Source organism: Paenibacillus sp. NPDC057967 (assembly GCF_042887015.1).
In the GTDB taxonomy this organism is placed as follows: domain Bacteria; phylum Bacillota; class Bacilli; order Paenibacillales; family Paenibacillaceae; genus Pristimantibacillus.
In genome coordinates, this window is sequence record NZ_JBHVQB010000002.1 from 273,840 (window position 1) to 331,510 (window position 57,671).

Annotated in this window: 50 protein-coding genes (2 of these 50 cut by a window edge); 33 read left to right on the forward strand and 17 right to left on the reverse strand. The window is 46.5% G+C overall.

The genetic code is table 11. From position 1 onward, the window contains the following. From ACFVSO_RS05730 to ACFVSO_RS05750, 5 genes are all read left to right on the forward strand, one after another. Positions 1 to 471, forward strand: the 3' portion of a protein-coding gene (locus ACFVSO_RS05730) for a metallophosphoesterase family protein (protein WP_387471011.1). 354 nt of this gene lie to the left of the window's left edge; 471 of the gene's 825 nt are visible here — the last part of the coding sequence; its start codon lies beyond the left edge, outside the window; the stop codon is at positions 469 to 471. Between the two features lie 79 nt (positions 472 to 550). Then, positions 551 to 1,882, forward strand: a complete 1,332-nt coding sequence (locus ACFVSO_RS05735; protein WP_387471013.1) for an ABC transporter substrate-binding protein — start codon at positions 551 to 553, stop codon at positions 1,880 to 1,882. Positions 1,883 to 1,945: 63 nt separating this feature from the next. Then, positions 1,946 to 2,911, forward strand: a complete 966-nt coding sequence (locus ACFVSO_RS05740) for a carbohydrate ABC transporter permease (RefSeq protein WP_387471015.1) — start codon at positions 1,946 to 1,948, stop codon at positions 2,909 to 2,911. Between the two features lie 15 nt (positions 2,912 to 2,926). Beyond that, positions 2,927 to 3,760, forward strand: a complete 834-nt coding sequence (locus ACFVSO_RS05745) for a carbohydrate ABC transporter permease (RefSeq protein WP_387471017.1) — start codon at positions 2,927 to 2,929, stop codon at positions 3,758 to 3,760. Beyond that, a complete protein-coding gene (locus tag ACFVSO_RS05750) occupies positions 3,760 to 4,500 on the forward strand; it encodes a tyrosine-protein phosphatase (protein ID WP_387471019.1) in 741 nt (246 codons plus the stop codon). The genes ACFVSO_RS05745 and ACFVSO_RS05750 overlap by 1 nt, the downstream gene beginning before the upstream one ends. Before the next feature lie 377 nt (positions 4,501 to 4,877). Here ACFVSO_RS05750 and ACFVSO_RS05760 read toward each other — a convergent pair whose 3' ends face one another. Then, on the reverse strand, positions 4,878 to 5,177 hold the full coding sequence (locus ACFVSO_RS05760) for a hypothetical protein (protein WP_387471021.1): 300 nt from the start codon (positions 5,175 to 5,177) through the stop codon (positions 4,878 to 4,880). 170 nt (positions 5,178 to 5,347) lie between these two features. Between ACFVSO_RS05760 and plsY the strand changes: the two genes are divergently transcribed. From plsY to ACFVSO_RS05780, 4 genes are all read left to right on the forward strand, one after another. Continuing rightward, positions 5,348 to 5,971, forward strand: a complete 624-nt coding sequence (plsY, locus tag ACFVSO_RS05765; RefSeq protein WP_387471023.1) for a glycerol-3-phosphate 1-O-acyltransferase PlsY — start codon at positions 5,348 to 5,350, stop codon at positions 5,969 to 5,971. Between the two features lie 199 nt (positions 5,972 to 6,170). After that, a complete protein-coding gene (locus ACFVSO_RS05770) occupies positions 6,171 to 6,443 on the forward strand; it encodes a type II toxin-antitoxin system Phd/YefM family antitoxin (protein WP_387471025.1) in 273 nt (90 codons plus the stop codon). A 355-nt stretch (positions 6,444 to 6,798) separates the two neighbouring features. Beyond that, entirely contained in the window at positions 6,799 to 6,975 is a 177-nt protein-coding gene (locus ACFVSO_RS05775; RefSeq protein ID WP_387471027.1) for a hypothetical protein, read from the forward strand. 93 nt (positions 6,976 to 7,068) lie between these two features. Beyond that, positions 7,069 to 8,289, forward strand: coding sequence for a protein kinase family protein (locus tag ACFVSO_RS05780; protein WP_387471029.1), 1,221 nt, complete (start codon positions 7,069 to 7,071; stop codon positions 8,287 to 8,289). A gap of 1,043 nt (positions 8,290 to 9,332) precedes the next feature. Here the strand turns inward: ACFVSO_RS05780 and ACFVSO_RS05785 are convergent. From ACFVSO_RS05785 to ACFVSO_RS05795, 3 genes are read right to left on the reverse strand one after another with little or no spacing between them, the layout of a single operon-like run. Further along, the gene (locus tag ACFVSO_RS05785) at positions 9,333 to 10,289 is read right to left on the reverse strand and encodes a hypothetical protein (protein WP_387471031.1); all 957 of its coding nucleotides are present in this window, start codon (positions 10,287 to 10,289) and stop codon (positions 9,333 to 9,335) included. Between the two features lie 10 nt (positions 10,290 to 10,299). Beyond that, positions 10,300 to 11,397, reverse strand: coding sequence for an AAA family ATPase (locus ACFVSO_RS05790; RefSeq protein WP_387471033.1), 1,098 nt, complete (start codon positions 11,395 to 11,397; stop codon positions 10,300 to 10,302). Then, positions 11,390 to 12,667 carry a DUF262 domain-containing protein gene (locus ACFVSO_RS05795; RefSeq protein ID WP_387471035.1) on the reverse strand — a complete coding sequence of 426 codons (1,278 nt, stop codon included), beginning with the start codon at positions 12,665 to 12,667 and terminating at the stop codon, positions 11,390 to 11,392. Before ACFVSO_RS05795 ends, ACFVSO_RS05790 begins: the two co-directional genes overlap by 8 nt. Before the next feature lie 57 nt (positions 12,668 to 12,724). Here ACFVSO_RS05795 and ACFVSO_RS05800 point away from each other — a divergent pair, with 57 nt between their 5' ends. Beyond that, positions 12,725 to 12,922, forward strand: coding sequence for a hypothetical protein (locus ACFVSO_RS05800; RefSeq protein ID WP_387471037.1), 198 nt, complete (start codon positions 12,725 to 12,727; stop codon positions 12,920 to 12,922). A gap of 494 nt (positions 12,923 to 13,416) precedes the next feature. Here ACFVSO_RS05800 and ACFVSO_RS05805 read toward each other — a convergent pair whose 3' ends face one another. Beyond that, positions 13,417 to 13,590: a DUF6809 family protein gene (locus ACFVSO_RS05805; RefSeq protein WP_387471659.1), complete on the reverse strand. Its 174-nt coding sequence runs from the start codon at positions 13,588 to 13,590 to the stop codon at positions 13,417 to 13,419. Between the two features lie 465 nt (positions 13,591 to 14,055). Here ACFVSO_RS05805 and ACFVSO_RS05810 point away from each other — a divergent pair, with 465 nt between their 5' ends. Continuing rightward, positions 14,056 to 14,238, forward strand: a complete 183-nt coding sequence (locus ACFVSO_RS05810) for a hypothetical protein (protein WP_387471039.1) — start codon at positions 14,056 to 14,058, stop codon at positions 14,236 to 14,238. An 8-nt stretch (positions 14,239 to 14,246) separates the two neighbouring features. Next, positions 14,247 to 17,621: a hypothetical protein gene (locus tag ACFVSO_RS05815; protein WP_387471041.1), complete on the forward strand. Its 3,375-nt coding sequence runs from the start codon at positions 14,247 to 14,249 to the stop codon at positions 17,619 to 17,621. A 504-nt stretch (positions 17,622 to 18,125) separates the two neighbouring features. Here ACFVSO_RS05815 and ACFVSO_RS05820 read toward each other — a convergent pair. The 3 genes from ACFVSO_RS05820 to ACFVSO_RS05830 all read right to left on the reverse strand — a co-directional run bounded on the left by ACFVSO_RS05820 (position 18,126) and on the right by ACFVSO_RS05830 (position 20,410). Continuing rightward, the gene (locus ACFVSO_RS05820) at positions 18,126 to 18,395 is read right to left on the reverse strand and encodes a DUF6809 family protein (RefSeq protein ID WP_387471043.1); all 270 of its coding nucleotides are present in this window, start codon (positions 18,393 to 18,395) and stop codon (positions 18,126 to 18,128) included. 333 nt (positions 18,396 to 18,728) lie between these two features. After that, on the reverse strand, positions 18,729 to 19,700 hold the full coding sequence (locus ACFVSO_RS05825) for an ROK family protein (RefSeq protein ID WP_387471045.1): 972 nt from the start codon (positions 19,698 to 19,700) through the stop codon (positions 18,729 to 18,731). Between the two features lie 23 nt (positions 19,701 to 19,723). Further along, positions 19,724 to 20,410, reverse strand: a complete 687-nt coding sequence (locus ACFVSO_RS05830) for an N-acetylmannosamine-6-phosphate 2-epimerase (protein ID WP_387471047.1) — start codon at positions 20,408 to 20,410, stop codon at positions 19,724 to 19,726. A gap of 228 nt (positions 20,411 to 20,638) precedes the next feature. On the opposite strand from ACFVSO_RS05830, the gene ACFVSO_RS05835 reads away from it, so the two are divergent. From ACFVSO_RS05835 to ACFVSO_RS05895, 13 genes are all read left to right on the forward strand, one after another. Then, a complete protein-coding gene (locus ACFVSO_RS05835; protein WP_387471049.1) occupies positions 20,639 to 22,312 on the forward strand; it encodes an extracellular solute-binding protein in 1,674 nt (557 codons plus the stop codon). Positions 22,313 to 22,419: 107 nt separating this feature from the next. Further along, a complete protein-coding gene (locus tag ACFVSO_RS05840) occupies positions 22,420 to 23,325 on the forward strand; it encodes an ABC transporter permease (RefSeq protein ID WP_387471051.1) in 906 nt (301 codons plus the stop codon). 33 nt (positions 23,326 to 23,358) lie between these two features. Then, on the forward strand, positions 23,359 to 24,243 hold the full coding sequence (locus tag ACFVSO_RS05845; RefSeq protein ID WP_387471053.1) for a carbohydrate ABC transporter permease: 885 nt from the start codon (positions 23,359 to 23,361) through the stop codon (positions 24,241 to 24,243). Between the two features lie 40 nt (positions 24,244 to 24,283). Further along, positions 24,284 to 26,017: a sensor histidine kinase gene (locus ACFVSO_RS05850; RefSeq protein ID WP_387471055.1), complete on the forward strand. Its 1,734-nt coding sequence runs from the start codon at positions 24,284 to 24,286 to the stop codon at positions 26,015 to 26,017. A gap of 13 nt (positions 26,018 to 26,030) precedes the next feature. Beyond that, positions 26,031 to 27,713, forward strand: a complete 1,683-nt coding sequence (locus ACFVSO_RS05855) for a response regulator (protein ID WP_387471057.1) — start codon at positions 26,031 to 26,033, stop codon at positions 27,711 to 27,713. 90 nt (positions 27,714 to 27,803) lie between these two features. After that, entirely contained in the window at positions 27,804 to 29,078 is a 1,275-nt protein-coding gene (locus ACFVSO_RS05860; RefSeq protein ID WP_387471059.1) for a Gfo/Idh/MocA family protein, read from the forward strand. A gap of 174 nt (positions 29,079 to 29,252) precedes the next feature. Further along, entirely contained in the window at positions 29,253 to 30,026 is a 774-nt protein-coding gene (locus ACFVSO_RS05865; RefSeq protein WP_387471061.1) for an IclR family transcriptional regulator, read from the forward strand. A gap of 171 nt (positions 30,027 to 30,197) precedes the next feature. After that, positions 30,198 to 31,133 (forward strand): nucleoside hydrolase, encoded by a 936-nt coding sequence (locus ACFVSO_RS05870; protein ID WP_387471063.1) that lies wholly within the window; start codon positions 30,198 to 30,200, stop codon positions 31,131 to 31,133. Between the two features lie 17 nt (positions 31,134 to 31,150). Next, on the forward strand, positions 31,151 to 32,077 hold the full coding sequence (locus tag ACFVSO_RS05875; protein WP_387471065.1) for a carbohydrate ABC transporter permease: 927 nt from the start codon (positions 31,151 to 31,153) through the stop codon (positions 32,075 to 32,077). A gap of 20 nt (positions 32,078 to 32,097) precedes the next feature. After that, positions 32,098 to 33,378 carry an ABC transporter substrate-binding protein gene (locus ACFVSO_RS05880; protein WP_387471067.1) on the forward strand — a complete coding sequence of 427 codons (1,281 nt, stop codon included), beginning with the start codon at positions 32,098 to 32,100 and terminating at the stop codon, positions 33,376 to 33,378. Positions 33,379 to 33,414: 36 nt separating this feature from the next. Then, a complete protein-coding gene (locus ACFVSO_RS05885) occupies positions 33,415 to 34,233 on the forward strand; it encodes a carbohydrate ABC transporter permease (protein WP_387471069.1) in 819 nt (272 codons plus the stop codon). Positions 34,234 to 34,261: 28 nt separating this feature from the next. Continuing rightward, the gene (locus ACFVSO_RS05890) at positions 34,262 to 35,599 is read left to right on the forward strand and encodes an amidohydrolase family protein (RefSeq protein WP_387471071.1); all 1,338 of its coding nucleotides are present in this window, start codon (positions 34,262 to 34,264) and stop codon (positions 35,597 to 35,599) included. Positions 35,600 to 35,974: 375 nt separating this feature from the next. Beyond that, positions 35,975 to 38,044 (forward strand): S8 family serine peptidase, encoded by a 2,070-nt coding sequence (locus tag ACFVSO_RS05895; RefSeq protein ID WP_387471073.1) that lies wholly within the window; start codon positions 35,975 to 35,977, stop codon positions 38,042 to 38,044. 211 nt (positions 38,045 to 38,255) lie between these two features. Here the strand turns inward: ACFVSO_RS05895 and ACFVSO_RS05900 are convergent, their stop codons facing one another. The 3 genes from ACFVSO_RS05900 to ACFVSO_RS05910 all read right to left on the reverse strand — a co-directional run bounded on the left by ACFVSO_RS05900 (position 38,256) and on the right by ACFVSO_RS05910 (position 40,753). Next, on the reverse strand, positions 38,256 to 39,458 hold the full coding sequence (locus ACFVSO_RS05900; protein ID WP_387471075.1) for an ROK family transcriptional regulator: 1,203 nt from the start codon (positions 39,456 to 39,458) through the stop codon (positions 38,256 to 38,258). A gap of 81 nt (positions 39,459 to 39,539) precedes the next feature. After that, positions 39,540 to 40,073, reverse strand: a complete 534-nt coding sequence (locus ACFVSO_RS05905) for a chromate transporter (protein ID WP_387471077.1) — start codon at positions 40,071 to 40,073, stop codon at positions 39,540 to 39,542. Between the two features lie 53 nt (positions 40,074 to 40,126). Further along, positions 40,127 to 40,753, reverse strand: a complete 627-nt coding sequence (locus tag ACFVSO_RS05910; RefSeq protein WP_387471079.1) for a chromate transporter — start codon at positions 40,751 to 40,753, stop codon at positions 40,127 to 40,129. A 301-nt stretch (positions 40,754 to 41,054) separates the two neighbouring features. On the opposite strand from ACFVSO_RS05910, the gene ACFVSO_RS05915 reads away from it, so the two are divergent. The 3 genes from ACFVSO_RS05915 to ACFVSO_RS05925 all read left to right on the forward strand — a co-directional run bounded on the left by ACFVSO_RS05915 (position 41,055) and on the right by ACFVSO_RS05925 (position 43,760). Further along, complete coding sequence (locus ACFVSO_RS05915; RefSeq protein WP_483875063.1) at positions 41,055 to 41,945, forward strand: formylglycine-generating enzyme family protein; 891 nt, start codon at positions 41,055 to 41,057, stop codon at positions 41,943 to 41,945. Between the two features lie 547 nt (positions 41,946 to 42,492). Beyond that, positions 42,493 to 42,873 (forward strand): hypothetical protein, encoded by a 381-nt coding sequence (locus ACFVSO_RS05920; RefSeq protein WP_387471081.1) that lies wholly within the window; start codon positions 42,493 to 42,495, stop codon positions 42,871 to 42,873. 182 nt (positions 42,874 to 43,055) lie between these two features. Beyond that, complete coding sequence (locus ACFVSO_RS05925; protein ID WP_387471083.1) at positions 43,056 to 43,760, forward strand: DNA alkylation repair protein; 705 nt, start codon at positions 43,056 to 43,058, stop codon at positions 43,758 to 43,760. Positions 43,761 to 43,821: 61 nt separating this feature from the next. Here ACFVSO_RS05925 and ACFVSO_RS05930 read toward each other — a convergent pair whose 3' ends face one another. Then, positions 43,822 to 44,268, reverse strand: a complete 447-nt coding sequence (locus ACFVSO_RS05930) for an OsmC family protein (RefSeq protein WP_387471085.1) — start codon at positions 44,266 to 44,268, stop codon at positions 43,822 to 43,824. A gap of 246 nt (positions 44,269 to 44,514) precedes the next feature. Then, positions 44,515 to 45,327, reverse strand: coding sequence for a PIG-L deacetylase family protein (locus ACFVSO_RS05935; RefSeq protein WP_387471087.1), 813 nt, complete (start codon positions 45,325 to 45,327; stop codon positions 44,515 to 44,517). Positions 45,328 to 45,634: 307 nt separating this feature from the next. Between ACFVSO_RS05935 and ACFVSO_RS05940 the strand changes: the two genes are divergently transcribed. Beyond that, positions 45,635 to 47,083 (forward strand): ABC transporter substrate-binding protein, encoded by a 1,449-nt coding sequence (locus ACFVSO_RS05940; RefSeq protein WP_387471089.1) that lies wholly within the window; start codon positions 45,635 to 45,637, stop codon positions 47,081 to 47,083. Between the two features lie 72 nt (positions 47,084 to 47,155). Here ACFVSO_RS05940 and tkt read toward each other — a convergent pair whose 3' ends face one another. From tkt to ACFVSO_RS05955, 3 genes are read right to left on the reverse strand one after another with little or no spacing between them, the layout of a single operon-like run. Further along, positions 47,156 to 49,162, reverse strand: a complete 2,007-nt coding sequence (tkt, locus tag ACFVSO_RS05945; RefSeq protein WP_387471091.1) for a transketolase — start codon at positions 49,160 to 49,162, stop codon at positions 47,156 to 47,158. A gap of 30 nt (positions 49,163 to 49,192) precedes the next feature. Further along, positions 49,193 to 50,878 carry a ribulokinase gene (locus ACFVSO_RS05950; protein WP_387471093.1) on the reverse strand — a complete coding sequence of 562 codons (1,686 nt, stop codon included), beginning with the start codon at positions 50,876 to 50,878 and terminating at the stop codon, positions 49,193 to 49,195. 44 nt (positions 50,879 to 50,922) lie between these two features. After that, on the reverse strand, positions 50,923 to 51,972 hold the full coding sequence (locus tag ACFVSO_RS05955) for an NAD(P)-dependent alcohol dehydrogenase (RefSeq protein ID WP_387471095.1): 1,050 nt from the start codon (positions 51,970 to 51,972) through the stop codon (positions 50,923 to 50,925). A gap of 285 nt (positions 51,973 to 52,257) precedes the next feature. Here ACFVSO_RS05955 and ACFVSO_RS05960 point away from each other — a divergent pair, with 285 nt between their 5' ends. The 4 genes from ACFVSO_RS05960 (at position 52,258) to ACFVSO_RS05975 (ending at position 56,742) form a co-directional block, all read left to right on the forward strand. Continuing rightward, complete coding sequence (locus ACFVSO_RS05960) at positions 52,258 to 53,484, forward strand: ROK family protein (RefSeq protein WP_387471097.1); 1,227 nt, start codon at positions 52,258 to 52,260, stop codon at positions 53,482 to 53,484. 85 nt (positions 53,485 to 53,569) lie between these two features. Then, positions 53,570 to 54,946, forward strand: a complete 1,377-nt coding sequence (locus tag ACFVSO_RS05965) for an ABC transporter substrate-binding protein (protein ID WP_387471099.1) — start codon at positions 53,570 to 53,572, stop codon at positions 54,944 to 54,946. A gap of 84 nt (positions 54,947 to 55,030) precedes the next feature. Continuing rightward, positions 55,031 to 55,906: a carbohydrate ABC transporter permease gene (locus ACFVSO_RS05970; protein ID WP_387471101.1), complete on the forward strand. Its 876-nt coding sequence runs from the start codon at positions 55,031 to 55,033 to the stop codon at positions 55,904 to 55,906. Positions 55,907 to 55,929: 23 nt separating this feature from the next. Next, positions 55,930 to 56,742, forward strand: a complete 813-nt coding sequence (locus ACFVSO_RS05975; protein ID WP_387471103.1) for a carbohydrate ABC transporter permease — start codon at positions 55,930 to 55,932, stop codon at positions 56,740 to 56,742. Between the two features lie 89 nt (positions 56,743 to 56,831). Here ACFVSO_RS05975 and ACFVSO_RS05980 read toward each other — a convergent pair whose 3' ends face one another. Beyond that, on the reverse strand, positions 56,832 to 57,671 hold the 3' portion of the coding sequence (locus tag ACFVSO_RS05980; RefSeq protein ID WP_387471105.1) for a toxin Cry1Ac domain D-VI-related protein. The gene runs 111 nt beyond the window's last position; the window shows 840 of its 951 coding nt (coding positions 112–951); its start codon lies beyond the right edge, outside the window; the stop codon is at positions 56,832 to 56,834.

Sequence of the window (57,671 nt, forward strand, 5' to 3'; positions counted from 1 at the left end):
CGACTGATCGTCCTTAATACGCAAATTCCAGGCAAGCATGCAGGGGAATTGGACGAGGAGCAGCTTAAGTGGCTGCGCGAAGAGCTGGAGACGCCTGCTCCGAGTGGAACGATTATTGTACATCACCATCCTGTCGTTCCTACGCTGACTCCGCTAATGGACAGCCATCTGCTGGACAATCCCCAGGATCTTGCGGCAGCGATCGCAGACAGCGACGTTATCGGCATGCTCTCCGGCCACATTCATTGCAACAATATCGGGCTGTTCCACGGCGTTCCAAGCGCTGCGGCAACAGGCGTCGCATTCGGAATCGAACCGACGAGCAATGAGAGCATGAAGTTCGTCGACAACAGCGGCTACAACCTCGTGCTGGTGAAGGAAGGACAAATGATCGTGCATCCGATGGCGATGGCGGGCGATCAGAAAGTCGTTTTCGAGTGGAAAATGGATGCCGCGCACGCCCATGCTTAAGGATTGGCAGGCATCGTATTAAATAGCTTTGAATACAAACAAAAGGCTCGAATGAACTTACAGAGGAGAGGGAGAAACAATGGCTTACAAGAAAAGATTGGCGGCTGCTCTAGTGTCGCTCACCTTGATTACGACAGCGTGCGGCAATGGGGGGACAGGCTCCGGTACGAATGCTGCTAATGGCGGCAATGCGGGTAATGCGGCTGCAAACGAGCAAATTACGCTGAAGTTTTACAGCTATAATCTGGCGATTGCTAGCCAAGTGCCGGGAACAGAGAAGCTGATCAGCGAATTCGAGACGGCGCATCCGAATATTAAGATCGATGCCATTCCGATTTCTTCTACTGATATTAACGCTAAGGTGCAGGCGGATATCGTAGCCGGTTCGGCGCCGGATATCGCACAGCTGACGTTCGACGGTCTTGATTTTGCTGTAAACAATTTCAACGCCAAGCCGCTTGAGGATATCGTGGCTGCGGACGAGTTGAAAAGTAACTTCAAAGGTTTCTCGCCCAACGGCTTGAAGCTCGGTCAATTAAATGGCAAGACATTCGGGCTGCCATTCACGTTCAGCACGCCGGTGCTGTTCTACAATGCCAAGCTGTTCGAGGAAGCAGGCCTTGATCCGGCTGCTCCGCCGACAACTTGGGCGCAAGTGAAGGATTATGGCTTGAAAATCGCCGAGAAGACTGGCATGACAGGCGCGCATGTAGGCGGAGCGACGGGCGGAGACTGGATTATCCAGGCACTGATCGGCAGCAACGGCGGACAAGCTCTCTCCGACGACCGCAAAACGATCAAATTCGGCGAACCGGAAGCGGTTGAAATGGTGCAAATGTGGCAGGATCTGATCAAGAGCGGCGCCAATGGCAAGCTGAATGACGGCGAAGCGATCGAAGCGTTCAGCCAGGGTAAAATCGGTATGTTGCTGTTCACCAGTGCGCTGCAAAGCTCGTTCGTAGCCGCATCGCAAGCAGGCGGCTGGGAGCTGAAGACGGCCAAAATGCCGGCATTTGGCGATAAACCGACGACTCCGGTCAACTCCGGCAGCGCATTGTTTATTTTGTCGGATGACAAAGCGAAGCAGCAAGCGGCATGGGAATTCCTGAAATTTGCAACCAGCCAACGCGGTTATACGATTATCACTTCGGAGATCGGCTACCTGCCCCTTCGTCCAGCTATCATAGACGACCCGAATTACTTGAAGGATTGGGTAGCGGCGAATCCGCTTGTGAAGCCGAACCTGGAACAGCTCGACAGCTTGAAGCCTTGGGTATCGTATCCAGGCGCGAACTGGAAGCAAATCGAGACGATCCTGAACGATTCGGTCTCAAAGGCGATCGCAGGCGACGGCGATGTTGCAGCCATTATGCAGGATGCGCAAAAACGCGCGCAAGCGCTGATCCAATAACAGAAGTGAAAGCAGGGCATTCATAGGCAAACATGATTTGGGAAGAGGAAGGAAGTTAAGGCGATGAGCTATGAAGCAGTAGGAATGAACCGTCAGGCAGCGGGAGCCAAGCCGCAAAGCAAGGAACGCAAGTCGTTCCTGCTGCGGTTTGGCCGAATAAAGCCGTACCTCTATTTATTGCCGGCCCTGGCATCCATCGGCTTCTGGGTATATAAACCGTTGATCCAAACGTTCCAGTTAAGCGTCTATCAATGGAATCTGCTGCCCACTTCGCCGAAGCAATATGTCGGCATGAAAAACTTCACTAACCTGACGGGCTTGCCGGAGATGGGCATTGCGTTATGGAACACGCTGATCTATACGATTGGCGTGATTCCGTTCTCGCTTATTATCCCGCTAATCATTGCGATTGCAACCGATAATATCAGCAGAAAGGCGAGCAATCTTTACCGGGCGCTCATCTTCCTGCCGATGATTATGGCTCCGGTAGCGGTATCGTCCGTATGGCGCTGGATCATGCATCCGACGAACGGGATATTGAACAAGGCGCTTACGGACTGGTTCCACCTGTCCGAACCGATTCGGTTTTTTACCGACGAGCGCTGGGCGATTTGGTCGATTACGTTCATAACGGGCTGGAAGCTGATCGGTTTCAGTACGCTTATCTTCTCGGCGGCGATGACTGGCATTAATAAGGAATATATCGAGGCGGCGAAAATCGACCGGGCCAACCGGTTCCAGATCATCTGGCATGTCATTCTGCCTTTATTGTCGCCGGCGATTTTGTTTATGGCGATGATGAGCACATTGTTCGCTTCGGAGTGGAGCTTCTCGTATATTAATGTTCTTACGCAAGGCGGACCTTTTAATACAACGACGAATATTTACTACTTGCTGTGGACGTACGGCTTCCAATCGTTCAACATCGGCTCGAGCTCCGCTGCCGCGGTCGTCTTTTTCCTCGGATTCGGCGTGCTGGCTTGGCTGTTTATGAAGCTGACGAAGAAGCTATCGTTCTTCGATAATTAGAGGAGGCAGACATACATGGAGAAGGCAGGTCGCTCCTTCGGTTCTTTTACCGCCGTGACGGTCAAGCATTTCGCGCTTATCGCGCTCTCGCTGCTGGCGGTATTTCCGCTCTATTGGATGGTTGTAACCTCCTTGAAGCCGGAGAGCGAGGTATTTACTTCAAGCTTATTTCCGCTTCATATCACCTTAGATAATTACGTGCAAGCTTGGAACGCCATTCCGATGGGCCGGATGCTGACCAACTCCATCGTAGTCGCAGTCATTCAGACGGTGATGCAGCTGCTGACGAGTATCTTGGCCGCTTATGCGTTCGCGCGCTGGGAATTCCGCGGCAGCAACCTGATCTATGGTTTGATCGCGCTCACATGGCTGGTTCCGTTTCAAGTGATTATGATTCCAAATTACGTGGCGATCAGCGGATTTGGCTGGCGGGACCAGTTGGCCGGCCTGATCGTACCGAATATCGCATCGGCTTTCGCGGTGCTGCAGCTGTATAATGCGTTTAAGTCCTATCCGAAAACGCTGATCGAAGCCGCAAGGCTGGATGGCGCTTCTGACTGGGGCGTGCTCTGGCGCACGATTATGCCGAATCTGAAAGCGCCGATTGCCTCTATCGGCATTCTCTTATTTATTACCTCATGGAATGATTATTTCTGGCCGCTGCTCGTGACGACCAAGCTGGACAATTCCACCGTGCAAAAGGGATTGCAAATGTTCATCTCCTCTGACGGCAACATGTGGGGAGCGCTTATGGCGGCAACGACAATTGCCAGCTTGCCTGTATTAATCATCTACTTATTGCTGCAAAGACAAATCATAGACTCTTTCGTAAAAGGCGGGCTGAAATAATGACGACTTCAACAAATGATAACGCACGGCTTCTTAAGCTGAAGGGAGCATTTAACGTAAGGGATATCGGCGGCTACGCAGCTGCTGAAGGACAAACGGTACAGAAGGGACGTTTCCTTCGTGCCGACGGTTTGCATAGGTTGACCGCGGATGATCAGGAAGCAATATGGGGAGCGGGCGTGCGCATCGTAATCGACCTTCGCCACCAGCATGAGCTCGATACGAAGCCCAATGTATTCGCTGCTTCAGAGCGGATAGCTTATCATAATATCAGCTTGATTAATCCTGCGACCACGGCGGCGCTGAACATTCGCTGTCTGGGAGATATGTACGTCAGCATGCTGAATGAATGCGGTCCGCTGCTTCGCGAGGTATTCGAGCGGATGGTGGAAGCGGAAGGCGCAGGCGTCCTGTTCCACTGCACGGCGGGCAAAGACCGGACCGGCGTAATCGCCGGCCTGCTGCTTGATCTCGCGGGTACGCCGCGTTCGGTTATCGTAGCTGATTATGCCGAGACGGAAGTGAACCTGGCACCAATCATGGACGTGCTCCGTCAGGACCGTCCTTCCCAGTTGCCGGCTGAGATGTATGAAATATTCCTCGGCAGTGCCCCGGAGAATATGGAGATGATGCTCGACCATCTGTACGGATCATTCGGCGGCGCAGAAAGCTACTTGGCGCAAATCGGCTTAAGCGAGGCGCAAATCGCGAGCTTGAAACGGATGCTGCTGCAGCCTTAACCGCCTGTATATTGAAAAAAGCATTCAACGGGTATGGTCAAGCCCCCATTTAATGGACATCTAGAAAACCCTGCCCATAAGCTGTTTTCGGTAATGTGCCGGAGACAGCTTATTTAATTTTCTCTACGGACGATGGTTGTTGTACAAATGGATATAATCTTCAATTGCTTTGTGCTTCCTCGATCGATCGGATATCGTAATGATAGAGTGCTTTCGTCTTCAAATGGGAGAAGAAGCTCTCCATTGAGGTTCCTCTACGTTAAGTACCTCGACCATAATTCTCCCAGTAATCTTAAACCCTTGTATAAAAAGACTCCCGTGCTTGCAGTATCTCCAATTTTCTTCGTAAGTCCAGTAATCGTTCAAGCTCCGCAAAATCATCTTTCGAAGGTTTCTTTTTCTTTAATTTGATGTAAGCGTCGACTTATTGGGGCAGACAGAAAGCCCAAAGTGATACGGGTGCAAAAAATAGAATCAGTCTGATCGCATACATTATCTGCCACTTCGAGAACGACGATTAAGAAATGTTTACCCAAGCAAAATTCGTCCTCCGCATCGTCCTTTAGTTCGTTCCTTAGTTGGCTGAAGTAGTCCTCGACCCGAACGAGGAGTGCCGCAGGAAGTGAAACGGCGCGGCGTAGGACGTCAAAATCCTGTTGTTTCTTGATGATTCTCATTCTTACGTTACTCCTGGAATTGAAAATGACACCTCGGAAAGGGGTCTTGGCACTAGGTTGCGAATATAATATATATGCCAAAAATGGATTGAACCGGTTCTTTGTGAGCAGGATAGTGCGGTGCTGTGAAGAATATAAGTCGTAATAATTAATTTTAAGGGAGAAGAGTTATGATTGATATCTTAAAGCTTTTTGTGGCCTTAGCTACAGGCTACCTGCTAGGCAGCCTTAATACAGCGGTGATTGTAGGGAAAATATATGGCAAGGACATAAGAAGCCATGGAAGCAACAGCGGCGGGCTTACCAATACTCTTAGGGTACTTGGGAAATCTGCCGCGGTGTTTGTTCTTGCGGGAGATATATTAAAAGGGATAATTGCCTGTTATATAGGCTTGTTCCTTGGCGTTTACTTTTATTCGGGAGAGGCTAAAGATTGCGTAAGTCTTTTAGCGGCAGGAGCAGGTGCAGTTATAGGGCATAACTGGCCGTTATATTTTGGGTTTAAAGGAGGCAAGGGAGCACTTACAGCAGTGGCGGTGCTATTTATGGTTAACTGGGTTATGGCCCTTGTGTGCCTTGTTTTTTTTGTAATAATAGTAGCTTTAACCCGTTATGTTTCTTTAGGCACAATATGTGCAACATTGCTTTTTGCGGCTATTTCATTTATTCCTGTTTTCGGGAATACCTTTTATTTTTATTTATTTGCATGCTTAATGTCGGTTATGACTATTTTTAGGCATACGGGAAATATAAAAAGACTGCTTTTAGGAAAGGAAAGCAAACTTATTCTTTGAACTATTTTATTAGGGCAAGGTCATTACTATCGAGATCAAAGAAAGGGCCATCTCAAAAGAATGGCCTTATAACTTGCTGTCTCATATAGCACGCTGAACCGTAACATCAATAGTGGTAATGCGAAGAGTAGCAGCAACTGTCAGTTTGATGACATCATGTAATCTGAATAATGCCATATGAGGAAGGGGTTGTTTAATCATGCATATCAAGCCCTCAACAACAATTAGACAAGATTACAAAGGGTTTTCAGAATATTGTCACGAGATTGATGAGCCAGTGGTTTTGACACGTAACGGAGAAGCCGATTTAGTTGTCATGAGTCATGAGGCATACCGGCGAATGGAAGCACGAATTAAACTACAGTCTAAGCTCTTAGTAGCGGAGAAGCAGATTGCAGAAGGTTCAGAATTACTTGACCATGATCAGGTAATGGAAAGAATGCGGAGGAAGATCGATGCCACTAAAGAGTGAGATTAAACATACAACCGTAGTAGTTGATGACATGGACAAAGATTTTCTCGTATATTTCATAGATATCATTGATGCGGCGGGAAATATGCTGAGTTAATTAAACGTTACTTTTTCAGGCTCGACAGATTTTCTTAATAAAGGTTCAGTATTATCTGACCATGAATTTCCTCTTATTCAACGAGGTTATGGATTTATTGTAGTGAATCCGTATTTCAGACCCTGTTGATATTCCAGGCTTCCTTTAAGGGAATTTCTGTAGTAATGATATAAGAAAAACAAGTATGCTTGATGGAGAAGTGTTTTGCTATGATATAGTTAATTTAAATGTAGATACTAGTGATGGAAGGGTGAAACCATGAATAAATTTAAAGATTTAGAGAAGTTTATTAAGCTCACCGGAGATCGCGCCAAGCTGGATGCAAAAGCAAATGACACTTACATCGTATATAAAACCCTAGAAGGTCTAATCGTAAAGGAATACAGCAACGGGAATATTGTTCCTGTAGCCAATTCGGATGGCTCTCATGCATAGACAAACGCCAATCATGTATATATTTGCTGGTAATAATGGAAGTGGTAAAATATATAGCGCAAGTAAGTGAAAATCATATGTGGGGTCGATAGTATGGCTATTCTAATGCATGAGATTGATGAGTATTTACGTGTACAAGCCCGTAAGCTCAACGATCAATTCTCAAATATGAAAGATGCAACTGCATTCTTCGACGATTATTATGAAGGCATTGAGAGTGAGAGCCTTAAGCAAATATTCCCCTTACTTCATGCCATATTTAATAATTTATTTGCTTTCATGAATCAAAAGCTTTCATATGGGTACGGGGGGCATTTCAATGCGGACCCAAGTAGGGAATTGATTGATGTAATTGAAGTTTTACAAAAGCTTCAAGCAAATTTGAAGAAATCATCAGCAGCCTTTGAATTTGATTCATATTATATGGAGTTGATATCTAGGTGCAGTTCTTTTTTGAGTAAGAGCGGCGGCAGCACTATTCCTGCGGATTTCTTAAAAATTGAGCTAATTGAACATCGAGCAATTTTTTTTATGATGAACGTCGTAGAGATCAAGCGTTCACCAAGTAAAGAAACTTTTCAAACTAAGCTAATCGGTGGTGGTTCATACGCCCAAGTATTTAAATATAAAGATCCACATTATAATCGTTGGTTTGCCTTGAAACGTGCAAAGGTTGAGTTAACAGCAAAGGAGTTGCAGCGGTTTAAAAATGAATTTGAGATCACGCGGAATCTGAACTCGCCCTATATCATAGAAGCCTACAACTATAATGATGAAAAGAATGAATATACCCTCGAATTTGCCAATGGGGGAACCTTAGCAGATTACATTCGTATTAACAATACTAAATTGGAAATGCAGGATAGACTTAAGCTTATTGGTCAGCTTTTTAATGCTTTCATCTATATTCATGAGAAGAAAATATTGCACCGGGATATAAGTTATCATAATATTTTAATTCATCACTTTGATGAACCATGGACTGTACTAAAAATATCAGATTTTGGTCTCGTTAAAGCTCCAGAAAGTTCCTTGACGAGTAAAGATTCGAGTGTGAAGGGCTCACTCAATGATCCCGATTTAACAAAGGTGGGATTTGCAAACTACGAAGTGCGTCATGAAATTTACGCTCTGGCCCAGATTGTAAACTTTATACTATGTGGGAAGAAACACGGTAATGGAATCTATAGTAACAGTCAAGGAGTTAAACATTTTCTTTTGAGAGGCTTGGCAGCAGATATTGATGCACGCTTTAATTCTGTTGTGGAAATGGCTGATGCATTCGGACGTGTTCGGCTTGAATTATTTAAATAGAAGTATAGAAGAGAATGAGTCTGTGCCAGTTATCTGTAGCTGGTCGTAGTATAAAAAAATAGGAGATTATGCTGGATAATAAGGGATTTTCTAGACAAAAAAGTTCCTTCTGCCTTATTGTGAGTGGAAGGGCAACGCTTAAAAAATACTTTGTGGTCCTCGTAGAAGATGAACTTGACGTTGCCGACGTATTTGTTACCGTCCAGCGTTAACGCTACATGAGGGCCACTTAAAGAATTCGCGATTTTATATAATCTTAATCTTTAGGAATTACATAAGCAAATAGTTTTATTGAATCTCGTTGCATATGAAGGGTTAATCCCAGATTCCGTTACACGCTGAAATTATTACGGAGAATCACATTTGCATATATAACACCAAAGAAATTGATTTTCCCGATCACGATGAGGTGCTTTGTTATACATCTCACTCAGTATTCTACCTAATTCGTTTACGTTTAATGCCCCAATCTTCAAAATAGACTCTCTAGATATTATTTCTAGTTGCAAAGACAATTTTTGTGAGAATAAATCTTTCATACTTTTGGTTGAAATTTAAGGTGTAGGCCATGCTTCCACAGAATTGAGAACGGACCCGCTTTCGAGCAGGATATCGATTCCCAGCATATCACTTTTAAGGAGAATATTTGAAAGCAAGGGTTAGATAAAGTTGATTCAACAATATGCTCTCCAAACTATCAGAGTTATAATGATGGTTATTTACTCGTGCCAAACTTATTGACCCCGCTTTAATTTTGTCAGACTATGTGGGATTCCTCAGTCAAGGATAGTTATTTTGTTCATCGTCAATTTTGTTTTTTATGATCTAATTGCATTGAGCAGTTCAGCTTTGATTTCGTGCATGGTCCTCGTTCCCATTCTTTCTATTACGATGTAGATATTAAGTTCGGTCATGTATTAAAGAAATCTCGTACTCAGGAGTTGGACTTTTTCAGCTCTTTTAGCATTTTTTCGCCGATAGCCCCGTTAAGCTGAATAATACCACAAATGATTTCGCCTAATATATTATAGATGATACGTTAATTAGAATCTTTTGGTTTTCAAATGCTTTCCAATATATCCGATACAGCATATTTTATTAGCTTTATTCGGAAGGAAATGTATTCTGCCACAGTAATTCCCCGTAAAGCTGATGTGATCGAAGAAATATCGGGTTTCCCCGTTTGGCATGCGAAACATTCTTTGTTTCTTTAATTCAGGATCCTGCTGGACGGATTCAGATTCTGTACGGGCTTTCATTCCAAGTTTATGTGGATCATACTCTGTGTCATCGTCCCTGAAGTATGCGTTCATGCGTTGAAGCTTTAGCAACACCTGCTTTAAGTGAAATCCTTGGGAGTCCTCTATCAACTGATCCTTGACACTGTCGCAAAACTCGAGATGGGGAAACAGGAGCGCTTTATTGTCCCATAGATCTAATCCCGAGGAAATGTGTTGAAAGGTGTGATCAACGACTTCATCTTGCAGAAGCGCTACCTGGGCGGAACTGAAGATGTTATCTAACTGCGCCTCAGTGGAAAGCGTCTCTTCTGTTTCTGAATCGAGAGTAATATGAATGCCGCTGATCTTGTGCTCACTCCATAGTGAATGGGTCACCAAACTGATGGTTTTACCGTTTAGTTCGTATGCAACAAGGCATCCAGTTCCGCTTAAATATGTTTCTCCGGCATGTACTTTAAACTCACTTAAAGCATAGTTTTCTTTGTGAATACGTGTACACTTGTTTCCGAGCACAATACGCATAAAATCTTTATCCTTCTTCTTGACGTATATATCCTTGAGCCACTCTTGAATACCATAGTCGGACGTTATGCGGAAAGAGTAGAAATCGTCTGCCGCTATAATGCTCTTGATTCCCAAATGGGATATCAGACCATGCAGCATCTCGACGAATTGATCAATGATATTCCTGGCTTCTTGGTCAGATTGTACTTTGTATTTAATTGGAGATAGAGATAATTCATTTAATACAATGTTCATACAGGTCCTCCTAGAACAATTCCTCGATTGCCTTGTCCCATTCGTCAAAAAAGCCATCTGGCCAATCGGAGAGACTGCCATCATCAAGAATAGCAGGTGATGATTTGGCGTGAATAACCTTATCTACCAGAACATGGCGATAGAAATAGTTCAGCCTGATAAGGCTACGGTCAATTTCTTTCTTTTTCACCGCGAGTCGAAAGCCATTCAACAAATGATCGCTATGCGTCTCAACAATAATCTGCACACCTCCGGCGCAGGCTTTGGCAATAAGCTGACCCATTTTTCGTTGTCCTCGGGGATGCAGATGAGCTTCCGGGTTCTCCAGAATGATCAAGTCTCCTGGTTTGGCTTTCAATATGGACACAATGACCGGGATGACATAACTGATGCCGAAGCCGACGTTCAGCGGGCTAAAAGAGTATGATGCACCGCCAATTGAATACGATACACCCACAACCCCGGCTTGCTTGTATTCTTCTATGCCCAATTTAATATCCGGACTTATCTCGGATAGCCATGCTTCTGCTTGCAAGGAGAGTAAGCTATTGTCAGCACCCGGATGCAATACCGTACTATTCGCCACTTTTTCGAAGAGACCGCCTTCGGCAAGATAGTCGGCGAACAATTCCCCCTTGTAGCCAACTTGCTTCTTGTCAACAACTTGATGATACGATTTTTTGTAAAACCGTTGCGGCGCGACGCGATCGGCTGAGATATAGCTGAAGTTCGGCTGAAAAAGATTTAATTTCTCCAACTCGCCAAGATTGTTCGATTCGCTTTTGAGCTTGATAAAGTCGGACTCCGGTGTGTAGGCATAATTCCAATGAAAAGTTTGATGTTCGCCGATAACGTTTATTCTTATTTCATCGGTGTCGCTGTCACGATAGAGCAAATCGCTACCTATGCCGATGTTAACCATTTCTCCGTTCAAGTGCAGTCCATTCGAAATTGACCCGAGGTTGTAGGACTGTCTCAGTAAGAGAAGTGCCTGGACGAGAGTCGATTTGCCCATGCTATTGATGCCGGACAGCACATTGAGGTTCGCCAACTCCAAATTTAGAGATTCAAAGCATTTGAAATTGTTAAGGTGAACATTTTTAATCATGGGCGCGCTCCTTCTCAAGCACATTGGTTATCAGCTGCTGCACTGCCTTAATTCTGTAAGCTACGGATCTTCGTTCGCTCGCTTTCAGAGCATTGACGAAAGTGACTTGTTCACATAAAAAGATAAAATTTTTCCAGACAGTAGATTTATGCTTCAATATGATTTCCAAATCGGATGAAATCATCTCGAACATGACATGTGACCAGGCCTCGAACAGCGCCTTGTTAATTGGGCGTCTTCTTTGGTCAGAGGACATCTTGCGAAATGTATGTCTATCAAAAAGCCTGTGGCATGCCGACATGACGCGATTGAAATCGCTCTTAATCCGTTCTCTGTCGCTGACAGAAGATTCGTTGATATAGATCATGGCCGCATTTAGGTAATCATCCACGACTCCGTTATATGTACTTAGCGGCAAGCAGGTGAAGGCGACATACCTCAGGCAAAATTCTCTATCGAGCATTCTGTCTACTTTGATGCTGTGGTCTGTTGCATTTAAAAAAGCTGGAAGCTTCGCCAGTTCGCCAATAAACTTTGTCGCATGTCCCTGATAAAGTGCATTTCTAATCTCTTGCGGTTCGAGCGTTAGACCGCCGGTATTGATTCTTTTGAATATATTGAATTTGACATTAGGAGGCGTAGTCGGACTTACAAGATATGTGTTGATGTTTGTTTCTTCAATCCGCCTTTGCAGAGAACGAGGCAATTGCTCGAATGTTAGACCGTTAAGTTCCTTCAAAAACTCCATGCCCACTAATGGGAAACTCTTCACGACCACGAATTCCTTGATGGTTGTGACGCGTTGGAGTCCGTCGATGATCAAATACTTCTCTTCATCGCTTGCGTCAAAATAGAAGGCCGGTAAAGGTATCTTTAACAGCAACGATTCGATCAACTGGCTTTTCTGAACATTGTTCCACAGTCCCGCTTTACGCTGAAAGTCGGTAGTAAATTCAATAGCGCCATCCTTTATTCTCCTGATCAGCGCATCGACCGTCATTTTATCCATTTTGATATCAATCTTGTTTGGGTCGAATGGTCTGATATTGTTATCGGGTTCGAAATTTTCCATGCTTTCCGTGCTGTCCGGCTCGACGTCGGAAAAGATAACTTCAATATCAAGCTCGTTGAAATATTCCAGAATACTTGGTATTTCATCCGGTTTTGGCTTGATTGTAATAACAATAAAAGAGAAGTTGATCCGATTCCCTTGTTCTTGGGCTATTTTCTTTAGTTGTTCGAGATCTAGTTCGTATTTATTGGGCAACATATCGTGTATATCCTCCTCATATGGTAAAGAATAGTACTAAGGGAAGGAGTGTCGGCAATGCAACAACCAGCTTACAAAATTGAAATCGGAGTGACTCCAAGCGAAGGCGATAACAGGCTACAGCCCTATTATTGGGTCTTGTATGCTTTTCACGACACTTGGTACAACGAAGCGGCCGGTTGGGCTGGAACGCCGGAGTCGGCCTGGGAAGAAGCCTATCATTTTTATGTCCGATACAAGAAATCCCATCATTGACATTGTAACTCACTACTCAAATATCAACCAGCACTTTGTTGCACGAATGCATAGACTGATTACAATCGTTCATCCTAAGGCGGCATATGGCGGTGAAGCATAACGGGTAGTACGTAATATGATTGGACGCGGCTATCGCACGTACAAGTCCTTTTCCCAATTACTCGAATCACAATACGCTTAGTTCCCACACTTACATGAATTTAGGGTACCCAATAATGGTACCCTAAATTTTTTGCCTTTGAGATGATATAATGAGCCGTATCACTTACAGTGGATTGAATTCAAGCCAGCATTCTAGGGGTTGGGATTTTGGTTTGTGTTTTGCGCTATCTACAGCTTAGGTGTTGGTATTTACTTTTTATCTTTCTGGAAATTAATCGAACGAAAAGTGAACTAAAGCGGTGTTACCAAGCCAGATGTTTTATTTGCAGATAAAATAAATAAGCCTTACTCCTCTTCGAACCGAGATAATGAGTTATTTAATTCCGGCTTTAACCCTTTTGATCCTCTACGTTAAGTACCTTGACCATAATTCTCCCAGCGATCTTAAATCTTTGCATAAAGGATTCCCGCGCTTGCAGTATCTCCAGTTCCATCCGTAAGTCCAGTAATCGTTTAAGCTCCGCGAATTCATCTTCCGAGAGGTTCTTTTTCCACTCGACCATGGCGTTCAATATACCTTAATCTTAATTAATGACTTATAGAATCATTCTTTTATATAAGAATGTCATTGAAGAGTTTGAAGGAGACGCAAATATTGAATAATCAACAACAAAAGGTATATTTGTACACCCCGTAAGAAATTGGATTACATTGGGACTCTTTATTATTTTGAATATTGTATTATTTTTTGTTGGTCCATGGTTTAGAGGTATATCAATATGGTTATACATTTTCTTATGCATTTTATACAATAACATATAGTGTCAAGAATCCAGGAAAAAACGATAAAGGTATCAGAGAAGATGTGGGAAAAGAAGAAGTCTTACAGAATAGTTCAAAATGTAGCAGTAGATGCAAACAAAATGATAAAATATAATAAGGTATATGGTTGGTTTTTCATAGGATAATGTGTTGGATTTTAATTAAAAGTTAAGAAACTTCCAGGATGTTTAAAGGAGAATTCTAAGGTGAGTAATGAATCGTTGATTGGCATATTGGTAACGGTAATTTGTGCAGTTGCTGGTTTTTTTATTGCATCAAAGAAAAACGTTTTTAATATTAAACCGAAAACAAAATCCGGAAAAATTGATATGAGTAAAAGTCAGTATACCATTGAAAAGCGTACGCATGAGAATAAGGAGATAAAGTGAGGTGAACTATGGGATTTATTAAAGACTTCCTGCATAACTTCATAAATAAAAAAGAAGTGACACAGTATAATGTCAAACCTAAGACTAAAAGTGGTAATATTGACATGTCAGATTCTGTATATACTAAACAATATAATCAAATTAACTTTAATAGTTATGGTGAAGCAAACGCAGATACTAAGTATGAATCCATTATTAGAAATGAAATTAAGATAAGTCTTAAAGAAAAAATTTACCCGATTGAAGAATTAATATCTGATGGGAAAAATCAGTTGGCAATTGAAAAATATGAAGAGTTAATAGAATCAATAGATTTTAAATTTTATTCAAAAGATGAGAGGTTTTTAATATACAACGGTTTATTGAATTGCTACATTAACAATGATGCTGAAGAAAAAACGATTAAATTCTGGGTACATAGAATTGAAGCGTTAGGTGAGGACATTCAAGAAATTCATCGTTATTATTACTTGCTGTCTGTCTGGCATTATAATAAAAGGGAATTAGGGAAGGCTATTTTACTTAATGAGAAGTCTATTAAAGCAAATCCTGATTATGTCAATGCCATAGCAGTAGGCATTTTATTAAAAACCACAAATAAAGTTATTTCTTACGAAGAAGCTAAACAGCTGTTAGTTGAGTTACTTCATAAAGAAGGGCTTAGAATCAAAGATAAAGCAACAATACATGCAAATTTAGGTGATGTAGCGTTTAATTATAAGGATTTTAGTTATGCGAAAGAAAATTATATTGAGTCAAATAATTTCAGTAAAAGCCTCACAAAAGAAATTGGTATTGCAGTTTGTGAGTATTTTGAATCAATAAAGGTAATGAAAGATGACGGAACGACAACCCTTGATAATATTGACTTCATTCAATTGGAGAAGGCAAAAGAAAAATTTGAGACAATATATCTGAGTAGGAATAGCGATACTTTACCTTCAATAGCTAGAATGGTAGTTCCATTTCTTTTTAACATTCTTTCAATTACTAATAAACATGATGTAATTCTTGAGATTAGAAGCCGATGTGAGGAGTATATTGACTTATCGAAACCAAATATTTTAACACATGTCATTGAAGCTGAAGTTATTAATGGTATCTACAATGAGGATACTTTTAGACATCTTGATGACTATGAGAGAGTAAAGTATCAAGCGATCTATTATGCATATAATAAAGACTATACTACTGGAATTGAATTACTGGTTTCAGTACTCGAAGATGACTATCAAGATGATAAAGTGCTTCAACTTGCTTTATTAAATGCATTGAAAGAAGATAATCAATGGGACAGGTATCTTCATTACTATAAGAAATTTAACAGAGATAATAATGATGAGATTCTCTGGATGAACTATATACAGTTTCTCCATAAGCGAGATGAAAAGGATAAGGTAATTGGAGAAATTCAGAAGTTAAAGCAGGTTGTTGTGAATTCTTTTGTTTTATATGACATGCTTGCAATACTTCTGGACTACAATCTGAATGAAGAGCTGAACGAATTCTTTGAAAAAGTAGATAGAGGGCACTACAGTATTATTGGATTCCAATTACCTTATGTTGTTTTTAACAAATTAATGCATTGGCTTAATATGGAACAATATGATAAATTCTTTTATGATTATGAGAATAGCAACTTAGAAATAATATCTCCAATTAATAAAGCTGTCTTGGAGGTTAATTATTATACCTTTAAAGGGGAATTTGATAAAACAGCAAAAGCTTACTATGAATTGTTTAAGATTAGTGAAAATTATAATGATTTGATAAGGGCAGTAGAGATAAAGTTAAATAGCAATTCCTTATATGATGCTGAATGGTATCTTGAACAAGTTCAACCTATGATGCTAGATAAGCCTGAACTATACTACATTTATTATTCAATTATTTTAAATGAGAAAGACAACCTAGTAGAGGCCTTTAAAAAGCTTGAAGAAATTAAGGATTATGCCCAGAATGATTTAGAGTCACCATATCATCAATTTTATTCCGCATTTTGTATGAATAACGGTAAAACGAATGAAGCCTTTAAATACATGGCTGAATATTATGCAAAGAACCCTAATCCAAAATGGTTTAAAGTCATCCAACATTCTGATAATGAAAGTGGAGCAGAATTAATAAAGAAATTTAAATCTGTTGCTGGTGATAGGGATTTAACTCAAATTAACAGGTTCTTTAACCAGGGAGTAATTGGAGTTGCGGCATATAATACTTTAGTAGGAACTAACGTAGAAGAAATGCTCATGTATAATCATTATCCATTTACTAATGTTCAAATTTCCAATGGAAATGTATATAAAGCATTTGAAGAAGCTGATAAAATTGATGATAAAATATTGGTTGATGCCAACACCTTAGCAATACTATCTGAATCTGGAGCGTTGGCTTTACTTGATTCATTTAAGGAAGTACTGATACCTTTTAACGCAGTAACAATAGTAAAGCAAAGACAATCAGGAATCATGAGAAGTGCTTCAAGAAGTATTCTTGAATACATAAATAAATCATTAAATGTAAGAGAAGTTCCAGTTGATGTGCGAATAAAAATCAAATCAGATTCGAATAAACTGTTACCTGATGATACCCTGGACTGTATTGCATTATCCGAACAATTGAAAGTACCTTTTTTAAATACGGAAGTGCTCGTAAAAAGAGAGTTCCACTCTAATTACTCAATTGATATCAATACGTTCTTCCATTATCTCAAGCAAAATAAACCGTCGACAAGAGAGTTGGTAGCAATATCAATTTCAAACCTTCGAAATTATAAGGTTGAATTTATAAGTTTTGATGCAGATGATATCTTTTTGTGTTACAAAAAAAATGGTGTCGATGGTATTAGACCATATTTAAGAATGGGCAAAAATGCTGACTACAAAACCTTTCCACCGGCCTATATTGGGATGTTAAAAAGAGTTAAAGACGAATTGACAGTTGAAGATTTTGAAAAGGCTTCTGTTCATTTTATTAAATTTATGGATAAGTATGTTGGCAAGACGAGATACTATATGTCATCTATAGTAAGAGACTACCCGGAAGTAAGTAATGACTTTGAGGAACTTATTAAAAAATGTTCTGTTAAAAAAATTCTGGATATGAGCAGAACTTACAGAATTAATAACGCTACATTAAATGCTTACTCAGAAATTTTAGAATCATATGAATTTATGAAAATATTGGATATTGCAGTTTCATTTTTGGGTTTTGTTATTCAATACTTAGCATTATTTGGAGATAATGAAGAGGAGATAAATAAACACATTAAATTCATTAAAGGAAATCTTGAGGTAAATGGTAATGAAGACATTGATTATATTGTTGGATTTATCACAAGGTTTCTTAATGAACAAAGAGACAACCAATTACAAGGAGTATAGTAAAGAACCTATTGTTAAGTATATTTAAAAATATACGGAAAGAAATAGTGTTAAAGCAAGGGGGCTCAAAGATTTTTTTTGTAGCTCCACTTGGGTGAAAGACACTCCAAAAAGAAGCTTCCGTCCCACCTTAACTGTGGATTTAGAAGCTTCTTTGTTGGTTTTTTTGGGATTGTCTCCCCAATCTTGTAAACATTTTTTGACCAGCCTCTTGCTCGAATTCATTAAACAACAAACCGCACCACCTATAAACGTTATACCGAGATGCAATACGGTGAACCGTATCATCGGTGCTTTGAATGGGTGTGATTCGTCATGCTCTGGTTTGTGGTTTGTCTATCTACAGACTTGGGTGCTGCACTTACTATTTATTTTCTGGAAATTAATCGAATGGAAAGTGAATTATAGCGGGTGTGACCAAGCCAGACGCTTTTATTTGCAGATAGTATAAATATATCTTTAAGACAGAGGTATATGAGTCATTCAATTCCGTATTTAAACTTTTTAATCCTTTTCATTAAGTACCTCAACCATCATTTGCCCGGCAATCTTAAAACCTTGCATAAAGGATTCCCGCGCTTGAAGTATCTCCAGCTCTCTTCGCAAGTCCAGTAATCGTTCAAGCTCTGCGAATTCATCTTCCGAAAGTTTCTTTTTCCATTCGAGCATGGCGTCCGATATTTTTTGAATGAATACGCGATATTCGGGATTTCTTGGGACGATCGATGCTGCCGGGTCGATGTTCCCTTCGTATAAATTCTCTATAATGTTCAAATTAAACTTCCTTTCTTTACAAGCTTATCTTCGCGTAAATTGGTATTCTTTTGTACAATCAAATCAACCCAATTCATTCTACTATATTCGATTCTCGCATATTGGATTTTATGCAGTATTCGTATACTATTTTGTTGACAGAAAGCCCAAAGCCATACGGACGCAAAAAAGAATAGAATCAGCTTGAGTTAGCGCCTAACAGCAAAAAAAAGACATCCTGTTCTCCGTAAAATGGAGCAGGATGTCTTTTTTTGCGGCGTGCGTCAAGCACATAAAAATACAGCCTCATAGGGCATCGCCATATAAGGCCATCGCTTCGTCATTTGGCATTCCCTATTCATACTCCCAAGCTTGCAGCGCAGCGCCGATCATACCGCTCCAATTGCCAAGACGGGCGGTTTCGATCTGGACGCCTTCCGCGAATGAAGGCATAGTGTACCTGCTGACCTCCTGGCGCAGCCGCTCCAGAAGCGGTGCGCCGGATTCAGCAACTCCGCCGCCGATAATGATCAATTCGGGATTAAAGATATGGATGAGTGAAGTGATAGCTGAACCAAGCGCGGCTATCGTCTCGTCCATAACGCTGGCTGCCAGCGAATCGCCCGCTTGCCAGAGCGCAAATACGTCACGAGCGTTCACCCCTTCATTAGGCGTGCCGCTTGCCGCAAGGCGTTCACGCATTCGCCAGGCGATGCTCGTCCCGGACGCATATTGCTCCAGACAGCCTCTTGATCCGCAGATGCACGGGATGCCCTGGAAATCGACAGACATATGACCCAGCTCCCCGGCTCCGCCCCATGCGCCATGAAGCAGACGGCCTTCGGCAACAACGGCTCCGCCGACTCCCGTTCCAAGCGCGAGGCAAATGAATTGACGCTTGCCAAGCCCAGCGCCGAGCCTCATCTCTGACAGCGCGATAACATTCACATCATTGTCGACCCACACCGTCATACCATACTGTTTCTCTAGAATAGACCTAAGCTGCGCTCTACTGTATCCGGGAATGAGCTCTGAAGCATGCCGGATGCTGCCTTCCTGCCAGTCGACTTGGCCTGCGCTCCCGATGCCGATCCCCCGATACCGAATATCCGGCCATGTCTTACTTGCTTCCTCGATCAAACGTTGGATGAACCCCTGAACGCGGCGAACCGTGTTTTCTTGCCCGGCCAACGTCTCCCAGCTCTCCGAAAGCAATATCTCTCCTTTATGCGTCATGATACCCGCATTTATTTTGGTTCCTCCAATGTCTATGCCGATTGCATACTTGGATGCAGGATCGAACAAATCTGTCTTTTCAGTTGTCATGGCTTCTTCTCCGATCGGAGCCATTATTTCGCCAATCCTCTCAGCGCCTCAACGTAACGGCCTGTAATAAGCTGCGGCCGGGTAATGGAGCTGCCTACAACCACATAGGTAGCGCCTGCTTGCATCGCCCTCGCAGCATCTTCGGGCGACCATATGCGGCCTTCCGCTACAACAGGAACCTCAAGCGCTGCGCTAAGCCGCCTTACCAATAGAAGATCGGGCTCTTCCTGCTGCGGACTATAGAGCGTGTATCCCGACAACGTCGTTCCGACGAAGTCAGCTCCGAGCTGCTGTGCTGCAACCCCTTCTTCAAATGTAGATACATCGGCCATGACGGCAACGCCGTGCTGATGCGCATAGTTGATGAGAGGCTTCACAGCCTCCAGCCGTCCTTCTCGGTCGGTCACATCCAGCGCAATGACGTCAGCGCCTGCGGCTATAATCGTAATGACCTCATCCAGCGTCGGTGTAATGAAGATGTCCGAGCCTGGGAGGTCCCGTTTGATTAGTCCAATAACCGGCACTTTGACCTTTTGCTTAATGGCCTTAATATCGTCGGCTCCGTTCGTTCGGATGCCGATTGCACCGGACTGGACTGCTGCATCCGCCATCTTCGCCATGGTATCTCCGCCGAAGAGCGGCTCATCCGGCAGCGCCTGGCAAGATACGATTAATCCTTTTTTAGAAAAAATACGGCTTATACTCTTCATGATATCCCTCCGATAGAATGGAATAGGGTGCTGTTCTTTTTCAACATCTTAACCAATTTTTTGGGAGAGTCAATACGAATTTTATCTAATTATTGGTAATTATAAAGCTTTGTCAAGAGGTGTATATGAAAGTAAAGAGTAGTATATGGATGGCGCGCCTTCTCCTTTCTATACTAGAGCTATGAAAGCCGAAGCGAGATTCACATTGAGATCATCTGGAGGGGTAGCATGAAGAAGAAAAAGAAAGTGCTTATGATCGTCGCCATGATTCTTTGTCTGGCCATTACCGCATGCAGCAAAGGCACGAGCAACAACGGGACTGACGCGAATCCAAGTCCAAGCGCAAGTGCAAGCGCACCCGCAGAGCAAGGCGGGCAAAATGAAGTGATTGAAGTTTCCACCGTTTCGCCAAGCGATCAATACCTGAAGTTTGACGAAGGCGAAAGCTTCGAGAAAAACGCAGTTTATGATGCGTACGAAAAAGATATCGGCGTCAAGATTACAAACAAGTGGGTAGCGGATGTCAGCCAGTTTAAGGAAAAGGTGAAGATCACAATCGCTTCCAACGATCTGCCGGATTTCCTGCTCGTCAACGCGACGCAGCTCAAAGAATTGACGGAAGCGGACATGATTATGGATTTGACGGAAGTGTATGACCAGCATGCTACGGAAGAGACGAAAAAGTTTCTGATGATGGACGGCGGCATGCAGATGAAGACAGCCACGTTCGACGGCAAGCTGATGGGTATTCCAAGCTCTTACAATCCATTCCAATTCCAGACCCTGTTCGTGCGTACGGATTGGCTGAAGGAACTGAATTTGCCGGAGCCAAAAACGATGGCGGACATGGTGGCGATCGCAGAGGCGTTCAAGGCCAAAGATCCGGGCGGCACAGGCACTCCTTACGGGCTTGCCGTCAGCAAAAACCCGTTCAGCATGGAAACAGGCGTTACAGGGCTTCGGGCTTTCCTGAACGGCTATCATGCTTATGAGAACATTTGGATCGAAGACGGCAACGGCGGTTTGGTCAACAGCGACATTCAGCCTCAGGTGAAGGATGCGCTTGCCGCTTTGCAAGACATGTTCAAAAAAGGGCTGATCGATCCTGAGTTTGCGGTTAAGGACACCGAGAAAGCGGCCGAATTGGTTTATGACAACAGCATCGGCATGGTATTCGGCGCATCCTGGACGCCTGCACAATTGGTGAAAGGCGCTGTGAAGGATGGCAAAGTTGTGCAAGAGTGGGGCGCGTTCCCGATTCCTACGGTAGACGGCAATCCGGCACTTGGGCAAATCGGGCTTGGCGTAGACGAATATTACGTCATCTCCAAAAAAGCGAAGCATCCGGAAGGCGTCATTAGACTGCTGAACCAATGGATCGCGGTCGACAACCATCCGACAGATGAGCAAAAGGTGTATGAGTTCGGCAAAGACCGTGTGGAAAAAGGCAATAACTACTGGCTGCTTAGCCCTCTGCGTGTAGGCAAGCAAATGGACAACAACGGCGAAATTTTGCCAAAAGCGATTGAGAACAAAGATACAAGCATCTTGGAAACGAAGGATCACAAAACGCGGTATGAGCGCGCGATGAAGTATGTGGACGGCGGCGACACAAGCATGTGGTGGGAATATTTGATCTCCGGTCCAAAAGGCGTGTATTCGCTCGTGCCTGACATCCAGAAAAACAAGCAGTATCTGCAAAATAAATTTTATGGCGCACCAACACCAGCCATGGTGGACAGACAAGAAATTTTGATTAAGAAGCGGGATGAAGTTTACTTCAAAATCATCATGAACCAAGTGTCCGTGGATGAATTCGATAAATTCGTTGCGGAGTGGAAGAAGCTTGGCGGAGATGAAATGACCAAAGAAGTGAACGAGTGGTACGCAACTCATAAATAAACACGAATCGCAAAGCGGATAAATCGGGGGATTGGGTGACAGTGGCACAATCCCTCTTTTGTTAGGCTTTAACGGATCGGATTCAGTTAAACAACGAGGTGAAAGGCATGAGTGGACTATCACGGCTATGGAAGAGGGAATGGCCTCTTCATCTGATGCTGCTTCCGGCTATTGGCCTGGTGCTCATCTTCAGCTATGTGCCGATGGCGGGCATTATTATGGCTTTCCAGAAGTACGTGCCGAACAAAGGATTGTTCGGATCACCCTTTATCGGGCTCAAAAACTTTCAATTGCTAATGGAATATCCCGATATCGGCCGCATTTTCTTCAACACCATTTATATCGCCGTTATGAAGATTGTGGCGGGCCTGTTTGTACCGATTACCGTGGCGATTCTTCTGAATGAGCTGCGGAGGGAATGGATCAAACGAACGTTCCAGACGCTTGTGTACTTGCCGCATTTCATGTCGTGGGTACTGCTGAGCGGCATATTGGTGGATGTGTTGTCGCCGTCGTCGGGGGTACTGAACCAGCTGCTGGGCGTATTCGGCATCAAGCCGATCTTCTTTCTGGGGGACAACGCGTGGTTCCCCTATGCCATGGTGGTATCCGATGTGTGGAAGGAGTTCGGATTCGGCACGATTGTCTATCTGGCTGCGCTGACGGGCATTAATCCTTCCCTGTATGAAGCGGCAGAGATTGACGGCGCGGGGCGGTGGAAGCAGACATTCCATGTGACCTTGCCCGGTATGATGCCGATCATTGTGCTCATGCTTACGCTTAATATCGGCAATGTACTGAATGCCGGCTTTGAGCAAATCTTTAACCTGTACAGCCCTCCTGTCTATGAAAGCGCGGATATTATCGATACCTTTGTGTACCGCATGGGCGTTCAGCAGGCGCAGTTCGGCTTCGCTACCGCCGTAGGACTACTAAAGTCCATTGTGTCATTTATTTTCATTTCGGTATCCTACATTATGGCTTACCGTCTAGCGAATTATCGTATCTTCTAACGATTCATCCGCCATGCAGAAGGGAGACTTACCGTGGTTACTAACAGATCACCCGGCAGAAAAATTTTTGTAGCATGCAACTATACATTCCTGTTGCTCATATCCGTCTTATGTCTAATGCCGATCATTCACATCTTGGCGCTTTCATTCAGCTCAGGGAGCGCGGCGGCAGCCGGTCAGGTATCCCTGTGGCCGGTTGAATTCACAACCGCTGCTTATGAGAACGTATTCGGAAAACCGGAATATTTGCGCGCGTTCTGGGTGTCAGTCCAGCGCGTCGTCCTCGGGACATCCATTAGCATGGTGCTTATGATTATAACGGCCTATCCGTTATCGAAGGATAACCGTCAGCTTCGGCTCAGAACGCTGTACGCCTGGGTATTCGTCTTTACCATATTGTTCAGCGGCGGCCTTATTCCGTCCTACTTGACAGTCAAGTCGCTAGGCCTGATCGATACGATGTGGGCGCTTGTGCTGCCGACCGCGATTCCTGTGTTCAACGTAATCCTGCTGCTTAACTTCTACCGCAGCTTGCCTAAGGAGCTTGAGGAATCCGCACGGATTGACGGCGCGAGCCATTTTACAACCCTTTGGAAAATCTATGTGCCGCTATCGTTGCCGGCTTTGGCTACGACGGGACTTTTTACGATGGTGGGCCATTGGAATAGCTGGTTTGACGGCATGCTGTATATGAATCATACTGAAAATTATCCGCTCCAAACGTTCCTCCAGACCGTGATCATCAAGATGGATTTCCGGTTCATCAAGGCGGAGAACGTGGAGCTTCTGCTTAAGCTGTCGGACCGTACGAGCCGGGCGGCCCAAATTTTTGTGGCGGCTTTCCCGATATTAATCGTATATCCTTTCCTGCAGCGATTTTTTATCAAGGGCATCGTTATGGGGAGTGTCAAAGAATAGGATAGATGCGCTCTAACTTGGCCGACGGGGGAACAACCTTATGAAAAGCGTATTCTTCTTGCATGATTCCTCTATATTCAAAAAGATTATGGCTGCCTTTCTGGCGGCCTTATTGCCGCTTCTGGCCATTACGTGGATGATTATTGAAAAAGGCTCCGATACGATCCGCAGCGAGATTTCGTTATCGGTGTTGAATACAACCCAGTTCTATATGGATTCGCTCGATAAGGAAGCGGACCGGATCAGCCGTTATTTGCCTAATTACGTCATGGATCAGGATTTAATGGAGATTGCGACAACGGGCAATGAGATGAGCTCGTATGACCGCTCCCGCAACATATTGGATGTCCAGAGACGTCTGGAATTGATGAAGAACTCCAGTCCGTTTATTCGGGAAGCCAAAGCTTATATTCCGCTCATCGGACGCACGGTGCTCAGCAACAGCTACGAAACGTTCCTGGACGATGAGGAATACAGGGCGATGCAGCATAACGCGAAGCTGTATGAGGAGCCCTTTATCTATTGGAGAGACCGCTTGTTCATTACGATGCAATATCCGATTAATACGTCCAGAGAACCGTTGTATCTGGTAGGAGTCGAGCTGTCCACCGCCAAGATCAAAGAAACGCTTGCGCAAATCGGCAGAAAGCGGGGCGGTCATACTGCGCTGTTCAACCTGGAGAGAGAATGGAGCATTGATAGCGGCGCGGATGCCGACTGGTTGAAGGAAATGAAAGTTTTTGCAGAGGGAAAAAAGGAAGCGCTATCAAGCAGCGGGTATGAAACGATCCATTATAAGGATAAGAGGTTTCTTGCCGTGTATCAGTATTCCGAGCTTTGGAACGCGTACTCCATTACCTGCATCCCGGAGGAGACGGCTCTCGGCACGCTTCAAATGTACCGTACGTTATTTTGGTGGGCCTGTGCGCTTGCGGCTGTCATCGTGTTATTTTTTACGTATTTTCTATTACGGATTATTTACCGGCCGCTAATGAAGCTGGTTCATTCCTTCCGCCGCGTCCAGCAGAACAGGCTGGACCCAATCGTCATCGACCGCGGGGCCGACGAGTTCGGCTATTTGTATGAAGCGTTTAACGATACGGTGCGGTATTTAAAGACGTTAATCGAAGAAAATTACGAGGGGCAAATCCGCAATCAGCGTTCGGAGCTGAAGCGGCTGCAATCGCAGATTAATCCTCATTTCCTATACAATTGCTTTTTCGTGCTATGCCGCTTGATCAAGTCAGAGGGCCAGAAGGAGAAAGCCTATCAATTCTGTCTGTATATCGGACAATACTTCCAGTTCATTACCCGCAACGATGAGGATGATATCCCGCTGGCGCTTGAGCTGGAGCATTCCCGCACCTATGTGAAGATGCAATCGATTTGCTACGGCGAGAGGATCGATGTGTTGTTTGAAGGCGATGCGCCGGATTTTGCGGTCCCGAGGCTAATCTTGCAGCCTATTATCGAGAATGCATACAAGCATGCGCTGGGCAATATGCTGGAGCCCGGTGAGCTGTGGGTTCACAGCGAGCTGAAGGGAGACGACTTCACCATCTATGTGGAGGATAACGGGCGGAGCATAACGGATGAAGGGATTGAGCTTCTGCGCAAGAAGCTGCTGCACGCGACGAACCGGATTGAGGAGACGACCGGGATCTTGAATGTTCATCGCCGGGTCCAGCTGCGTTATGGAGCGGAATACGGTCTCACAGTGTCGCGGTCCGAGCTGGGAGGACTGCAGGTCATAATCAAACTAAGCGCGAGCTAGAGGAGGAATCAGCATGTATAGACTGCTAATCGTGGATGACCTGCCTATTATTGTAGACGGCTTATTGGAACTGTTTGAGCAGACGGAGCATTTGCAGCTGGAGGTGCATAAGGCTTATTCGGGCGAAGAAGCGCTTCAAATCCTGTCCCAGCAGCGCATGGATATCGTGCTGTCCGACATTAAGATGCCCGGTATCGGAGGGATTGAGCTGCTGCGGGAAGTCCTGTCGCAATGGCCGGCGTGCAAAGTGATCTTTTTAACGGGGTACAATGATTTTCAATATGCCAGAGATGCGATGACCTATGGCGGCTTTGACTACCTGTTGAAGGTGGAGAGCGACGACAAAATCATTCAAGCCATCGAACGCGCCATTGAAAAGCTGGAAGCCGAACAGGATCAGGCGCAAATGATCTCAAGGGCGGAGTCCAACATGAGAAGGGCATTGCCTTCTTTGCAAAAGGAATACATGTGGAGCCTCCTTCAAGGCAAACAAGTCACGGAGAGCCAGCTGGCGCAAATTTTCAAAGAAATTGATATTTCGCTGGATGCATCCATGTCGGTCTATATGCTTGTTGGAAGAATTGACGCCTGGAAAGAGATGTTTACAACTCCTGACAAAGCTCTGCTTGCTTACGCGCTGCAAAACGTAGGCGATGAATATTTGACTGCCCAGGTGAGGTGCTATTCGGTCGTATTCGAGCTGTCGAAGATCGTGTGGCTGTTTCAGCCGAAAGCATCGGATGGCATGGCAGCAGAGCCGGGCAGCCCGGATTGGATCAGAGCGCATCGCTACGCAAGCGGCATATTAGAGAGAATTCAAGAAACATGCAAGCAATTGCTGGGGCTGTCGGTTTCGTTCCTGCTCGGCAGTGAGCCTGCCGCTTGGAGCGATGTCTCGGACCGGTTCCATTCCATCAAATACGGCTTGGTGCAGGGACATGGTTTGTTTCATGAGGTCATTATGACCGACAAGGACATTCAAAATCGAGAATCCGACGACAAAGCGGGAAGCTATCGGGACAGCTTCTACCATACCCGCGTGCAATTGCTGATGAACTGTCTCGAAAATAACCACCGCGAGCCGTTCAACAAGCTTTATGCCGAGCTTACATCGGTTTGGACGGACTCCGGCACATCCAATGAGCGGAAGATTGAATTGTATCATTCTTTATCGGCAGTGTTCCTGTTTTATTTGCACAAAAACCGGGATATTTGCGATTACGTCAATACACAGATGGATCTCGATCCGTTATTCCGCCACGGTGATTCAACCTCATGGCCCGAGCTGACTCACTATTATAAACGGTTAGCCGATTGCTTCTTCGAGTGGAATACGCTTAGAGGCAGCCTGCTGCCCACTGAAGTCGTCAATAAAGTGCATCGCTATATCGAGGAGCATATCGCGACGGACATCTCTTTGACGGCTTTGGCCGATTTCGTAAGCTTAAATCCATCCTATTTGTCACGGCTGTATAAGCAGATGACCGGAATCGGATTGTCGAAGTACGTGAATGACTACCGGAATGTCATTGCGATTGATATGCTGCTGAACACGTCGATGAAGGTCAATGAAATATCCGCCAAGCTTGGTTATAACTCGGCGCTGGCGTTTATCCGCTTCTTCAAGAAGATGAATGACACGACGCCGCAAGATTACCGGACGGCCCGCGCCGGGGCGCAAGTGAAAGGTCAATAATTGTATATGGATGTCATGAACAGTCTCTTTCTCCTCGTCTAGCCTCCTTTTACAATGGGAAGTACAGATGGGCTAAGAGGGGGAATAGACTTGAAAACATTAACGGCTGTATTGCTTGGCGCAGGCAGCAGAGGAAGATACATTTATGGGCCTTATGCAGAGAAGTTTCCGAATGAGCTGAAGATCGTGGCGGTGGCCGAGCCGGATGAGGAGCGCAGAACCCAATTCGCGGAGATTCATGCGATTCCGCCGGAATTTGTGTATGATTCCTGGGAGAAGGCATTCGATCAAGGCCGCATGGCGGACGTCATGATTATATGCACGCTTGACCGGATGCATTATGTGCCGGCTATGAAAGCAATGGAGCTAGGCTATCATGTGATGCTGGAGAAGCCGATGTCGCCTTCCTTGGCGGAGTGCATCCGGCTTGAACAGGCATCGCTTCGTCATCAGAGGCTGTTGGTGGTGACGCATGTGCTTAGGTACTCTCCGTTTTGGTCGGGGATCAAGAAGTGCATTCAGGATGGAGAGCTTGGCACCGTCGGGACGATTCAATTAACCGAAAATGTCGGTTATCACCATATGACGCATAGCTATGTGCGAGGGAATTGGCGCAATTCGGAAGAGACCAGCCCCATGATATTGGCGAAGTCCTCCCATGACCTGGACATCATCTCCTGGCTGATGGATCAGCCCTGCACGAGTGTGAGCTCGTACGGCTCCTTGCTGCATTTCCGGGAAGAGAACGCACCGGAAGGCTCGACGCTTAGGTGCATCGATGGATGCGCAGTGGAGAGGGAATGTCCATTCTCGGCGATGAAGATGTATATTCAGCCTCCGCATCACCCATGGGCGCGTTATATGACGAGCGATCTGTCGCAAGAGGGAATTATGAAGGCGCTGAAGGAAGGTCCGTTCGGACGCTGCGTCTACCGCTGCGACAACAATGTGGTGGATCATCAGGTGGTCAATTTGGCCTTTGAGAGCGGCGCGAACGCTTCCTTCATCATGTCGGGACTGACGCAAAGCGGCACTCGCCGGGTTCAAATCATGGGAACGCATGGCGAAATTATCGGAGATATGGACAAGGGGTTCTTTACGCTGTTCCGTTATGCGACAGGCGAGCAAGTAGAGATTCGCTGCCATGTGGAAGGGGACGGCCATGGCGGCGGAGATGAGCGGATGGTGAATTCGTTCCTGCGCGACGTCCGCCAGTTCGAGCTTAACCCGTCCCACGGCTTGACGTCCGCAACTGCTTCTCTGCAAAGTCATCTGATGGCCTTTGCGGCTGAGCATTCCCGCTTGCATGAAGGATTTGCGGTGAATCTGTCAGATTTTGCGATGGAAGCGGAAGGAATCTCTTGAAGGCTTGGCCAGCTATACGACTACGGTTTCCTTTTTTTAAAAGGATAGCCGTAGTTTTTTCTTATGGAGGAATTCCATAAAAATGATTGCGTTTTACATAAACTGAGATATAATGAAATTAAGTTTTTATGATAAAAGAACGCCGTTCTTATTTGCGGAACGAAAGGTAATGTTATGATGGAGAACAAGGGGAAGAAAACCGCTATTTTAGAAACCGGGGACCGCATACTGCGCTTGCTTGAATGCTTCAATGCAGACAAGCCGGAATGGGGAGTCACCGAGCTTAGCGAGCAATTGGGCTTGTACAAAAGCGTCGTTCACCGGATGCTGGTCACTCTGGAGAATCGCGGCTTTGTCAGCAAAAGTCCGATTACACAGAAATATTCACTCGGCATCAAGCTGTTCGAGCTGGGAACGATCGTGTCTGACCGGATGAGTCTTCGTACGATCGCCAAGCCGATCATGGAGGATTTGTGTGCAAGCTCTAGCGAAACCGTTATGCTTATGATCGTCGACGGGTACGAGGGCATTTGTATTGAGAAGGTCGAGAGTCCGCAGAGCGTGCGATATACGTCGCCTCTCGGCAAAAGAGTATCCTTGCATGCGGGAGCCACTACCAAGATATTGCTGGCTAATCTTTCGCCCGACAAGATTAACAAAATTATATCAAATGGTTTGCAAAAGTACACGGATTATACGATCGTAGACCCGTCGGAGCTGCTTGATCACCTGCAGACGATTAGAGAACAGGGCTACTGTATTTCCGCAAACGACTTCTCGCTCGGCGGCATGGGAATTGCCGTTCCTATTAGAGACCATATGGGCCAAGTGATAGCGGGTTTGTCGATATCGGGACTCGAATTCCGCATGAACAAAATTACGGATCAGCTGCTGCAGCAATGCCAGAATGCGGCGGAGCTCATATCCGCTAGACTCGGAGGAGTCTAATTTTTTTAACCATTAGGAAGAACGATGTTCCGCATATCAGAACGACTAGTTTTTTTTGTCATAAACCGTGTGAATGATTTCCATTCGGATTCGAATGGAACACTATTCATACCGTACAGAAGAATGCCGGATCACCTGCGGATATCCGGCGGCAGCGAAGGAGGACATCTAGTGGGCAAAGTGATTTTGGATATGGATACGGGTATCGACGATGCGCTGGCTATCGCCTACGCCTGCGCAATGCCCGAGCTCGAGCTGCTTGGCGTCACGACGACTTACGGCATGGCTCCCGTCGATCATTCCGTGCGCAACACATTGTATGTACTCGAGCTGCTGAAGTGCGACGCGCCAGTATTCCGCGGTGCAGAGAGGCCTCTCGTCCGAAGCCGCGTCTACAGCGGCACGTTTCACGGCAATGACGGGCTTGGCGACGTTGCTCGCCGCGAACCGAAGCGGAGCGCTGAAGACATGCATGCCGTCGACTTCATTATCGAGCAAACGCGCAAGTATGGAAGCGATTTGACGCTGGTGACGACAGCGCCGCTGACGAATCTGGCGCTGGCGATCCAGAAGGCGCCCGACATTGTCGGCAAGCTCGGGCGCGTCATCACGATGGGCGGCGCGGTCGCTGCGCCCGGCAATGTAACAAAGTTCGCGGAAGCGAACATCATTATTGACCCTCATGCAGCCCGCATCGTCTTCTCCTCCGAGCTGCCCATTACACTGGTCGGGCTCGATGTGACAAGAAAGACGGTACTGCGGCAAGAAGCTGCCGAGAAGTGGCGGGAGAAGAACACGGAGAGCAGCCTATTCTTCGCGAGCTTTACAGAATATTATTTGCAGGCTTACAAGAAATATCATCCGTATTTGCAAGGCTGTGCGCTGCATGACCCGTTGGCCGTCGGTGTGGCCGCCTTCCCGGATCTGGTGCAGACAGTGCCGATGCATATTACCGTGGATCTGGATGACGATGCGCTGGGCCGCACGGTGGAGGACATTTACCGGGAGTCTCCCGCCGGTCCGAATACGCAGGTATGCATGGGAGTTGATGCGGAGCGGTTTGTCTCCGATTTTCTGGGCAGGATTGATCAAGCATTCAGCATCTAAAAGGAGGACAACCCCGCATGAGCAAGCATCGCAAGACACCCGGGCCTACGGGCTGGCTGAGCCGCTTTGACCGGATGTCGGATTCGGCCGCGGCCGGTGTCTATCTGACGCCAACGTTAATCGTGCTGGCAATGACCATCTTGTTCCCGATGGCGTACGCTTTGTTTCTTTCATTTGCGAAAATGGATTTCGCCGCAGGCCGCGCCCATTTCACCTTTATCGGCTTTGATAATTATGCAAAGCTGCTGCAGGATGTGCGCATTCCGAGTGTGCTGCTGCAAACATTTTTATTTACGGCGGCTAAAGTCATAGGCACTTTGCTCGTCGCCTTCGGCATCGCCCTTACTATTTTTCACGGCATATGGGGCGGTGAATTTTTCAAGAAAGTATTCCTTATCCCATGGGCATTGTCGAATGTTGTCAACGGCCTCATGTGGAAATGGATGTACAACGGCAGCAACGGGATCATTAACGAGCTGATGGTGAAGCTTGGTCTGATTGACGAATATAAATCGTGGCTGGCTGAAGGATCGACGGCGCTTGGTGCCGTTATTATCGCCGATATTTGGAAAAGCGTTCCTTTTGCAGCGCTCATCCTGCTTGCCGGTATGCAGACCATCTCCAAGGAGCTGTATGACGCAGGTCAAGTGGACGGCGCAGGGACGATCCAGCGGTTTTTCCACATTACGCTTCCTTCTCTGAAGCCGGTTCTGATGGTGCTGTTCGTTATGGAGACGATGTGGGCTCTGCGCGCCTTCGACCTGATATGGGTGCTGACGCAAGGCGGTCCGCTGGACAAGACCATGGTGTTGAACGTGTATGCGTATGAGCAGGCTTTCCGTAACTTCGACATGGGTTATGGCTCGGCGCTGGCGTTTTTCATAACGCTTTGTACGTTGCTTTTTACTGTTATTTATTTAAAAACGATTGGCAAAAACGATTAAACCAACAGGGGGAAAAAATCATGAAGAAAAAAAATGTGAGATGGATGAAATTAGGAATCATCTGTGTATTGCTGGCTTCTATGCTGGCGGCTTGCGGCGCACCTGCCGATAATAAGGGCGGTAAAGCGACCGAAGGAGCCGATAAAGAGGAAAACAAGGAAATTACCGTCCTGTACCTGGATGAGCCGTTCTGGAAGCAGCAAAACGAAGAGTTTACCGAAGCTACCGGCATTAAGGTCAAGTACGAAACGGTGCCTTTCATGCAACTGCACGATAAAGTATTCGTCAATTTCATGGCCAACAGCAGCGAGTACGATGTCGTACATGTCCGTGACGACTGGGCGACTGAGTTCGCTTCGAAAGGCTTCCTGGAGCCGCTGGATTCTTACATCACTGACGATATGAAAACACGGCTGAACCCGCAAACAATGGAAGCGATGACCTACCAAGGAAAACAGTATGCGGTTCCTCGTTACGTATGGCTATGGCAGTTCTACTATAACAAGACGCTGATCAAGGACCCTCCTAAAACTTGGGACGAGCTGATCACGGTCGCCAAAGAAATCAAAGACGATAAAGTGTCTCCGTATGCGGAAACTTGGGGCGGTATCGTGTCTTATTCCAGCTTTATCGTTCATTTGCGCTCGGGCGGCGGGGAATTCTGGGATTATGAGAACGACCGTCCGACCTTCAACAGTCCAGAAGGCGTAGCCGCGTTGCAGATGATGGCCGATATGAACCTGAAGCACAATATCATGAGCCCGCTATCGAAGGAATTTACGAGCTCTGGCGCGATGACAGAAGTATTGACGCAAGGCGCTATCGCCATGAACATGAACACGCCGCAAACGCTGCCGATGGCAAACGACGAGGATAAATCGAAGGTTGTCGGTCAAATGGACGTAGCGCTCATTCCGGGCGGGAAGTTGAAAACCGCTTCCTACGGCGAGACCGGGGGTCTGGCGATTCCGGCTTCCTCGAAAAATAAAGAGTGGGCTATGGAATATATCAAATTCGTAACCAATGCCGATCAGCAAAAGAAAATGTCGCTTGCTAACGGTAAAATCCCAAGTGACGTTGAAGTGGTGAAGGACGCCGAGCTGCTGGCCAAATATCCGCATTACGCCCTGCTTCCGGAGCAAATGCAGTATCCGTTCGGTTTGTTCCGTCACGAGGATGCAACGAAAATTACAGACGAGCTATCCCGCAACATCTTGGCAGCCGTACTTGGCAAAGTAACGCCTGAGCAGGCGCTCCAAGAGGGCGAGGCCAAAATATTGGCTATGATCGGCAAAAAGTAATTTGCCCATTACACAAACGAGGGGATGTTATTGAGCGTGAAGTATGCAAAGAAAACGGTTCAGATCATGATCTCGATTGCACTGATGATCTTTATCCTGTTTCCCATGCTGTGGCTGCTGCTGTCGAGCTTCAAGCTGCCGCTTGATCTGTTCAGCAATCCTCCGGAGCTATGGCCCAGCAAATGGACATTCAAATATTACATTCAGTTGCTGCAGGAAAAATCGTTTACTTCCGCTATGCTGAACAGCTTGATCGTCTCTAGCTTTACGACTGCCATTTCCTTAACCATAGGATGTCTTGGCGCATACGCGTTTGCGCGGTTTCAATTTCCGCGCAAAAACGCATTCTTTTTAACCGTGCTCGCATCGCAAATGCTTCCGCATATGGCTTTGCTTATTCCGCTGTTTATGATTATGAAGCTAACGGGATTGCTGTATACACATCAGGGCTTAATTTTGACTTATATCAGTTTTTCGTTGCCTTACGTCGTGTGGATGTTCCGTTCCTTTATCATCGCGATTCCTTATGAGATTGAAGAAGCAGCCAAGCTGGACGGCTGCTCGCGCTTGCAGGTCATTCGGAAAATCGTGCTGCCGCTTTCGATGGGAGGCCTGGTTACGACGGGTATATTCGTATTCATGGGAGCATGGAACGAATTTTTATTCGCCAGCGCGATGACGAATATGAATGTGAAGACGCTGTCCGTTCGGATGGCGGAGTTTATAGGAGAAGACAGAGTCGCTTACGAAATCATGTTCCCAGCTGGTATCGTCGGCAGCTTGCCCGTACTGCTGCTGGTGCTGTTCTTCCAGAAGTATATCGTCAGAGGCCTAACCGAAGGCGGCGTAAAATGATGCAACAAGAAGGAAATAAGGTGATAACATGAAATGTAGTTTGTTAATCAAACATTGCAGCGTTATGACGCCCGGCTTTGAAATCGTCGAGAACTGCGCCATTGCAATCGACGGAACGCATATTGTCGAAATCGGGCCGAATGATGAGCTGGCAGCCAAATATGAGCCTGCCGACACGCTGAACGGCAAAGGGAAGCTGTGCATGCCCGGACTGGTGGACGCTCATACGCATACATGCCAGCAGTTGCTTAAAGGCCAAACGATGGACGAGCTTCCGATGATCTGGTCGCGCATTCTCGTTCCGTTCGAAAGCAACCTGACCGAAGACGATGTCCGCGTCAGTGCGGAGATGAGCTGTCTGGAGATGATCAAATCCGGTACGACCTCTTTTGCCGACGCCGGCGGCGTGCATATGCACAAGGTCGCCGAAGCGGCTGTTCAGTCCGGGATGAGAGCGGCTATTACGCGGTCTAGTATCGATATTGGCGATTTTTTGCCGGATACGATGAAGCAGCCGCTGGAGACAATCATCGATAATAATGAGTGGCTGCACCGCGAATATCATGGAGCAGGAGATGGCCGAATCCAGATCTGGTTCGGCATCCGCCAGGTCATGTCGTGTTCGCCCGAATTGATTCAAGCTGCGGCGGAGAAAGCCCGTGAATACGGCACGGGGCTGCATATGCATTTGGCCGAGCACCGCGACGAGGTGCGGTACTGCCTGGAGCGGTACAAGAAGCGCCCGGTCGAGTACCTGGAGTCGCTCGGCGCACTCGGACCGAATTTGCTGACCGCGCATAACGTTGTTTACTCTGAACGGGAGCTGACGCTGCTGCAGCAGTATGGCGTGAACATTGTCCACTGCCCGCGCGCCAACTTCAATTCGCATGGTTTTCCGAAAACGCCGCGCATGATCGAGATGGGGATGCCGATCGGCATGGGCAGTGATGGCGCGTCCGGCTCGAACCTCAGCATGTTCGACGAGATGCGGGTTTTCCGCTCCGGCATGCATGCCTACTGGGGGCTCCCTGTATTCGATCCTAGGGTCGTTCCCGTGCAGGAGCTGCTTAAGATGATTACGACCGGCGGAGCCGCCGCGCTTCAGCTTGCGGATGAGATCGGTACCGTCGAAGCCGGCAAGAAAGCCGACTTGATTCTGATCGATATCGATCAGCCTCACATTACCCCGTCGCGCATCCTGATCAACACGATTGTGGAGTCGGTAACGCCGCGAGATGTGGAGGATGCCATTATTGACGGGAAAATCGTCATGAAAAACCGCGAGGTGCTGACGCTCGACGAAGAGCGCATCATGCATGAGAGCAAGAATCGAATGGGCGAGATCGCCCGCAGAGCGGGTATATGATCCAGGGCTAGTCTATTAAGAACGGAATAGAATGTATGGAATAATGGCGGCACAGGGGCAATCCCTGTACCGTCATTTTTCATAGATTTAAAGATAAGTAAATCATCCCAATAAATAGCAATTTACATTTTCGAAGGAGTGATGATAGAATAGACTTGTTTGGGAATATTTAGACTAAATCCCAAATAATTTAATGCTATTAAGAAGGGAAGGAGGCTGTTAAAGCAGGGAAATAGAGAGGAAAGAAGGTGGTTGGGCAATTCGCATCCTGTTTTGAATACGCTTTCATATTATGATTACGAACTCTATTCATCATGTTGTAAACGAGAAACCAGCACAACTGGATCGTATTTATTCCATGAGGAGGGTTTAAAGATGAAGAAGTTTATAAGCTCCATGTTAGTCTCTATGATGTTAGTAGCCACTCTATTTACAGGGGTATCGTTTGGCAGCTCTGCACAAGGGGACACGACTGATTATATTGAAGGCCAGCTCGTGGTGTCGATTGCGGAGCAGTCCGATGCCTATTCGATTCAAAGCACGGATGATACCTTAATGCATGCGTCTTCGCTTGCGCAGGACGGCTTTGCCATTAAGGATTCACTGTTCGGCCAGGAAGCCGGGACCTTCTCGGTACAGTCGCTCGATAGCGATGTCAAGGCTACAGCAATAGAAAAGATGGGCTTGGTCTATCTGGTCGAGTATTCCGTCAACGATTACGCTACTATTGACTCTGCAAAACATGCATTAAAAGCCACATTAGAGAACCTCGGTTTACATGTCCGGTATATCTCGGAAAATCGCAAAATGTACGCGCTTGAAACGGCAGCCGTGCAAGATGTTACCGTTCAAGCGATTCACAACAACCAACGCTGGCATTATGACATGATCAAGGTATCGCAAGCTTGGGGAATTACGACGGGATCAAGCTCGGTGCGGATGGCTGTGCTTGACACAGGCATTGACAGCAACCATCCGAGCTTGAGTAATCTGGTGAACACTAGCCTCGGCCGCAGCTTTGTGGACAACACCACACTCGACCGTCATGGACACGGCACTCATGTGGCGGGAACAATCGCCAGTTATGGACCGGTATCAGGCGTCATGCAGAACGCAACCCTGATTCCAGTCAAAGTGCTTAACGACAGCGGCAATGGTTCGATGTATGGCATCCAACAAGGCATTCTTCACGCCGCTAATAATAGAGCAGATGTGATCAACATGTCGCTGGGCGGCGGCGGTTATGAACGCGGGATGGATGAGGCGATTCAAACGGCAGTCAGTCTGGGCTCAATCGTTGTAGCGGCTACTGGCAATGATGGGGTTTCCAGCATCTCTTATCCGGCGGCTTACAGCGGCTCGATCGCAGTTGGCTCCGTTACTTCGAGCAGGGCTCGATCAAGCTTCTCCAATTATGGAGCGGGTATTGATGTGATGGCTCCCGGGTCGAACATCTATAGCACCTCTCCGAACGGCCAATATAGAAGCATGTCCGGCACCTCGATGGCAACTCCTCATGTGGCCGGCGTATTAGGACTAATGAAATCGGTCAATCCGAATCTTACTCCTGCTGCTGCCAGAACGATTCTCAGGAATACAGCACAGCCTGCCGGAAGCGCCAATCAGTATGGGTATGGCATTGTTGATGCGCATGCTGCCGTATTGGCGGCAGGCGGTACGCCACAGCCTGGCCAGGTAACCGCTACAACAGTCCAGACGGACAAAGCCGTATACCAACGCGGGGACAATATCAATATCACAGCAAGAGTGACGAACCAGCAAGGCAATGTGCTGCAAGGCGCTTCGGTCAACTTTACGTTGACCCGTCCCAACGGTACAACCGTAACCAGCTCGGCTACAACGAACAGCTCGGGTGTAGCAGCCTGGACGGTAGCCTCCAACGCGCAGACAGCGCTGGGCACTTATCAACTTTCGGCCGATACTACCCTTTCAGGCTATCAGCCTAGTACAGCCAGTACAACGATTCAATTCAGCACCGGCAGCGGCGGCGGTGATACGCAAGCCCCGACCGTGCCTGGCAATCTAATATCCACGGGCAAGACCAGCACAAGCGTATCGCTTAGCTGGAATGCATCAACCGACAACGTGGGCGTCACAGCTTATGAAGTATACAGAGGAAGCTCGTTAGCGGCCACAGTCACGAGTACTTCAGCTACGATCACCGGCTTAACAGCTAGTACAGCCTATACGTTCACCGTTAGAGCGGTAGACGCCGCAGGCAATCGGTCCGCAGCAAGCAATGCGGTAACCGTAACGACGGATTCCGGTTCGTCGCAGCCGACTACCCCTTGGGCTCCGGGTGTATCGTATAGGATCGGGGACGAAGTGACTTATGGAGGCGTAACGTACGTGTGCCGTCAAGCACATACTTCCATGACGGGCTGGGAACCTTCTATCGTACCGGCATTATGGTTGATTAAGTAGTGTTGTTCGATTGATCCGGGACATGCTCCCGGATCAGAGCGCCTTGCAGATCCGTCTGCAAGGCGCTTTTTGATGCTGAGAAATAGCGGGAGAGACAGGACTTGTGACGCGAATGTCCAATCTATTATAGGACAAGCCTGGAATGGGGTGCTGATGCCAGATGAGACGTTCGTCCCGGTTTGCGTTTAACCAGACGTTCCTCTTTCATGTTTTACAGCTCCATGCTTTTTCTTACGACAAGCGCGGCTCCTGTGGCAACGGTATCTTCCTTCAGTACCCCTTTGGAGAATGAAGGAAGATACTCGGGGTAGTAATAGCTGTGTTTCAGCGCGACTTGAATAGCTGATTGATAGAATGGCTCGTAAGCATTGACAAGAGCGCCGCCAAGAATGATTTTTTCGGGATGAAAGACGTTGATCAAATTAGCTAGTCCAATCCCAAAGTAGGTGGCGGACTTCATGAAGAGCTGAGTGACGTAGGCGTCATTTTGCGCTAAGGCCTGCAATAGCGTATCGAAACTGATTCGTCCGGGATCCATTTTATAGCGTTGGGGCAAGTTATTGAGACCAAGCTTAGCATCGCCTCGTGCCTGCTTCTCCAAAGCTTGCACAGACACATATGCTTCAAGCGCTCCGTAATTGCCGTAATCCTGCAGACGCGGCCCGTCTGTCTGAATGATCATTTGGCCGATCGTGCCTTCCATATCGATGGAGCCGTGCACGATTTGTCCGTTCGACATCATGGCCGACCGGAGCCCGACACCGGCATGGACATAGAGCATATGCTGCAGGTTGTTCTCGCGCATTGCCCATTGCTCTCCGATCAGCGCTGCATTTGCGCCGTTCTCAAGCGCCGCGGGAATGCCAGTTGCCTCGGCAATCATCTCGCAGATAGGCACATTCGTCCAGCCGCTTGCCGGGAAATTCAGTGGGCGAAGAATCGTTCCTGCTGAGCGCTCCAACGGACCAACGGCTCCAATTCCGATTCCGACTACTTGCCGCCGTTCGAGCTGATGGTCATTCAAGATGGAGCGAATATTCTGAGCGACATGCTTGGTAAGCTGTTCAGGCGTCATCGCTTCGTCCATGCGCCAGCGCGTGAACGATTTCGGATTCATCTTCATATCGAAGAAGCCGAGAGAAGAGGTTCGCCTCGACAATTCCAGGCCGAAGAAGTAGCCGTAATTACTATTTATTTCATAGAGAATAGGCCGGCGTCCTCCGCTTGATGGGCCAAGTCCGGATGTGACGAGCAATCCTTCTTGCACCATTTCGTCGAGTAAGCGCGTCAGTGTGCTGTTCGTAAGCTTAAAAGCCGAAAGCAATTCCGCCTTCGACAAAATTCCCTGCTCCGCTATTTCATTATAAATAGCACTCTTAGGTGAAACGAATGCGTTCTTCCGTTGTTTTTCCACGTTCGATCCCCATTTTCCGTATCAACGTACTTATAATTGAGATCATTATAACGTATATCCAATTTGATTAAAATATAGCCATCAGAATAATAGGATACCGGCAATTCCCGCGGCAACAATAACGGTGAAAGGATGTACTTTGTATTTGATCAAGGCGAAGACGGAGGCGCCGCAAATGACGAAAGTCATCATTGTCACCCAGCTTGGAGCGGGGGCTTTCCCTGTCTGGAGACCCAAATGGATGGCCGCATATGCGATTAGTGCGACAATGATCGGCCGTAGTCCATAGAATGCGGCCTTCACCCATTGATTGTTATGAAACTTATAGAAAAATGCCGCAATGAGGACCATGATGATTAAAGACGGCATAATGATTCCTGTTGTGGAAGCAATTGCTCCTGCGGTTCCCGCAATTTGAAATCCGATCAACGTAGCGCTGTTCGTGGCGATAGAGCCTGGGGCCATACTGGCAAGAGTGACGATTTCCTGGAATTCACTGTCCGTTAGCCAGGCTTGCGAGCTCATTTGATGTTGAATCATAGGAATAACCGCATAACCGCCGCCGAATGAGATGAAGCCAATTTTGAGGAAAAACAGAAATAATTTCAGCAGCATAGTATCTCCTCTAATCTAAATGTAATGTACAAGGCAATTGGATTGCGTCATCTCTATATATAATATTCGAGATAATCTCTGTCCTCTTGTTTTTGTGGTGTTGCTTTCTCGGTGGTAACCTTTAATCCCAAGTACATCTTGGCTGTAATGTTAATTATTCCGATAAGCAGTCCTGCCAGAATGGCATAGATAGGATTGATTTCTGTAAAGATCAGCACAAGCAAGGTCGCAATGGCAATCATAATGGTGGAGAGGTCGAACAGGGAAGTCTTCGCCATTCGATATGCGGCGCTGGCAATCAAGGCGATAACAGCCGCTTGAATCCCCTGCATTGCTGCGACGACTTTTGGATTGCCGTCCATATGGACATACAGATAGCTCAGCCCCAATACGATGAGGAAAGTAGGCAATGTAATTCCAATAATGGAGATGACCGCCCCTGCGATACCGGCCAGCCGATAACCGATAAAAGCGGCGGCGTTAACACCGACACCGCCTGGAGCCGATCCTGCTATCGACACCAGATCGCTAAGCTCTTGCTCGTCAAGCCATCCGCGCTTCGTGACGGTTTCGTGCTCGATCAAGGAAATCATGGCATATCCGCCTCCGAATGTGGCTGGACCGATTCGGAAAAAAGTCCAGAATAATGGGAAGAGCATTCTAAGTTGTTGTAATGTCATTCCGTTCTACCTCCATGTCTCTCTACCCTCTATTATAACAACTAAATTCCAAAATGGAATAAAGTTTTGTTTTTTGGGTGGATGATAAGGTTGGGTTTTGAAATTTAGTCGTTATCGGGGAAGCTTGTTCGCTGGGAATACACGAAAATAAAAAAGTTAATACCAAAAAGAAAATAAGATGATATAATCTAACTATCTAAAAGAATAATCGAAAGGGGAAAGCATTGTGGAGCATATGAAGTCTTGCTGCGCGGCATCAAGAGGTTCAGAGGACTTGCATCAAGCGGGACGAGCAGCGCCGATTTCAGAGCTGTCGGCTTCCGATAAGTTGAAAGCGGCAGATAGATTAGTACGTATCGAAGGCGGCGCCTTCGACATGGGGACGGATTCAGCCGAGGGTTTCCGGTCAGACGGAGAGGGGCCGGTGCGTAAAGTAACCGTTCATTCATTCCGCATCTCGCCTTACGCCGTAACGAATGCCGAGTTTCAAGCATTCGTTGCAGCTACGGGTTATGTTACGGAAGCAGAGAGCTTCGGCTGGTCCTATGTTTTCCATTTGCTTGCGTCCGAAAAAATTCGCGAGCAAGTGAAGGGTGTCCCGCAAGAGGTTCCATGGTGGCTGGTTGTTGAAGGCGCGTACTGGGCAAAGCCTGAAGGCAAGGACTCTTCGATCGAGGATCGGATGGCCCACCCTGTTGTCCATATTTCCTGGAATGATGCGAATGCGTATTGCAAGTGGTCGGGAACAAGGTTGCCTACCGAGGCGGAGTGGGAATATGCGGCCAGGGGCGGTCTGGCACGCAAAACCTATCCATGGGGCGACCTGCTTAAGCCGGACGGGAGCCATATGTGCAATATATGGCAGGGCAAGTTTCCGGTCAAAAATAACGCCTCCGACGGTTATATCGGCACAGCGCCGGTGCATGCCTATGAGCCTAACGGATACGGTCTGTACAATCTTTCCGGGAATGTGTGGGAATGGTGTGCGGATTGGTTCAGTCCCGGCTATCACAGGCAGACGACGAATCTGAATCCGTTATATTCGCAAGAGACCGGCAGGAAATCAATGCGCGGCGGCTCCTACCTCTGCCACCGGTCATATTGCAATCGTTACCGGCTTGCGGCCAGAAGCTCCAATACGCCGGACAGCTCTACGGGAAATTGCGGTTTTCGCGTTGCTGCCGACGTGTAAGATGCCGTTGAAGCCGAAATATATAACAAGCCCAAGTTAGCGGCTGTAATTGAATGGACAAAGAAACTGTTCTTTTCGTAAATGGAAGGGGGTACCTCCATATTTACTCAAGAACGGTTTCTTTTTTGCGTTAAGGCGTCTTTAACGAATTTTTTATCTCTTCTTACGATTATTTGTTCATGACAAACGACGCCGAGCTTAAGCATCTCGAATATGACTTGCTAAGACAAAAAAATGGTATATAATTTTCTCGAAATCAAAATAGGTGTGATTTTTCATATACATCCGCGTCAGTTCAAGCATAAACGGTCCATTGGATGTGAAAAATCGCATTGGATGGTTTTCATTTGGCTCATTGTAACCATGTTCAAACGAAATCAGCAGATTCAATACTTGTTCGGAGGGGATTTCCATCAGCAGAACCTTTCATCTGGAGCACGTTGGAATAGAGGAAGATGTTTACGCCTCACACGGAGAGGCAACCTCGGGATTTGGAGCGTTTGTTCTAACCCGTGAACGGGCGGAGTACCATTTTCGCAATGAAGATATGAGCTTAGAGGAAGCGGAGTCGTATATTGAACATGACTTGAACGGCCTCCCGGATGATACGATTCACGAATTATGCCAAAAATTATGCGCATGGAAAGACGGCATATTGGCCGATTATCCGGATATGGGGTGCGCGGACGGGCTGCCGGATGCCCGAGGCCAGGATATTTTGCGTTTTCTTTCCGTTAGCGACGTTTATTTGTACAGAAATCCTTATGATCGGAACGATACCGTATTCGGAGCGAGTATTTTGGCCGGGATGGAGTGGGCGTTCGAAGACGGCATTGAAATCATCATCCGAGGACGGGAAGTTCTGGAAGCGCGCGAGTTTCTGGGCTATGGGGAATATGCCATTTGGGATGAGCTTGATTGCAGCTAATGTTTTTCACCTTCATCGTGTAATCGCATCTTTTATTCCGTAATACTTGTGTATGGAATATGAAAAGTCGCAGTAGGTATTTTCGCCGTTTTGATTTTACGTTGGCGGTAATATAGGATTATGAGTAAAGGTGTCGGCGCATGAGCTGCGGTTTCCGCCTGAAGGAAAGGGAGTGCTCATCTATGAATCGGGATATGGTTATGCAGGAGCTGGAGGTTTTGGGCAAAGAACGGCTCAAAAAAATGTATATGTCCAATGGCGCGCATGAGCCGTTATTTGGCGTAGCAACCGGTCAAATGAAGCCGATCAAGAAAAAAACGGGATTAAACCAGCCTTTGGCCGAGCAGCTTTACGCTACCGGCAACTATGACGCGATGTATTTCGCAGGGGTTATTGCAGAACCGAAAGTGATGACGGAAGCGGATTTTGACCGTTGGATCGAGGGTGCTTACTTTTATATGATCTCCGACTATATCGTTTCGGTCACCCTCGCTGAAGCGGATATCGCGCAGCAAGTGGCGGATAAGTGGATAGCGAGCGATAATGAATTGAAGAGGTCTGCAGGCTGGAGCTGCTATTGTTGGCTGCTAGGGAACCGCAAGGATCATGAGTTTTCCGCTGAGAAGCTGGCCGGTATGCTGGAGCTCGCCAAAGATACGATCCACGATGCTCCTGAGCGTGCGAAATACTCGATGAATAATTTCATCTACACCGTAGGGGTATCCTTTGTGCCGCTCCATGAGAAAGCGGTCGAGATTGCGAGCGAGGTTGGACCGGTAGAGGTTCAAAAGGGCAAGAAAAAAGACTTCCTGAACGCTTCCGACCGTATTCAGAAGGCCATCGACAAAGAAGAAATCGGCTTCAAGCGCAAACATGTGAGATGCTAAAGAGGTACGATAAAAGACAAAAGCCATTCCCGGTTAGCGGGTATGGCTTTTATAGTAAGTCTTAATTTTCAATAACGATACGATTCAGCTTAAGATTGACCGGGTGCGCGATGGTATCGCCTACCGGGCATTTGCTCTCCAGAAATTGTACGAATGCTTCGACCTTCTCTTGAGGAGAATTTGTCTTGATGTAGAAGGTGTATCGGATGTCGGAGTAGCCGGGACGGACTTCAGAACGGTTAAAGAAACCATCAAGATCGAGTTCGCCTTCCACATCTACACGGAAATCCTCAAGCTGCACCTCGAATTTGGGAGCATAGACACGTGCCACGATGGATTGGCATGCGCCCAAGGAGGCAAGCAAAGCTTCAACGGGATTCATGCCAGTATCAGTCCCGCCAAGGCTTTGTGGTTCGTCAATGAGCAATTCGAATTGTCTTGCTTTGGTGAGGACTTTGACGCCGTCTTGCAGTTGCGCAGTTGCTTTGAATGTTTTAACATTTGCCATGATGGATGAGTTCTCCTTTTTCTGGATAATTAAAAGGTATGGAGTTAATTGTTGATATATTTCCTACTATTGTAATATGTTTAGTGTATTATAGAATTAAGGGAACATTCTGTCAACAATGAGTATAGCAGATATCCATATAGAATATATGTGTCGAAATAAGCACACTAAAACGGCAAACCAGATTTCAAGCGATGACTTGAAATCATGATTTGCCGTTTTTTCAAGGTAAGAGGATCTATTGCTCTAAGCTTGCAGCATCGGAACCAAAGCTCTAATGTCCTCGTCGCTCCACTCGCGCAAGTTGTAGTCGGCAATCTCGTAAGGCTCGGCATATTGAATCGCAGCAGCCTTGTCTTTCCCGTACCAGCGTTCAAGCGCAGGAAGCATCTCCTCCGACACATGGAAGAAATCAGCCCAATACTTCAGAATAAAGGCTTTTTTGTCCTCCAGGCTCTCTGGCACGAGATGATCGATTCGTTTTTGCCAGGGCGCCAGCTCATAGAACTGGGAGGCGTGAGCATCGCAGCCAAGCAGCTTTTTCTCCAGAACGGAGGAAATATCAATGGCAAGATCAGCTTTATAAATAGATCGCGCGGAGAAGTCTGGCATCAGCAGGAATAGCGGTTGTTTGTTGAACGCAGCAGCGCCGCTCGCTACATACTCGGCAGCTTGACGGACGATTCGGCCTGCGTTGCGATTATCGAAATGTCCGCCGCCATGGCCGTGGAACGTAATAACGACATCTGCGTCCCATTCGCGAATCTGTTCAATCACTTTATCGCGGTTTTCGGGACTCGGCACTAACCAGCCATCGGATATATTCCAGATGGTATATTCTTGAACGCCCAGACGTTCAGCAGCTACTAGCGCTTCCTCGCCTCTGCGTTTGACAAGCTCAGGGCCTTTGTAGTCGTAATGCCCAATATCTCCGTTAGTTAGAGTAAGGAACTTTACGCGATGACCAAGCTCGGCATAAAGGGCAGCAGTGCCGCCTGCATATTCCTCCGGCTCGTCGGGATGCGCTGCAATGACGATCACATTAAGAATCTTTGACATACGTAATCTCCTCCAGAAAAAAGAATGGTTGGGTGATATAGAGCATCAAGTCTTCGTAAATGTTATTGCCAAATCATTTGGAACCGCTTTCTTTTTTGGTGTGTGTAAGCACATTCCTGTAATCCATCTTAACATGCCGCTATATAGCAGACAATGAATTCATGTTTTTAAATTTCAAATATATTTTTCACTAAGTAATAATATTTCAAAAACTATTGACTAACTTTTGCCAATCGGTTTAAGATGATGTTGATTGAAAGCGCTTTATTTGTACGATGAGGAACATATCACAGGGAGGAACTTGAACATGAAGAGAAAAGTTGCTTCAACCGTGTTGGCAGTAACGCTATCTATGGGAATGATATTAGCTGCTTGTGGAACGAAGGCTCCCGTAGATACACCAAGCGCAACTAAGCCTGCCGTCACCAGCAACACGGGAACGGATGCACCTGCTAAAGACACCATCACGGCTTTGCTTCCGCCTGTCTCTGCCAACTTTCAAAGTAATTTCGACGCCATGGAAAAAAAGTTCAATGAATTGTATCCTCATTTGACCTTGAAAATCGAACCGGCAAGCTGGGAAGATATGGCCCAGAAGCTCGATACGCAAGTTAATGCGGGAAGCCCTCCCGATCTTGCCTTCATCGGAGCGGATGTTGTCGCCAAATATGCGCAACTGGGCATGCTCATGGACATTAAGGATATTGTAACTCTAGAGATGGTGGAGGACTTCGACGAGGTGCCTTTGGAATATATGAAAAATGGGGATGGCTTATATGGTTTTCCGGCGTATATGTCCGTTCAATCCATCGGCGGAAACAAACAGGTTATGGAGGCTGCCGGGATCGATTGGAAGAAGGTGCAGCAAGAAGGCTGGACTTATGAACAATTCCGAGAGGCAATCAAAAAAGGCGTGGTTCAAGAGAATGGAAAAACAACCCGTTACGGCTTTGTTTTTGCCACTGCTGGCGTCACATCGAAAGACTATTTAACCATACTGGTCAAAAACGCGGGCTTGCCTTCACCGTTTACGGAGGATCACAAGTACGCTTATACAAGCTCGAATTTCCTTGACGTATTGAAAGCGATTCGTGAAATGATTGACGATGGTTCCATGCCGAGGGAGCTAAGCTCGATTGATGCCGGGAAGCGCTGGAATATGTTCCTCACAGGACAAACGATGATTACAGGCAAAGGCATGACTACATTCGAGAATTCAGCGAATATCAATAACAAAAAAATCGATGCGAATGACGGCAGCGCGGTACAGGATAGCATTAAGGTAGATTATGTCGTTCTGCCGTTGCCCTCCTTCGGAGGCCATAAAGCGGTATCTCATACCGCTGTTGACGGCTACGTAACGTTCCGCGGCAAAAAAGAACCAACGGATGAGCATAAAGCAAATGTGGTGAAAGCAGCTTATTTCTTGGCAAGCGGGGAAATTGCAGCCACTGTGAATCATGAGTCGTTCCTGGCTGATATTACAGACAGCGGCCGTAAAGCGGCGGAAAGCATGGAGTCTATCCAAAATGCGGATAACTTTGCCGCACTTGAGCATTTGCTTAAGCAGGCTGCGCCAGCCCGCCCGGATACTCCAATTGAGCTGGGAGCAAAAGCAATCAAAGTAGAGACGGAGGTCATTATCCCTAAATTGCAAGCTTTGCTTGCCAATGAAATCACTCCGGAGGACATGTTTGAATCGGTTAAAAAGGCTGCGGCGGAGACGTTTGGAGCGGATGGTATTGTGCAAGAGTAATGATACACATAAAAAAGTTGCAGACATCATGTCTGCAACTTTTTTTGCTGCGTTCTATAACGATTGCCCGGTTTATTGGACATCGAGCAGCTTCTTCACACGCCCTGCAATCTGGCTAACGCTAAAGCCATACTGTTCGATGATTGTATCTCCCGGCGCAGAAGCGCCGAATTTGTCAATTGCAATAATCTCGCCTTCATCGCCGACATAGCGTTCCCAGCCCAGAGAGGAAGCCATTTCGATAGCAATCCGTTTTTTAATGGAAGGGGCCAATACAGATTGTTTATATTCAGCGCTCTGTTTTTCGAAGCGGTCCCATGATGGCATGCTGACAACGGCTGTATCGATTTGTTCCTCGGCCAGCGCTTGTTGGACTTGTACCGCCAGGTGAACCTCAGAGCCGGTTGCGAGCAATAGCGCTTGCGGCTTGTCCGTATTGGCCCTGGAGATGATGTAAGCCCCTTTGGAGACTCCCTCAAAAGCGATCTGCTGGGTATCTTTCATAGTAGGCAGATTTTGCCGGCTAAGCACGAGTGCGGTAGGGACGTCTTGCGATTCTACGGCTAATCTCCATGCCGCTATCGTTTCATTGGCATCGGCCGGGCGGATGATGGACAGATTAGGCATGGCTCTCAAGGAGGCCAGCTGTTCGATAGGCTCATGCGTTGGCCCGTCCTCGCCTACTGCAATACTATCGTGAGTAAAGACGTAAGTAACAGGCAACCCCATGAGAGCTGCTAAGCGAATGGCCGGGCGCAAGTAGTCGGAGAATACGAAGAATGTACCGGCATAAGGCTTTAATCCGCCATGCAAGGCGAGGCCGTTGAGTATCGCGCCCATAGCAAACTCTCGAACGCCGAACCAAATATTTTGCCCGTTGTAGGACCCAGGCAAAAATGGCTCCGCTCTCTTAATCATCGTTTTATTGGAGCTCGCAAGGTCAGCCGATCCGCCTATTATGCCCGGAACTTCCTTCGCCAGCACGTTGATGATTTCTTCCGACACAGCGCGGCTTGCAGCAGAGCTTCCTGCTGTATATTCCGGAAGGACTTTATCCCAGTCCAGTGTGAAATGATTCTCTATGGCCGCCAGAAGTTGTTTGGCCAGATCCGGATAAGCTAGAGCGTATTTTCCCCACAGCTCCTGCCAGGCTTCCTCTTGCTGGATGCCTTTTTGAGCAACCTCTGCATGGAAATGCGCGTAGACTTCCTCTGGTACATAAAAAGGAGTCTCATGCGTCCACTGCAACGCCTGTTTCGTCAATTTGGCTTCATCGGACCCCAGAGGCGAGCCGTGGGAAGCGGATTTGCCGGCTTTATTCGGCGAGCCGAAGCCGATTGTCGTTTTGATTTCTATGAGAGACGGTTTTGTGAGATCGGCTTTCGCAAGCTTCAGTGCTTCAGAGATCTGTTCCCCGTCATTTCCATCCTCTACCCGGATATATTGCCAGCCTTGGGCATTGAAGCGTTGCTCCACATTTTCGGAGAACGACATATGCAGCTCGCCATCGAGTGAAATGTCATTCGAATCGTACAACACAATTAACTTGCCCAGCTTCAAATGTCCTGCGAGCGATGCGGCTTCATAAGAAATACCCTCCATTAAATCCCCATCACCACAAATCGCATACGTAAAGTGGTCAATAACAGGCATTTCGGGCTGATTGTATACAGCGGCCAGATGCTGCTCCGCAATAGCAAGGCCTACCGCGGAAGCTATCCCTTGGCCAAGCGGACCAGTAGTCGCATCGACTCCCGGTGTATGCTTGTATTCCGGATGCCCCGGCGTCTTGCTTTGCCACTGGCGGAATTGCTTCAAATCTTCAATCGATAGTGCATAACCAGATAGATGGAGCAAGCTGTACAGCAGGCTCGAGCCGTGACCGGCCGACAGGACAAAGCGGTCTCTATTGAACCAGTCCGGATTTTTGGGATTATGGTTCATATATTGGGTCCACAGCGTATAAGCCATCGGGGCGCAGCCGAGCGGCATGCCAGGATGCCCAGAATTCGCTTGTTCGATCATATCAATAGATAAGCTGCGCAGCGATTGAATAGACAGCTGTTCGATAGTAGTCATCAGATAGGCACGTCCTTTAATGAATGTAATTTATATGCGATGAAATTCCTCGACAGATTGAGCCAGTTGCAGATACTGCTTGTATCTCTTGGCGTAAGCTTGATGCTTCTCTGGATCTGGAGCATAGTCGGCTTCGTAAGGTTCACAATAAGTCTGCTGCGCTTCCTCGATGGTTGAGAATAAGCCGGCTGCAACAGCGGCATAGATGGCCGCTCCTTTCGCGCACACTTGATCCTGCTTGCTGATCATAATCGGCCGGCCCAATACGTCGCTCATCATTTGCATAATGTAAGGGGATTTTTTGGCGATGCCGCCAATGACGATAATGCGGTCGATATGCAGACCGTGTTCGATGAAGCTGTCAAAAATACGTTTCGCGCCAAATATAGCTGACATCAGCAGCGATTGATAAATAGCAGGGGCGGTGCTTCCCAAATGAAGTCCTGCAATCGTTCCTTTCACAGCTTCATTTAATACGGGATACCGTCTGCCGTTGAACCAATCCAGAGCAACGGGTTGATTGGCCGCAGCGAGCGGGATTTCCTTTGCCGCCTTTTCAAGCTGATACAGCAGCTGCTCGGAGCATTGCTCCTGCATTCGCCTTTTCTGATCTTCGGATAAGATATCCGTTTGCTGAATCATTTGCTCGACCGGCCACATCAAGAGGGACTTGTACCATGCAAAAATATCGCCAAAAGCGGCTTGTCCGGCTTCAATCCCTACATATCCGGGAATAATGGAGTGTTCAGCTAATCCGCATATATGCTTCATTTCTTTGCCCGCCAAGCGCTCCGGCTGCTCAATCATCATATCCACGGTGGAGGTGCCTGCAACCTTCACCAAAGTGCGCGGTTGTATCCCGGCTCCTACAGCTCCGGCGTGGGCGTCAAACGAGCTGCCGGACAGGATGGCTTGTTCATTGATGCCTAACCTTGCCGCCCATTCCTTGGAGATGATGCCGATTGCGGTATCGGCATGCTGCGGTCCCGCGCCGTACCGGTCTTTGACCAGTACGAGATACGGATCCAGCTGCCTAAGGCATTCTTCTGACGGCAAGCCGCCAAAGGCGCTATGCCAAAGCGCTTTGTGGCCTGCCGCGCAAGAGGAGCGGTACATCGCCAGCGGATCGGTCTGTCCGGTGAGCAAGCTGACGAACCAATCGCAATGCTCGATCCATGTATAGGCAGCTTGCTTGACTTGTTCATCTATTCTGATCGTGTGCAGTATTTTGGCCCAAAACCATTCCGAAGAATAGATGCCCTGATATTGCGTGTAGTCCACAGAATCAGCTGTCGAGAAGATCATATTAATTTCTTCAGCTTCCGCAACGGCGGTATGGTCTTTCCATAGATGAAACATCGCATTCGGGTTATCTGCGAATTCTGGCTTTAAGGCCAGCGGTACACCGGCTTCATCGATAGGACATGGCGTTGAGCCGGTCGTATCAATGCCGATGCTGAGCAGACGCTCCCCGGCATGCTCGCCTGCACCCTGCAGCGCGGATCGGAAAGCAGCGGTAAAGGCTTCGATATAATCCAGGGGATGCTGCCGGAATTGGTTGATGCCGTCGTTGCAATACATTCGCTTGGCCCAGCGCGGATAGGCGCAGGATGCTTCCGAGACGGTCTTGCCCGAGGCTCCTTCTACGATAATGACTCTTACTGAATCGCTGCCAAAGTCTGCGCCGGCAACGATGGCGCCTGCGTTATTCTCCAAGTTAAGACCTCCTTTAATCGACGCAGCAGTTAGAGGGGATGCGGTTAGCGAATGCGGATGACGCATTTTGTAACCTTGTCTTTGTGCTGAATCGCTCTCTCCATACCCTCTTGAATGCGGTCAAATTCGAAAATATCGGAAACAATATCTTTAAGCGGGATAATGCCTTTGGACACAGCCTCAATCGCTTTCGGGTAGATGTTGCGATAGCGGAATACCGTTTTAATGGTCATCTCATTGTCCACGATATGGTTCACATGCATTTGCGCTTTGCCGCTGCTGGTGTAGCCTACAAGAACGATTGTTCCGCCGCGCTTCGTCAGCTTAGCCGATTGCAATATCGTTGCTTCGGAGCCGGCTGTTTCAAATACATAATCTGCGCCTTCGCCGTTCGTAAGCGCCATGACGGTGTCAATCGCATTGACTTCGCTGGCATTGACAGTATGCGCGCAGCCCAATTGTTTGGCTTTGTCCAGACGGTTCTGCACAAGATCAACGACCGTAATATCATGCACACCCATGCTCTTTAGAGAAAGCATCGTTAACAGTCCGATCGCACCAGCGCCTAATATGACGGCAGATGCTCCCACCTCTGCGCCGGATTGCAGCGCGGCATGCATGCCGACAGCCAGTGGCTCCATCATTGCTCCTTCCATTGTGCTTACGTTATCCGGAAGCTTGAAGCATAGGTCGGCAGGGTGGGCGATGTATTCGGCGAAGCAGCCTTCCAGCACGGGAAGCGAGGCATAGAAATAGACCTTTGGACAAAGATTGTATTTTCCCGATTTACAATAATCGCATCTATAGCAAGGGATGCCAGGCTCTACAGCAACACGGTCTCCGGGCTTTAGCTCAGTTACATTTTTACCGACAGCTTCTACGACTCCGCCCGGCTCATGACCAAGCACAATCGGATCGGTTACATGCTTTTCTCCAATAAAACCGTTTTCAAACAGATGCATATCTGAACCGCAGATTCCGACATAATCCAATCTGATCAACACATCATCGTCTTTCACTTGAGGAATCGGCTTTTGCTCAAAATCCAGTCTCCCTACAGTATTCATAATGGCTACCTTCATTGTTTTGCCCATGTTCTATTTCTCCTCATCTCAGCTAGTATTAATGATAAAATATACCCATATCATAAATTATAAAGTTTATCATGTAAACTATAAAGGTCGAAAAAATTTAATTGAAGATTCATCATTTCCTCTTAATTCGACAAAATAATCGGTATATTTACGCATGAAAAAGGAATTAAAGGTGTTGACAACGCTTCCAGTGTGTAATATATTCAAGTTGTCGAACAGAAAAGAGTTAATCATGTAAATTTTTTGAGCCAAAATAGTTTATATAATAAACAGAACGGAGGGCAAATGAAACGAGCGCAAAATATAGATGAAGTGAAAAGAGCCAACCGGGGGTTGGTACTGAATTTGCTGCTAAGACACCGGCTTATTTCAAGATCGATGCTGGCGGCGAAGAGCGGATTGAATAAAGCAACCATAACCAATATCGTGAATGAATTTGTCGTGATGGGCGTGGTTAAGGAGCAAGGGCCGATATTATCGGATAATGGGCGCAAAATTACAGGAATAACACTGACTCTGGATGATGTGGCAACAGTGGCTGTAAGGATTAACCGCGATGCCATTGAATTCGCCTTGTGCGATATTCACGCAGCCGTGCTGCATAAGAGCATGGTCAGAATTGATAAGACGACACCTGTAGCTTCTATATTGGCGATTATTTACGAGGGAATTGACCAAATGATCGTCAAGAATGAGGGCAAGAAGGTATTAGGCATCGGAATAGCGATCGTAGGACCGCTTATGACCTTTAATCACACCACAATTGCGAAGGTATATGATATGCCGGAGCTTTCAAAGGTCGATTTTCAGGAGCAAATTCAAGCCAAATATCCACAATGGAGCGTCTTTATCGACCATGATGCCAACGTATCTGCATTAAGAGAATGGAGAGACTATGTAGAGGAAACAGGTCTTACCAAAGGCATTATGATGTACCTCAATTTGGGGGACGGTATTGGCGGAGGCATCATCATTGACGGCAATCTGATCCGCGGCAAGAATGGAATCGCGGGCGAGATCGGACATATGGGGATCAACTTCAATGCCAAGCGGAATGAATTCAATAAGGTTGGCATCCTGGAGCGGTATGCGGCCCCGATCAATCTGATCCGGTCAGTGGAAGAGAGATTGCATGAGTTTCCTCATTCTCAGCTGCATGAGCGATCCACGATAAGCGATATTTATCATTATTATGAGAAAGACGATGAGCTGGCCGTATGGGCAGTGAATCAGATGGCTTGGTTTCTTTCCTATGGGATCAAAAATCTGCTGTACATCCTGAACCCGGACACGATTGTTTTCGGCGATATGATTGTGAGTTCGCCCAAATTGCTGGCGCAATTAAAGCTTAATTTAAGCTATGACCTGCCGGAAGAAATCGTGGACTCTATTGATATTCGCTTCTCTAGCTATGAAAAAGGCGGCATGTTGGAAGGGGCCGGATTAATGGTTGTGAAGAAGTATATGGACTCGCTCGACATTATTGATTTCATTGAAACCCACTACGGGTAGTCATTGAAGGAGTGAGAACAGAGACAAGCCGGGGAAGCAAAGCATAATGAAGTTGTTCTTATTTCATATAATGGAGGGTCTATGTATGAAGAAACAGTTAAAGTATGCCATTAGTTTGATTTCGATTGTGGCTTTGGCAGGGACGTTGTTAGTCGGATGCTCGGGCGGCAAAGACAAAAATGCAAATGAAGAAGTCGTGCTGAACATCGCTACGGTCAATAACAACGACATGGTCATTATGGAAGAGATGACGTCCGAGTTTACAGCGAAAACAGGCGTCAAAGTGAATTATACCGTTCTTTCTGAAAATGAGATTCGCTCAAAAATTACGCAGGATGTAGGCCTCGGCGGCGGGCAATATGATTTATTCACAATCGGCGCTCAGGATTCAGCTGTTTATTTGAACAATGGATGGACGGAGCCGCTGGATGGATTGCTGAATGGCATGAGCGAGGAGGACAAAAAGAATTATGACCTGGAAGATGTTTTTCCAGTAGTCAGAGATTCGCTGTCTTCTGAATCGAAAGGATTGGGAGCGCTGCCATTCTACGCAGAGACGACTCTGCTATTTTACAATAAAGAAATTTTTAAATCGAAGAATCTAGAGATGCCGGAAAATCCAACATGGGAGCAAGTGTATGAGCTGGCTGTAGCGGCACAAGACAAGGATAAAGGCATTGCGGGTATTGCACTAAGAGGCTTGCCTGGCAGCGGACAAAACATGTTTATTTTCAGCTCAATCGCCAATGCGTTCGGGGCGCAATATTACGATATGGACTGGAAGGCGACATTCAACACGCCAGAGATGAAAAATGCGATCGAATTCTATAAGAACATTTTGGCTGATGCCGGACAAGCGGGACCAACCTCGACAGGTTATACAGAAGCTCTGAATCTCATGTCTACTGGAAAAGCGGCCATGTGGTATGACGCCAGCGTATCGGCTGGTACGCTTGCCAACTCCAAGGATTCCCTTGTCACAGGGAAAATAGGCTATGCCATGGCGCCGCTTCAAGTGAAACAAGATGCGACCAATACGATTGGCGGATGGGGCATAGCGATTAACGCTTCCTCCAAGAAGAAAGAAGCGGCATTCCAGTTTCTAACTTGGGCGACAAGCAAGGAGTACATTAACCTGGTAGGCGAGAAGAAGGGCTGGGAAAGCACGCCTTCCGGCACCCGCGTATCCACGTATGACAATGAAAACTATAAGAAAGCCAGTGATTTTGCGGACATTACGAAAGAAGCGATCCTGAAGGTGGATTTCTTTAATCCCGCTATGAATAAAACACCGTACACAGGCAATTCCATTCCGAATATGGCTGAATACTCATCATGGGGCGAACAAATCGCACAATTGCTTGCTTCTTATCTAGTCGGTCAAAAAAATATTGACGCCGTATTGGCAGAAGGACAAAAGGTACTGACGGATGTAGCGGTTGCGGGAGAATATGCGAAGTAAACCATAGAACTTCACTCTCCAAAATTACTGGTACGTGCGAGGTACGTACCAGTAATTTTATTAATAGACAAGAGGAGAAGAATCATGACTACAAAGGGCGATAAGAGCAAATTATTAATTCTTCCGGCACTCATTGTTGTAGGAATTGTCACTCAGATTCCATTTATCCTTACCATCATCTATTCCTTTATTAGCTGGAACGTCAAGAGACCCGATTTGGGTATACATTTCGCTGGATTCAGCAATTACAAGAAAATATTGACGGATGGTCAGTTCTACCAGGTCATATTAAATTCTCTGCTCATTGTGGTCGTTGGTCTAACGATTTGTACCGTGCTTGGCATATTGTTCGGCTTGATGCTCAATCGTGAGTTCAAGGGCGTGAACCTGCTCAGAACACTGTTTGTCATTCCTTATTTTGTGATGGAAGCTGTAGTCGGGATCATATGGAAAACGCTCATGCTGAACCCGTCGCTTGGTCTCAATTATTATATCTCCAATGCGCTGGGGCTCGAGCCTATAGATTTCTTCGGCAAATATGCATTGCTCACGATTATGTTATTGATTATCTGGCAGTGGACTCCGTTCTTCTTCCTTATCATTATGTCGGGACTTCAGAACATGCCGTCAGAAATTTTGGAGAGCGCAAGAATAGACGGGGCTACAGGCTGGAAGCTGCTGCTGCATATTCAATTGCCTTTAATCAGAGATCACATCAATGTGGCTATGACACTAGGATTAATTAATATTTTGAAGGTATTTGGTTTGATTTATGTCACGACATCCGGTGGTCCGGGCAGCTCGTCAAGCAATTTGCCGTATTATTCGTACAAGGCGCTGTTCTATGACTGGAACGTGGGGACTGCCGCTGCGATTGCAGTCGTTACCGTTGCTCTTACGCTTATTGTTGTCCAACGGTTTTATGGATTTATGAACAAAAACAACTCGAAGAATATATGAACATAGTCTAGGCGGTGAGGAAATTGAGTAGACGATTGAATAGAAATCTGTTGACAACAATGGCGTATGTAATCGTAATATTATGGCTATTCCCGATGTTGTACATGTTTCTGTCCAGCTTCAAATTTGAAAGCCAGGTTGCTGTTCCATCCTTAAGCTTTACACCGACATTGGACAATTATCGGGCTGTTGTCACTCCCGAATTTTTCAAATATTTATCCAACTCTGTGCAAATTACTTTCGGTACAGTTATCGTATCGGCTGTTCTAGGCGTGCTTGCCGCCTATGCGTTAGTCTTTTCCGGTATCAAAAAAGCGAATAGCATTTACTTCTGGTTTATTACGACTATCTTTTTGCCGGCGGTTGCCGTCATTACGCCTATCTATATTTTGTTAGCGAAGGCTCATTTGTTGGATACAAAGTTTGCATTAATTTTGTTGAATACAGGAGCGGGAATTCCTTTGATGATCTGGATGTGTACGACCTACTTTAAGGAGATTCCCGGTGAAATTATAGAAGCGGCTAAGATAGATGGTTGTTCTAGAGCGGGCACCTTTTTCAAAATTATGCTGCCGCTAGTGAAGAACGGCATCATCTCATCCGCCCTGCTGGTGTTTGTTGTAACGTGGAATGAGTTTTTCTTTGCCGTAACGGCAACCGCGACCCAATCTGCGACCCTGCCGGTATATATGAGCAAGTTCATGACGCAGCAAGGGTTTTTCTGGGGCAAGATGTCGGCAGCCGGTACGATGGTTGTAATCGTGCCTATTCTAATCGGCTTCTTTACCTACAAGTCTTTCGTGAAAGGACTGACAGCAGGTTCGGTTAAAGGGTAGTGCGAATTGAATAAAATTAAAAAAGAGGCAAACCAGATTCGTCTGGGTTTGCCTCTTTTAATGTATCCACGTTTTAAATAGTTAGAGATCTATTCTGAGGATATATCTTCGAAATAAACAACCTCTTGATTCTTTAGCATATTAAACAGCCTTGGTGAGGCATAATACTGCCCGTTATATTCCACCACATCGCCAGACAATAAATTTTTCAACAGTGTAGCCGGATCTCCTGTACTGTAAGGCACCCACTCTGAAATGTCGAATGAACCGCTCGGTTTTTTGGATTCCTTAGCCTTCTTGGCCTCCGCTTCAGCTTTAGCCTTGGCTTCAGCCTCCGCCTTGGCTTTCGCTTCTGCCTCGGCTTTTATTTTTGCTTGCAACAACTCACCTGCGCTCTGAACAGAGGCTAATAATGTAGTTTTAGCGGTTTCTTGTTTAATGCTTGCGACCTTTGCTTTTGCATCGTCGATTTCCTTTTGAGTAAGGGCATCTTTTATAGCCGATTTCTCTGGCGATGCGAACAGTGCTTCCACGGTCTGGGTTGTCGCGTTAATTTGCTCCATTTGAGCTTCAGCATCCGTAATTTTTAGCAATTGATCATCGACAAAAGCAGGCTTGTATGCCTTTAAGGCATCCAATTTTTCTTTGTAAGGAGCCACATCGGCAGATTCGCTCACTGCGCCATTGGCATCAAAGATGCCCGCAATTTCCTGTTTGACAGCAAACATCTTATCTGCAAATTTCATATCCAGAGCAGCCTGGTCCAATAACACCGATGCCTCAGCGGAAAGTTTTTTTCCTTGATAGCTGACAAACAACTCGTTTGTCGCATTTATTTTTGTGCTGTCCGTGCCATCAGCCAGATTTGATTTTTGTGAGTCTTGATAGAGGGAATCAACTTGAGCTTGAATAGCGGCGATGTCAGCCAA

Excerpts from the sequence above, each read along its gene's own strand:
- ACFVSO_RS05790 (WP_387471033.1), bottom strand. The coding sequence starts at position 11,397 with ATGATTAAAAATGTTCACCTTAACAATTTCAAATGCTTTGAATCTCTA.
- ACFVSO_RS05855 (WP_387471057.1), top strand. The coding sequence starts at position 26,031 with ATGTATAGACTGCTAATCGTGGATGACCTGCCTATTATTGTAGACGGC.
- ACFVSO_RS05840 (WP_387471051.1), top strand. The coding sequence starts at position 22,420 with ATGAGTGGACTATCACGGCTATGGAAGAGGGAATGGCCTCTTCATCTG.
- ACFVSO_RS05970 (WP_387471101.1), top strand. The coding sequence starts at position 55,031 with ATGACTACAAAGGGCGATAAGAGCAAATTATTAATTCTTCCGGCACTC.
- ACFVSO_RS05920 (WP_387471081.1), top strand. The coding sequence starts at position 42,493 with ATGAGCTTAGAGGAAGCGGAGTCGTATATTGAACATGACTTGAACGGC.
- plsY (WP_387471023.1), top strand. The coding sequence starts at position 5,348 with ATGATTGATATCTTAAAGCTTTTTGTGGCCTTAGCTACAGGCTACCTG.
- ACFVSO_RS05780 (WP_387471029.1), top strand. The coding sequence starts at position 7,069 with ATGGCTATTCTAATGCATGAGATTGATGAGTATTTACGTGTACAAGCC.
- ACFVSO_RS05895 (WP_387471073.1), top strand. The coding sequence starts at position 35,975 with ATGAAGAAGTTTATAAGCTCCATGTTAGTCTCTATGATGTTAGTAGCC.
- ACFVSO_RS05825 (WP_387471045.1), bottom strand. The coding sequence starts at position 19,700 with ATGACAACTGAAAAGACAGATTTGTTCGATCCTGCATCCAAGTATGCA.
- ACFVSO_RS05760 (WP_387471021.1), bottom strand. The coding sequence starts at position 5,177 with ATGAGAATCATCAAGAAACAACAGGATTTTGACGTCCTACGCCGCGCC.
- ACFVSO_RS05880 (WP_387471067.1), top strand. The coding sequence starts at position 32,098 with ATGAAGAAAAAAAATGTGAGATGGATGAAATTAGGAATCATCTGTGTA.
- ACFVSO_RS05930 (WP_387471085.1), bottom strand. The coding sequence starts at position 44,268 with ATGGCAAATGTTAAAACATTCAAAGCAACTGCGCAACTGCAAGACGGC.
- ACFVSO_RS05865 (WP_387471061.1), top strand. The coding sequence starts at position 29,253 with ATGATGGAGAACAAGGGGAAGAAAACCGCTATTTTAGAAACCGGGGAC.
- ACFVSO_RS05940 (WP_387471089.1), top strand. The coding sequence starts at position 45,635 with ATGAAGAGAAAAGTTGCTTCAACCGTGTTGGCAGTAACGCTATCTATG.
- ACFVSO_RS05830 (WP_387471047.1), bottom strand. The coding sequence starts at position 20,410 with ATGAAGAGTATAAGCCGTATTTTTTCTAAAAAAGGATTAATCGTATCT.
- ACFVSO_RS05965 (WP_387471099.1), top strand. The coding sequence starts at position 53,570 with ATGAAGAAACAGTTAAAGTATGCCATTAGTTTGATTTCGATTGTGGCT.
- ACFVSO_RS05905 (WP_387471077.1), bottom strand. The coding sequence starts at position 40,073 with ATGCTGCTGAAATTATTTCTGTTTTTCCTCAAAATTGGCTTCATCTCA.
- ACFVSO_RS05935 (WP_387471087.1), bottom strand. The coding sequence starts at position 45,327 with ATGTCAAAGATTCTTAATGTGATCGTCATTGCAGCGCATCCCGACGAG.
- tkt (WP_387471091.1), bottom strand. The coding sequence starts at position 49,162 with ATGACTACTATCGAACAGCTGTCTATTCAATCGCTGCGCAGCTTATCT.
- ACFVSO_RS05785 (WP_387471031.1), bottom strand. The coding sequence starts at position 10,289 with ATGAACATTGTATTAAATGAATTATCTCTATCTCCAATTAAATACAAA.
- ACFVSO_RS05775 (WP_387471027.1), top strand. The coding sequence starts at position 6,799 with ATGAATAAATTTAAAGATTTAGAGAAGTTTATTAAGCTCACCGGAGAT.
- ACFVSO_RS05890 (WP_387471071.1), top strand. The coding sequence starts at position 34,262 with ATGAAATGTAGTTTGTTAATCAAACATTGCAGCGTTATGACGCCCGGC.
- ACFVSO_RS05955 (WP_387471095.1), bottom strand. The coding sequence starts at position 51,972 with ATGGGCAAAACAATGAAGGTAGCCATTATGAATACTGTAGGGAGACTG.
- ACFVSO_RS05745 (WP_387471017.1), top strand. The coding sequence starts at position 2,927 with ATGGAGAAGGCAGGTCGCTCCTTCGGTTCTTTTACCGCCGTGACGGTC.
- ACFVSO_RS05875 (WP_387471065.1), top strand. The coding sequence starts at position 31,151 with ATGAGCAAGCATCGCAAGACACCCGGGCCTACGGGCTGGCTGAGCCGC.
- ACFVSO_RS05815 (WP_387471041.1), top strand. The coding sequence starts at position 14,247 with ATGGGATTTATTAAAGACTTCCTGCATAACTTCATAAATAAAAAAGAA.
- ACFVSO_RS05735 (WP_387471013.1), top strand. The coding sequence starts at position 551 with ATGGCTTACAAGAAAAGATTGGCGGCTGCTCTAGTGTCGCTCACCTTG.
- ACFVSO_RS05770 (WP_387471025.1), top strand. The coding sequence starts at position 6,171 with ATGCATATCAAGCCCTCAACAACAATTAGACAAGATTACAAAGGGTTT.
- ACFVSO_RS05795 (WP_387471035.1), bottom strand. The coding sequence starts at position 12,667 with ATGTTGCCCAATAAATACGAACTAGATCTCGAACAACTAAAGAAAATA.
- ACFVSO_RS05835 (WP_387471049.1), top strand. The coding sequence starts at position 20,639 with ATGAAGAAGAAAAAGAAAGTGCTTATGATCGTCGCCATGATTCTTTGT.
- ACFVSO_RS05805 (WP_387471659.1), bottom strand. The coding sequence starts at position 13,590 with ATGGTCGAGTGGAAAAAGAACCTCTCGGAAGATGAATTCGCGGAGCTT.
- ACFVSO_RS05850 (WP_387471055.1), top strand. The coding sequence starts at position 24,284 with ATGAAAAGCGTATTCTTCTTGCATGATTCCTCTATATTCAAAAAGATT.
- ACFVSO_RS05925 (WP_387471083.1), top strand. The coding sequence starts at position 43,056 with ATGAATCGGGATATGGTTATGCAGGAGCTGGAGGTTTTGGGCAAAGAA.
- ACFVSO_RS05960 (WP_387471097.1), top strand. The coding sequence starts at position 52,258 with ATGAAACGAGCGCAAAATATAGATGAAGTGAAAAGAGCCAACCGGGGG.
- ACFVSO_RS05800 (WP_387471037.1), top strand. The coding sequence starts at position 12,725 with ATGCAACAACCAGCTTACAAAATTGAAATCGGAGTGACTCCAAGCGAA.
- ACFVSO_RS05750 (WP_387471019.1), top strand. The coding sequence starts at position 3,760 with ATGACGACTTCAACAAATGATAACGCACGGCTTCTTAAGCTGAAGGGA.
- ACFVSO_RS05740 (WP_387471015.1), top strand. The coding sequence starts at position 1,946 with ATGAGCTATGAAGCAGTAGGAATGAACCGTCAGGCAGCGGGAGCCAAG.
- ACFVSO_RS05910 (WP_387471079.1), bottom strand. The coding sequence starts at position 40,753 with ATGACATTACAACAACTTAGAATGCTCTTCCCATTATTCTGGACTTTT.